General features: G+C 39.0%; 52 protein-coding genes (1 of these 52 running past the window's edge). 29 read left to right on the forward strand and 23 right to left on the reverse strand.

Translation table 11 applies throughout. From position 1 onward, the window contains the following. The 7 genes from AC1M89_RS09695 to pcaG form a co-directional block, all read left to right on the forward strand. A partial coding sequence (locus tag AC1M89_RS09695) for a CoA-transferase (RefSeq protein WP_481614150.1) occupies positions 1–533 on the forward strand: 533 nt, incomplete at its 5' end. Positions 534–611: 78 nt separating this feature from the next. After that, a complete protein-coding gene (gene pcaF, locus AC1M89_RS09700; RefSeq protein ID WP_481614151.1) occupies positions 612–1,817 on the forward strand; it encodes a 3-oxoadipyl-CoA thiolase in 1,206 nt (401 codons plus the stop codon). Between the two features lie 62 nt (positions 1,818–1,879). Beyond that, on the forward strand, positions 1,880–3,238 hold the full coding sequence (pcaB, locus tag AC1M89_RS09705) for a 3-carboxy-cis,cis-muconate cycloisomerase (protein ID WP_481592528.1): 1,359 nt from the start codon (positions 1,880–1,882) through the stop codon (positions 3,236–3,238). Further along, on the forward strand, positions 3,235–4,017 hold the full coding sequence (gene pcaD, locus AC1M89_RS09710; RefSeq protein ID WP_171076801.1) for a 3-oxoadipate enol-lactonase: 783 nt from the start codon (positions 3,235–3,237) through the stop codon (positions 4,015–4,017). The genes pcaB and pcaD overlap by 4 nt, the downstream gene beginning before the upstream one ends. Before the next feature lie 47 nt (positions 4,018–4,064). Beyond that, the gene (pcaC, locus tag AC1M89_RS09715) at positions 4,065–4,463 is read left to right on the forward strand and encodes a 4-carboxymuconolactone decarboxylase (protein WP_035269644.1); all 399 of its coding nucleotides are present in this window, start codon (positions 4,065–4,067) and stop codon (positions 4,461–4,463) included. 35 nt (positions 4,464–4,498) lie between these two features. After that, on the forward strand, positions 4,499–5,224 hold the full coding sequence (pcaH, locus tag AC1M89_RS09720) for a protocatechuate 3,4-dioxygenase subunit beta (protein WP_092766916.1): 726 nt from the start codon (positions 4,499–4,501) through the stop codon (positions 5,222–5,224). A 14-nt stretch (positions 5,225–5,238) separates the two neighbouring features. After that, positions 5,239–5,868, forward strand: a complete 630-nt coding sequence (gene pcaG / locus AC1M89_RS09725) for a protocatechuate 3,4-dioxygenase subunit alpha (protein ID WP_092766915.1) — start codon at positions 5,239–5,241, stop codon at positions 5,866–5,868. Between the two features lie 119 nt (positions 5,869–5,987). Here pcaG and AC1M89_RS09730 read toward each other — a convergent pair whose 3' ends face one another. The 8 genes from AC1M89_RS09730 to AC1M89_RS09765 form a co-directional block, all read right to left on the reverse strand. Further along, positions 5,988–7,337, reverse strand: a complete 1,350-nt coding sequence (locus AC1M89_RS09730) for an MFS transporter (RefSeq protein ID WP_481614152.1) — start codon at positions 7,335–7,337, stop codon at positions 5,988–5,990. Between the two features lie 14 nt (positions 7,338–7,351). Then, the gene (locus AC1M89_RS09735) at positions 7,352–7,738 is read right to left on the reverse strand and encodes a PaaI family thioesterase (protein ID WP_481614153.1); all 387 of its coding nucleotides are present in this window, start codon (positions 7,736–7,738) and stop codon (positions 7,352–7,354) included. 22 nt (positions 7,739–7,760) lie between these two features. Continuing rightward, complete coding sequence (locus AC1M89_RS09740; protein WP_481614154.1) at positions 7,761–8,294, reverse strand: DUF3237 domain-containing protein; 534 nt, start codon at positions 8,292–8,294, stop codon at positions 7,761–7,763. A gap of 52 nt (positions 8,295–8,346) precedes the next feature. Beyond that, positions 8,347–9,600: an OprD family outer membrane porin gene (locus AC1M89_RS09745; RefSeq protein WP_481614155.1), complete on the reverse strand. Its 1,254-nt coding sequence runs from the start codon at positions 9,598–9,600 to the stop codon at positions 8,347–8,349. Positions 9,601–9,648: 48 nt separating this feature from the next. Beyond that, positions 9,649–10,788: an acyl-CoA dehydrogenase family protein gene (locus tag AC1M89_RS09750; RefSeq protein ID WP_035270077.1), complete on the reverse strand. Its 1,140-nt coding sequence runs from the start codon at positions 10,786–10,788 to the stop codon at positions 9,649–9,651. Positions 10,789–10,860: 72 nt separating this feature from the next. Continuing rightward, a complete protein-coding gene (locus AC1M89_RS09755; protein ID WP_481614156.1) occupies positions 10,861–12,747 on the reverse strand; it encodes a feruloyl-CoA synthase in 1,887 nt (628 codons plus the stop codon). Between the two features lie 78 nt (positions 12,748–12,825). Next, complete coding sequence (locus AC1M89_RS09760) at positions 12,826–14,277, reverse strand: aldehyde dehydrogenase (protein WP_481614157.1); 1,452 nt, start codon at positions 14,275–14,277, stop codon at positions 12,826–12,828. Positions 14,278–14,326: 49 nt separating this feature from the next. Next, positions 14,327–15,160, reverse strand: a complete 834-nt coding sequence (locus AC1M89_RS09765) for a p-hydroxycinnamoyl CoA hydratase/lyase (protein WP_035270071.1) — start codon at positions 15,158–15,160, stop codon at positions 14,327–14,329. A gap of 271 nt (positions 15,161–15,431) precedes the next feature. Between AC1M89_RS09765 and mhpT the strand changes: the two genes are divergently transcribed. From mhpT to AC1M89_RS09780, 3 genes are all read left to right on the forward strand, one after another. Beyond that, entirely contained in the window at positions 15,432–16,664 is a 1,233-nt protein-coding gene (gene mhpT, locus AC1M89_RS09770; RefSeq protein WP_092766908.1) for a 3-(3-hydroxy-phenyl)propionate transporter MhpT, read from the forward strand. Between the two features lie 64 nt (positions 16,665–16,728). After that, positions 16,729–17,187 carry a MarR family winged helix-turn-helix transcriptional regulator gene (locus tag AC1M89_RS09775; protein WP_092766907.1) on the forward strand — a complete coding sequence of 153 codons (459 nt, stop codon included), beginning with the start codon at positions 16,729–16,731 and terminating at the stop codon, positions 17,185–17,187. A gap of 126 nt (positions 17,188–17,313) precedes the next feature. Further along, positions 17,314–18,003 carry a GntR family transcriptional regulator gene (locus AC1M89_RS09780; RefSeq protein WP_035269117.1) on the forward strand — a complete coding sequence of 230 codons (690 nt, stop codon included), beginning with the start codon at positions 17,314–17,316 and terminating at the stop codon, positions 18,001–18,003. A gap of 50 nt (positions 18,004–18,053) precedes the next feature. Here the strand turns inward: AC1M89_RS09780 and AC1M89_RS09785 are convergent, their stop codons facing one another. From AC1M89_RS09785 to AC1M89_RS09795, 3 genes are all read right to left on the reverse strand, one after another. After that, the gene (locus AC1M89_RS09785; RefSeq protein ID WP_481595800.1) at positions 18,054–18,995 is read right to left on the reverse strand and encodes a PDR/VanB family oxidoreductase; all 942 of its coding nucleotides are present in this window, start codon (positions 18,993–18,995) and stop codon (positions 18,054–18,056) included. A gap of 51 nt (positions 18,996–19,046) precedes the next feature. Next, positions 19,047–20,111 (reverse strand): aromatic ring-hydroxylating dioxygenase subunit alpha, encoded by a 1,065-nt coding sequence (locus AC1M89_RS09790; RefSeq protein ID WP_481614158.1) that lies wholly within the window; start codon positions 20,109–20,111, stop codon positions 19,047–19,049. Between the two features lie 267 nt (positions 20,112–20,378). Then, a complete protein-coding gene (locus AC1M89_RS09795; protein ID WP_481614159.1) occupies positions 20,379–20,579 on the reverse strand; it encodes an acyl-CoA thioesterase in 201 nt (66 codons plus the stop codon). 353 nt (positions 20,580–20,932) lie between these two features. On the opposite strand from AC1M89_RS09795, the gene AC1M89_RS09800 reads away from it, so the two are divergent. Further along, positions 20,933–21,382 carry a hypothetical protein gene (locus AC1M89_RS09800; protein WP_051586611.1) on the forward strand — a complete coding sequence of 150 codons (450 nt, stop codon included), beginning with the start codon at positions 20,933–20,935 and terminating at the stop codon, positions 21,380–21,382. 8 nt (positions 21,383–21,390) lie between these two features. Here the strand turns inward: AC1M89_RS09800 and AC1M89_RS09805 are convergent, their stop codons facing one another. Continuing rightward, a complete protein-coding gene (locus tag AC1M89_RS09805) occupies positions 21,391–22,290 on the reverse strand; it encodes an alpha/beta hydrolase family protein (RefSeq protein ID WP_481607520.1) in 900 nt (299 codons plus the stop codon). 22 nt (positions 22,291–22,312) lie between these two features. Continuing rightward, complete coding sequence (locus AC1M89_RS09810) at positions 22,313–23,104, reverse strand: crotonase/enoyl-CoA hydratase family protein (protein WP_481593925.1); 792 nt, start codon at positions 23,102–23,104, stop codon at positions 22,313–22,315. Between the two features lie 173 nt (positions 23,105–23,277). Between AC1M89_RS09810 and pnuC the strand changes: the two genes are divergently transcribed. The 8 genes from pnuC to AC1M89_RS09850 all read left to right on the forward strand — a co-directional run bounded on the left by pnuC (position 23,278) and on the right by AC1M89_RS09850 (position 30,696). Then, positions 23,278–23,841, forward strand: coding sequence for a nicotinamide riboside transporter PnuC (pnuC, locus tag AC1M89_RS09815; protein WP_481614160.1), 564 nt, complete (start codon positions 23,278–23,280; stop codon positions 23,839–23,841). A 119-nt stretch (positions 23,842–23,960) separates the two neighbouring features. Beyond that, positions 23,961–24,227, forward strand: a complete 267-nt coding sequence (locus tag AC1M89_RS09820; protein WP_481591919.1) for a hypothetical protein — start codon at positions 23,961–23,963, stop codon at positions 24,225–24,227. 366 nt (positions 24,228–24,593) lie between these two features. Beyond that, positions 24,594–25,727, forward strand: a complete 1,134-nt coding sequence (locus AC1M89_RS09825) for a GGDEF domain-containing protein (RefSeq protein ID WP_481586539.1) — start codon at positions 24,594–24,596, stop codon at positions 25,725–25,727. A 152-nt stretch (positions 25,728–25,879) separates the two neighbouring features. Further along, complete coding sequence (def, locus tag AC1M89_RS09830; protein WP_481614190.1) at positions 25,880–26,368, forward strand: peptide deformylase; 489 nt, start codon at positions 25,880–25,882, stop codon at positions 26,366–26,368. 56 nt (positions 26,369–26,424) lie between these two features. Further along, positions 26,425–27,585 carry a GGDEF domain-containing protein gene (locus AC1M89_RS09835; RefSeq protein ID WP_481614161.1) on the forward strand — a complete coding sequence of 387 codons (1,161 nt, stop codon included), beginning with the start codon at positions 26,425–26,427 and terminating at the stop codon, positions 27,583–27,585. A 224-nt stretch (positions 27,586–27,809) separates the two neighbouring features. Continuing rightward, positions 27,810–29,030: a GGDEF domain-containing protein gene (locus tag AC1M89_RS09840; RefSeq protein ID WP_481614162.1), complete on the forward strand. Its 1,221-nt coding sequence runs from the start codon at positions 27,810–27,812 to the stop codon at positions 29,028–29,030. A 41-nt stretch (positions 29,031–29,071) separates the two neighbouring features. Continuing rightward, positions 29,072–30,331 carry a glutaminase gene (locus tag AC1M89_RS09845; protein WP_481614163.1) on the forward strand — a complete coding sequence of 420 codons (1,260 nt, stop codon included), beginning with the start codon at positions 29,072–29,074 and terminating at the stop codon, positions 30,329–30,331. 71 nt (positions 30,332–30,402) lie between these two features. Further along, complete coding sequence (locus tag AC1M89_RS09850) at positions 30,403–30,696, forward strand: cold shock domain-containing protein (RefSeq protein WP_481586536.1); 294 nt, start codon at positions 30,403–30,405, stop codon at positions 30,694–30,696. A 72-nt stretch (positions 30,697–30,768) separates the two neighbouring features. Here AC1M89_RS09850 and dhaK read toward each other — a convergent pair whose 3' ends face one another. Beyond that, positions 30,769–32,499: a dihydroxyacetone kinase subunit DhaK gene (gene dhaK, locus AC1M89_RS09855; protein ID WP_481614164.1), complete on the reverse strand. Its 1,731-nt coding sequence runs from the start codon at positions 32,497–32,499 to the stop codon at positions 30,769–30,771. 320 nt (positions 32,500–32,819) lie between these two features. Between dhaK and AC1M89_RS09860 the strand changes: the two genes are divergently transcribed. Continuing rightward, entirely contained in the window at positions 32,820–33,194 is a 375-nt protein-coding gene (locus tag AC1M89_RS09860) for an endonuclease domain-containing protein (protein ID WP_481614165.1), read from the forward strand. 95 nt (positions 33,195–33,289) lie between these two features. Here AC1M89_RS09860 and AC1M89_RS09865 read toward each other — a convergent pair whose 3' ends face one another. Both AC1M89_RS09865 and metH read right to left on the reverse strand, forming a co-directional pair. After that, positions 33,290–34,594 carry a YopA family protein gene (locus AC1M89_RS09865; RefSeq protein WP_481614166.1) on the reverse strand — a complete coding sequence of 435 codons (1,305 nt, stop codon included), beginning with the start codon at positions 34,592–34,594 and terminating at the stop codon, positions 33,290–33,292. A gap of 276 nt (positions 34,595–34,870) precedes the next feature. Then, positions 34,871–38,557 carry a methionine synthase gene (gene metH / locus AC1M89_RS09870; protein WP_481614167.1) on the reverse strand — a complete coding sequence of 1,229 codons (3,687 nt, stop codon included), beginning with the start codon at positions 38,555–38,557 and terminating at the stop codon, positions 34,871–34,873. Between the two features lie 458 nt (positions 38,558–39,015). Here metH and AC1M89_RS09875 point away from each other — a divergent pair, with 458 nt between their 5' ends. Beyond that, the gene (locus AC1M89_RS09875; protein WP_180027990.1) at positions 39,016–40,638 is read left to right on the forward strand and encodes an inorganic phosphate transporter; all 1,623 of its coding nucleotides are present in this window, start codon (positions 39,016–39,018) and stop codon (positions 40,636–40,638) included. Positions 40,639–40,712: 74 nt separating this feature from the next. Here AC1M89_RS09875 and AC1M89_RS09880 read toward each other — a convergent pair whose 3' ends face one another. The 3 genes from AC1M89_RS09880 to AC1M89_RS09890 all read right to left on the reverse strand — a co-directional run bounded on the left by AC1M89_RS09880 (position 40,713) and on the right by AC1M89_RS09890 (position 44,141). Then, on the reverse strand, positions 40,713–42,254 hold the full coding sequence (locus AC1M89_RS09880; protein ID WP_481614168.1) for a hypothetical protein: 1,542 nt from the start codon (positions 42,252–42,254) through the stop codon (positions 40,713–40,715). Between the two features lie 159 nt (positions 42,255–42,413). Then, the gene (locus tag AC1M89_RS09885) at positions 42,414–43,367 is read right to left on the reverse strand and encodes an ABC transporter substrate-binding protein (RefSeq protein ID WP_481614169.1); all 954 of its coding nucleotides are present in this window, start codon (positions 43,365–43,367) and stop codon (positions 42,414–42,416) included. 156 nt (positions 43,368–43,523) lie between these two features. Then, entirely contained in the window at positions 43,524–44,141 is a 618-nt protein-coding gene (locus tag AC1M89_RS09890; RefSeq protein ID WP_035269610.1) for a rhomboid family intramembrane serine protease, read from the reverse strand. Between the two features lie 159 nt (positions 44,142–44,300). Here AC1M89_RS09890 and nfuA point away from each other — a divergent pair, with 159 nt between their 5' ends. The 3 genes from nfuA (at position 44,301) to AC1M89_RS09905 (ending at position 48,761) form a co-directional block, all read left to right on the forward strand. Further along, positions 44,301–44,939: a Fe-S biogenesis protein NfuA gene (gene nfuA / locus AC1M89_RS09895; RefSeq protein WP_035269609.1), complete on the forward strand. Its 639-nt coding sequence runs from the start codon at positions 44,301–44,303 to the stop codon at positions 44,937–44,939. Between the two features lie 221 nt (positions 44,940–45,160). After that, positions 45,161–47,419 carry a TonB-dependent receptor domain-containing protein gene (locus AC1M89_RS09900; protein WP_481614170.1) on the forward strand — a complete coding sequence of 753 codons (2,259 nt, stop codon included), beginning with the start codon at positions 45,161–45,163 and terminating at the stop codon, positions 47,417–47,419. A gap of 70 nt (positions 47,420–47,489) precedes the next feature. Beyond that, on the forward strand, positions 47,490–48,761 hold the full coding sequence (locus AC1M89_RS09905; RefSeq protein WP_481614171.1) for a class I SAM-dependent methyltransferase: 1,272 nt from the start codon (positions 47,490–47,492) through the stop codon (positions 48,759–48,761). Between the two features lie 28 nt (positions 48,762–48,789). On the opposite strand, the gene AC1M89_RS09910 is transcribed toward AC1M89_RS09905, so the two are convergent. After that, positions 48,790–49,791 (reverse strand): hypothetical protein, encoded by a 1,002-nt coding sequence (locus AC1M89_RS09910; protein ID WP_481614172.1) that lies wholly within the window; start codon positions 49,789–49,791, stop codon positions 48,790–48,792. 17 nt (positions 49,792–49,808) lie between these two features. Next, complete coding sequence (locus AC1M89_RS09915) at positions 49,809–50,819, reverse strand: alpha/beta fold hydrolase (RefSeq protein ID WP_481608766.1); 1,011 nt, start codon at positions 50,817–50,819, stop codon at positions 49,809–49,811. A 320-nt stretch (positions 50,820–51,139) separates the two neighbouring features. Here AC1M89_RS09915 and AC1M89_RS09920 point away from each other — a divergent pair, with 320 nt between their 5' ends. Beyond that, the gene (locus AC1M89_RS09920) at positions 51,140–51,754 is read left to right on the forward strand and encodes a carbonic anhydrase (protein WP_481597299.1); all 615 of its coding nucleotides are present in this window, start codon (positions 51,140–51,142) and stop codon (positions 51,752–51,754) included. 76 nt (positions 51,755–51,830) lie between these two features. On the opposite strand, the gene AC1M89_RS09925 is transcribed toward AC1M89_RS09920, so the two are convergent. Further along, entirely contained in the window at positions 51,831–52,475 is a 645-nt protein-coding gene (locus AC1M89_RS09925) for an arylesterase (RefSeq protein WP_481597298.1), read from the reverse strand. Between the two features lie 41 nt (positions 52,476–52,516). On the opposite strand from AC1M89_RS09925, the gene AC1M89_RS09930 reads away from it, so the two are divergent. Then, positions 52,517–53,230 (forward strand): ABC transporter ATP-binding protein, encoded by a 714-nt coding sequence (locus tag AC1M89_RS09930; RefSeq protein ID WP_481597329.1) that lies wholly within the window; start codon positions 52,517–52,519, stop codon positions 53,228–53,230. After that, positions 53,227–55,713 carry an ABC transporter permease gene (locus AC1M89_RS09935; RefSeq protein WP_481614173.1) on the forward strand — a complete coding sequence of 829 codons (2,487 nt, stop codon included), beginning with the start codon at positions 53,227–53,229 and terminating at the stop codon, positions 55,711–55,713. The genes AC1M89_RS09930 and AC1M89_RS09935 overlap by 4 nt, the downstream gene beginning before the upstream one ends. A gap of 31 nt (positions 55,714–55,744) precedes the next feature. Here the strand turns inward: AC1M89_RS09935 and AC1M89_RS09940 are convergent, their stop codons facing one another. Then, a complete protein-coding gene (locus AC1M89_RS09940; RefSeq protein ID WP_092766882.1) occupies positions 55,745–56,557 on the reverse strand; it encodes a rhomboid family intramembrane serine protease in 813 nt (270 codons plus the stop codon). Positions 56,558–56,633: 76 nt separating this feature from the next. Between AC1M89_RS09940 and mtgA the strand changes: the two genes are divergently transcribed. Together mtgA and ppk1 are read left to right on the forward strand one after the other, a co-directional pair. Further along, entirely contained in the window at positions 56,634–57,308 is a 675-nt protein-coding gene (mtgA, locus tag AC1M89_RS09945; RefSeq protein WP_035266660.1) for a monofunctional biosynthetic peptidoglycan transglycosylase, read from the forward strand. A 124-nt stretch (positions 57,309–57,432) separates the two neighbouring features. Next, a protein-coding gene (gene ppk1 / locus AC1M89_RS09950) for a polyphosphate kinase 1 (RefSeq protein WP_035266707.1) crosses the window boundary here: on the forward strand, positions 57,433–57,671 show its start. 1,840 nt of this gene lie beyond the right edge of the window; the window shows 239 of its 2,079 coding nt (coding positions 1–239); it begins with the start codon at positions 57,433–57,435; the stop codon falls past the right edge of the window.

Below are 57,671 nucleotides of genomic sequence, written 5' to 3' on the forward strand. Positions count from 1 at the left end.
CTGACAAAGATGTCTTTTTACATTCTGAAAATGGTTTATTGGCCTTTGGTCCACCCCCTGCGGAAGAAGACCGTGACCCTGAGTTAATTAACGCGGGTAAAGAGTTTGTAACCCTGCTAGAAGGCGGAGCTTTCTTCCATCATGGTGACTCATTTGCCATGATGCGTGGTGGTCACCTAGATATCGCTGTACTCGGTGCTTTCCAAGTCGCTGAAAATGGTGACCTTGCAAACTGGCATACCGGTGCACCTGATGCCATTCCTGCTGTGGGTGGTGCAATGGACTTAGCCGTGGGTGCGAAGAAAGTCTTCATCACCACCGATCATGTCACTAAAAAAGGCGAGCCTAAAATCGTTGCTGAGCTGACTTATCCTGCGACAGGCTTAAAGTGTGTAGATCGTATCTATACTGACCTTTGTGTGATTGATGTGACGGCAGATGGCATGAAAGTGATTGAGAAAGTTGAAGGCTTATCTTTTGAAGAACTTCAATCGATGACGAGTGCCAAACTCATTGATGCGACTCAAGGCTAATTTATCAATCCTCCCTAAATCCCTCCTTTATTAAAGGAGGGATTTAGGGAGGGATTCAAAGATTTAGGACATAAATAAATGAAAAACGCATACATCATTGATGCCATCCGTACGCCTTTTGGTCGTTATGCCGGTGGTTTGGCGCCTGTCCGTGCGGATGACTTAGGTGCAGTGCCATTAAAAGCGTTAATGGAACGTAACCCTTCTGTGAATTGGAATGTCGTCGATGACGTTTTATTTGGCTGTGCCAACCAAGCCGGTGAAGATAATCGTAACGTCGGTCGTATGTCGGCGCTTTTAGCAGGTATCCCTTATACAGTACCTGCAACCACAGTCAACCGTTTATGTGGTTCATCACTCGATACCGTAGCAATGGCCGCGCGTGCCATTAAAGCTGGTGAAGCTGACGTGATTGTGGCAGGTGGTGTTGAATCTATGTCACGTGCCCCATTTGTGATGGGTAAATCTGAGAGTGCATTTGGTCGTAGTCAAAAGATTGAAGACACCACCATGGGCTGGCGTTTTATCAACCCGAAGCTTAAAGAAATGTATGGTGTTGAAACCATGCCGCAAACGGCTGAAAACGTGGCTGAACAGTTCAATATTAGCCGTGCTGATCAAGACCAATTTGCTTTAACCAGCCAACAACGTACGGCTGCTGCACAAGCACGTGGTTTCTTTGATCAAGAAATCGTGCCTGTGACTATTCCACAGCGTAAAGGTGATGCGGTTGTGGTGGCAAAAGATGAACATCCTCGTGCATCAACCACTTTAGAAGCGTTAACCAAGTTAAAACCTGTTGTAAAAACAGACGGCACAGTAACCGCAGGTAATGCATCAGGCATTAACGATGGTGCTGCTGCGATTCTGATTGCGTCTGATGCAGCTGTAGAAAAATATGGTTTAAAACCACGGGCCAAAGTGATTGGTGCAACCACTGTGGGGGTTGAACCTCGCATTATGGGCTTTGGTCCGGCACCTGCGATTAAAAAGTTATTGGCTCAAACAGGTTTAACACTAGAGCAAATGGATGTGATTGAGCTGAACGAAGCGTTTGCAGCACAAGCATTGGCATGTACACGTGACCTAGGTTTAGCCGACGATGATGCGCGTGTAAACCCAAATGGCGGTGCAATTGCACTAGGTCATCCATTGGGTGCATCAGGTGCGCGTTTGGTGACGACTGCTCTCAACCAACTAGAAGCAACTGGTGGCAAATATGCATTGTGCTCTATGTGTATCGGTGTGGGTCAAGGCATCGCTTTAATTATTGAAAAAGTTTAACAGCAATTTTTGGACAGACGCTTTATGGTGAAACACATGATGAAGCGTAATAGGGATAAGTTATGAGTCAGTTATATGGAAGTTTGTTTTATCAGAATGATGTAAATATCATATTTAGTGATGAAGCACTCGTAAAATATATGTTGCGTGCAGAGGTTGCACTGGCTCAAGCTCAAGCTGAAGTTGGTGTTATTCCCTTAATTGCTGCTGAAACGATTCAACGTGTTGCAGCACAAGAAATTCATTCCATTATTAATTTTGATCATTTGGCACAGTCCAGTGGTCTCGCTGGCAATATTGCAATTCCATTCGTAAAGCAATTCACTGCTGCTGTGAAAAAAATCAATGAAGATGCTTCTCGTTATGTGCATTGGGGTGCGACCAGCCAAGATATCATTGATACGGCCTTTATGCTGCAAGCTCAAGATGCGTTACAGCTGATCGAAAAGCAACTTATCCAGGCTATTCAGGCAACTAAAAAACTGACGATTCAATACCGTGATCAGGTGATGATCGGACGTACATGGTTGCAACAAGGTTTACCGCTTACCTTTGGACATAAAACAGCACGGTGGCTCTCTAGTTTAGATCGAGATTTAAAGCGTGTTCAGCAGTTACAGCAACATGTCTTAACAGCGCAGTTAGGTGGTGCGGTAGGTACTTTAGCTTCATTAACTGAATATGGTTCGGCTGTAGTGAGTACCTACGCACAAAAACTTGGTTTAAATACACCCGTATGTACATGGCATGGGGAGCGAGATCGTGTAGCCGAAATTGCACATGTACTTGCAACGATTACAGGAAACTTGGGCAAGATGGCCCGTGACTGGTCACTCATGATGCAAACAGAAATTGCAGAAGTGTTTGAACCGAGTGGTGCTGGGCGTGGAGGGTCATCGACGATGCCTCATAAGCGTAATCCTGTTGCAGCTGCTTCAATTCTAGCCGCTGCAAATCGCGTCCCTGCATTAATGTCAAGTATCTACCAAAGCTTAGTACAAGAACATGAACGAAGTTTAGGTGCATGGCATGCTGAATGGCTAGCGTTACCAGAGTTATTTCAACTGACGGCGGGCAGTTTAAGTAGAGCAATCGATGTATTTACGGGATTAGAAGTAGATCCTGAAAATATGTTCAGAAATTTAGAGTGCACGCAAGGATTAATCATGGCTGAAGCACTGATGATGTCACTCGCACCTCAGATGGGTCGATTGAATGCACATCATCTTGTGGAAGCTGCTTGTAAGCAAGCAGTTGCCGAACAACGACACTTACTCGATGTTGTACAAAATAATCCAGAAATATTAGCTATTTTTGATCTAGATCAACTCCGTCAGATTTTTAATCCGCAACATTATCTAGGAAATACTCAAGCACAAATAGATGCGGTACTAGAGAGCGTTCAAGGAAGTACACCATAATGACATTAATCAATAATCGTAATGGTCAGCAGCTTGCGGTCTATCGTTTTGGTGACGATACAAAACCAAGCATCATTTTTTCAAACTCACTGGGCACTGATCATGGCATGTGGCAAGCCCAAATTGATTATTTTTCCAAAGATTATGATGTGATTTGCTACGACACACGTGGTCATGGAAGAAGTAGTGTCATTGAAAATACCACAATCATTGATTTAGCCAATGATGTCCTTGATGTACTCAATCATTTCTCTATAGAAAAAGCGCATTTTTGTGGTATCTCCATGGGGGGAGTTACTGGGATTCAATTAGGCATAATTGCACCAGAGCGTTTTAACTCTATTACCATTGCAAATTCAGCAGCAAAAATTGGAAATGCCGAGGCATGGTTGAGTCGTGCAGATGCGGTTGAACAAAATGGTTTGGCTGATATCGTCAGTACTACACATACGCGTTGGTTTAGTGAACAATTTGATTATTTACACGATGTGACAGCTCAAAAAACCATTCAGAGTTTGTCTGTCACTCAGCCTAAAGGCTATGCAGCCTCTTGTCGTGCCTTAGCTCAGACGGATTTACGCAATCAACTTGGAAAAATTATTGTGCCTTGTTTGGCATTATGTGGCGGCTTAGATCCTGTGACCACAGTGAATGATGGTGAGTTTTTAAAACAACATATACCTGACTGTCAACTTGCAGTCATAGATGCATCGCATTTATCCAATATTGAGCGACCAGTTGAATTTAACCAAGCATTGCTTGCTTTTATTCAGTCTTAAGCACATCTGAACATCAAATAATTTCAATTTTAAAGAGGAACAACCTCATGAATGATGAAGAACGTTATAAGCAGGGGCTAGAAGTCCGTACTGAAGTCTTGGGTGAAGCCCATGTCGGGCGTTCACTTGAAAATTTAAACGAATTTAATGCTGATTTTCAAAACTTTATTAGTCGTTTTGCATGGGGTGAGGTTTGGTCAAGACCAGGACTGCCAAGACACACACGTAGTTTGGTGACGATTGGAATCTTACTTGCATTGGGGCGTGAAGCAGAGCTCAGAATGCATATTCGTGCTTGTTTCAACAATGGCGTTACCAAAGATGATCTTAAAGAATTATTTTTGCATGCGTCTTTATATGCAGGTCTGCCTGCAGCCAATGCTGCAATGCATATGGCAGAAGAAGTATTTGCAGAGTTAGGCATTTCGCCTGAGAAAATTAAATAAACGGACGATATTTTAAATTGAATAAGGAGAGATTCATGTCTCAAATTCTGATGGGTGCTTATGCACAGCGAAATACAGATGATCATCCACCAGCATATGCACCGGGATATAAAACCAGTGTATTACGTTCCCCGAAAAATGCACTGATTTCGATTGCGCAAACATTAACCGAGGTTACTGCACCTCACTTTAGCGCAGACTTATTGGGTCCTAAAGACAATGATTTAATTTTAAATTATGCAAAAGATGGTTTACCTGTTGGTGAACGCGTCATTATTCATGGTTATTTACGTGATCAATTTGGTCGTCCTGTTAAAAATGCTTTGATTGAAGTATGGCAAGCGAATGCCTCAGGACGTTATCGCCATCCAAATGATCAGTATGTGGGAGCTATGGACCCTAACTTTGGTGGTTGCGGTCGAATGCTCACAGATGAAAATGGATTCTTCATTTTTAGAACGATAAAACCAGGACCTTATCCGTGGCGTAACCGTATCAATGAGTGGCGTCCAGCACATATCCATTTTTCTGTGATGGCAGATGGCTGGGCACAGCGTTTGATTTCCCAGTTTTATTTTGAAGGCGATACATTAATTGATAGCTGTCCAATTTTAAAAACTGTTCCTTCAGAACAACAGCGAAGAGCTTTAATTGCGCTCGAAGACAAGAGCAACTTTATTGAAGCAGATAGTCGTTGCTATCGTTTTGACATTACTTTACGTGGTCGTCGTGCGACATATTTTGAAAATGATTTGACTTGATAGGGAGCATCAGGATGAATGGCTGGAAATTTGAAGAATTACATGAAACACCATCTCAAACAGGTGGTCCATATGTCCATATTGGATTAATGCCTAATCAAGCTGGTATAGAAGTATTTGAGCATAGCTTCAATAATCAAATGGTGAAAGATGGCACTCAAGGTGAACGTATTCGCCTCGAAGGGCAAGTTTTTGACGGTTTGGGTTTACCACTTCGCGATGTACTCGTAGAAATTTGGCAAGCTGATGCCAATGGTGTTTATCCAAGTCAGCAGGATACGCAAGGGAAGCAGCCAGATCCAAACTTTTTAGGTTGGGGTAGAGCGGGTGCGGATTTTGACACTGGCTTTTGGAGCTTCGATACGATCAAACCAGGTGCTGTTCCTGGACGTAAGGGTTCACAGCAAGCACCACATATCGCGCTGGTTATTTTTGCGCGTGGTATCAATTTAGGTTTACATACTCGAGTTTACTTCGAGGATGAAGCTGAAGCGAATGCGAAAGACCCAATTTTGAATGGTATTGAGTGGGCGCCACGTCGTCAAACACTCATTGCTAAGCGTGAAGAGCGTGATGGTCAGATCGTTTATCGTTTCGATATTCGTATTCAAGGTGAAAATGAAACTGTATTCTTTGATATTTAAACTTTGAACAAGAAATTAAAAAGGTCAGTGATTTCACTGACCTTTTGTTGTTTCTATCAATAGATTTTGATGAAATAACTTATCTTAACAATACAAAGTTATATATTCGTGAGCATAAATTATTGAGGCTCTTTTTGTAAAACGACATATGGTGTATTTACTACGGATTTTTGTTTTAACTTATAGATGATGAAAATGGCAATAGCTGCTATAACAAATGCAAAACCAAAATTTCCGTACAATTCTAAAGGTGAGTTCCCTAGGTCTAAAAAGTATCCCGCAATGATTGGAGAGAAAATACCACCAAAACGACCAACACCAGTTGCAATCCCCACGCCTGTTGATCGTACATCTGCCTCATAGAGCTGTGTAGAAATGGCATAGATTCCAGCTAAACAGCCATTAATAAAAAATCCTAGCGTTGTGGCAACGATGATTAATATATTTAAATTATCTGTATTGTTCACAAACAATAAAATACATACGTACGTGAGGATTAAAAAGGCAATTTGATTGATGTATACGCTGACTTTAGAACTAAGAACACCAATGATAAAACTACCTAAAATACCACCCACGCTGATCATCATGGCAGTTTTAATAGATAATGAGTTATCTAGACCAGAACTATTGAGAATTTTAGGAGTCCAGCCCATCACGAAATAAAAACCAAAAAGAATAAAGAATATAGAAACCCATAATACAAGGGATTTAACTAAATACTTGTGGTTAAATATTTCTACGTAAGAAGACTTTTGATTTTCTTTGTATGCTTTAGGGAGTGCGAGAATTGGTTTTTTATGCATTTTAGAGAAAATTTGATTCAATTTTTCCAAAGCATGTTTTGGTTGTTTTATTAATAAATAATCGATCGATTCTGGTAAAAATTTCAATGAGCAAAGAAAAGCAAATGTAGTAACGAATCCACCAATTAGAAATACTTGTCTCCAACCGATACTTTCTAAGCTATATACAGCAAGTAGTGCTCCGCTAATTGCTCCAATCCCATAACCAGCAGATAATATACCAACACTAAAACTTTTATATTTAGTCGGAGAATATTCACTGGCCAAAATCATAGCACTGATTTGAACACCACCAATACCAACACCAGTGAAAAATCTGCACAGAACCAATTGCTTAAAATCGGTGGCAAATGCAGATGCAAACATGCTCAGACCACAGATTAATAGACAAAGGTTAATTAAATTACGTCTACCGATTTTATCTGCGAGAGGTGCAAGTAAAAATGAACAGACGGTCATACCAATTAAACCAGCACTAATTAAAGTTCCTATATTAGTACCAGTTAATGAAAACTCATTGGCAACTGAACTTGCCAAATAAGCCATTATCATGAAATCGAATCCGTCGATAATGTATAAAATAAAACAGAAAAAAACGACAAATTTTTGATATAAACTTATTTTGTCGTTGTCGACACAGTCCTTTAATTTTAAGATATCCATTCTTTTTTTAATCCTTATAGAACCATAAATGCAGCACTGGTTTTTGCCACTAGCTTTCCATGCTGCCAAGCTTCACTTTCAATGCTTAAAATTTTACGTCCTTCTTTAATGAACCACGCTTTTGCCAATACTTCACCAACTTCACATGGTCTCAGGAAATCAATTGTTAAATTAATTGTGGCAGCTGGTTTTTCTGTTTGATTTAAGGCAGCTAAAATTCCCATTGCATCGTCAAGCATGGCACAGATCATGCCTCCTTCAACACTTCCCCTAGGATTAGTAAAACTTTCAAGAGCAGTATATTGAACTGAAATTTCTCGCTTTTCCTTGTCCCAGTGAAGTTGATGACCACCCAATAAATGATGAATAGGGGGTAAATTAGATAAAACTTGTTCGTCCATTGAAAAGTACTCCTTTTAATATTTATTTCACTGAAAATGCATCATAGATCACGGCTTTTCCGAGACGCATTGCACTTCCAACTGCAATTGTCTGATTTAACCATGCATATTTTTCTGAGCTAGTTTCAAACTGCATGGTTAACTTGAAGTAATATTGAGTGGGATTAACATCTTCGCCACGACTTAATTGTTCTAGTACTTGTGGTGAAGCATGGCGATAACCTTTAGTTTGTAAATAAATCAGAGCACCATCATCAGTTTCTAATAAATAGCGCGTATCTATATATGCCAAACCTTTGCTATCGACCTTTTGCCAATCTGCACCATTGTTAAGAATACGCCCCTTCAAACTTGGTCCAGAAAAAGTTCCTCCAGTGATTGGGATAATGCGTCTTTGCCCTAAATCTGAAGTTTTACCTAGTTCCCAAACTTGGGCTGTGAGTTCAACATTGAATGTCGCAAGGGGTTCAAGTTTTATGGGTTGTGGTGAATATTGGGTATTTGCCAAACTTAATGCACTGGTGGTATAGACCAATAAGCCGATTAAATATTTCATACTTATTATCCTTAGAGAGGGTAGGGTTCCTCAGTAAAGAACCCTTTTGTTATTATTTAAATTTCCACGTGTAATCAATATTGATACGAGTTTCATTGGCTGGCTTAATATTGGCGGTAATTGGCATATCATTATCGTAGATCGCGTAACGCGCGCGTAAACCTAAATTTTTTAGTGGGCCATTTTGAAATATGTAAGCTAGATCAAAATCCAATTCATCTTCCGAAAAATCTGTACCACCCAACTGTGGTGCGTAAATATTGCTACCATGGGTATAGCGGGTCATAAAACGAAGACCTGGGATATAGTCTTTAAAATCGTATTCATAACGCAGGCTATAAACACGCTCTTTCGCATTCAAAAACTCACCAGTCCAAGTATCAATTGCTAGTCCAGTTTCTCCTCCAGTTAAGTACGGAAAAGCAGTATCTCCAAAGTGGTGAAATGTAGAAAAGATAAACTTATGGTTTTGGTGTTGAAGTTCTGAATGGCTATGAAGTAAATTATTGTCAACTAAACCCGCTTTAGCAGTCCCATCTTCATCGCTAATGTAGTAACGCAACTGTGTTGTAAAAGTGGATTGATTAGAGATTGGATATTTATAGGTTATGCCTAACAACGATTGGCGATATAAGTCGTTAACATCCATATGAAATGCAGTCAACCGCAATGGATTATGAGTCAAGTCATAATGTCCACCTAAGTAATACAAATAATCTGTTTCTTCAGAAATATAACGACCATTTACTCCAGAGATTTTTATAGCTTCATAATTTGTAGAATCACGTTGATTGACTTCATCAATATAGGATGCTTGGAGATCCAGACCTTGAATATCTTTAGATTGAACTGCAACACCTCGATACGTTTGAGGTAAAAGTCGTGCTGGAGAGCCGACTAAAACAGGAGTCATGGGTTGAAGAGTCCCTATACGTACCTCGGTTTCAGAAACTTTAGCTTTTAAAGTGACTCCAACTTCACCATATTGATCTGCAGGCTCATTGGTTTCCAAGGAACGAATTAAGTTTCCTGTACCTCCATATTTAGCATCAGCATCCAGTTTAAAACCTGCAGTCGCTAATAGATCTAAACCAAAACCAATCGTTCCATCGGTGAATCCAGATTGCGCTTTAAAGATAAATCCTTGTGTCCAGTCTCTTAATGCGGGGTATCTATTCTCAACTTTAAAGTCACGGTCAAAGTAGAAGTTACGTGCAGTTAATTCGACTTTACTTTGGTCGATAAAATTATTTGCAAATACTGGAGCGGTACATAATAGAAGTGGTGTGATCCATAATTTTTTCATCTTTATTTCATCCTGAAATAGTATTAATACATAGAGGTAATCTTTGTGTTATTTTCCTAAAAGTTCTCTTGCAACGATTTCTTTCATAATTTCATTGGTTCCCCCATAAATTTTTTGAACACGTGCATCGACATAAAATCGAGATATTGGATATTCCCGCATGTATCCATATCCCCCGAACAATTGCAGAAGTTGATCAATGACTTCACATTGGGTATCAGTGATGAAGCATTTCAATGCCGCAACTTCGCTTACATCTAATACTCCCTGTTGATAAAGCGACTTACATTTTTCGACAAAGGCTTCGGCTGCTAGAGTTTTAATTTTGGCTTGAGCGATTACAAAACGAGTATTTTGAAATTGTGCAATTGATTGTCCAAAAGCTTTACGTTCGAGGACATATTCTTGAGTAATTTCTAAAGCACCTTGCAAAGCGCCTAATGCCATGAGAGAAATACTCAAACGCTCACGTGGAAGTTCTTGCATGAGATAGCTAAAGCCTTGACCTTCCTGACCTAATAATTGGTCTTTAGGAACTCTGACTTGGTCAAAAAATAATTCGGCAGTGTCTTGAGATTGAAGTCCAATTTTTTTTAGACCACGACCTTTTTTTACTCCATCTAAATGAGCATCCACCAATAAAATCGAAATACCTTTAGCTCTTGCTTGAGGATCAGTTTTAGCAACTAAAACTATGAGATCTGCATGTTGACCATTCGATATAAACGTTTTTGAGCCATTTACCACATAATGATCGCCATCTAATAAGGCTTGAGTGCGGATGGCTTGTAGGTCTGAACCTGCATTGGCTTCAGTCATTGCAATAGCTGTAACAACTTCACCGGATACCATTTTAGGTAACCAATATTGTTTTTGATCTTCACTTCCAATATTCTGGATATAGGGTGAAACAAGTTCACTCTGACCACCGATTGCAACGGCTAACGCAGAGAAGCCCGCTCGAGCAGTTTCTTGAACGATCATTTGTGAATAATATATCGGTGCGCCGTAACCTCCATATTGTTCAGGCACATCGACGCATAAAAATCCATTTTGTCCAAGTTGATCCCAAACTTGTCGAGGCATGAGTCCTTGCTCTTCCCATGACTCATAATATGGGGCGACAAACTCTGCTAGGAAGCGTCGATAATTGTCCCGAAACAGCTCAAAATCACTATCTTTCTGCATAGCGTTATCCTAATTTTGAATGCAACTGTCTAAGCAGCGTTTGACTAAACGCTGCTGAATAAAAAAGTTGAGTTAATTTCTAAGGGTTGGAATGCGAATAATGAGTGGATTATTGATGTTTTTTTCGTATAACTCTTCCACCATTGCTATGCGACGTTTCAAGATACCACTTTGATTGAGATTGCCTTTATCAGTGGTTTCTCCTGCATCAAGAAGTGGAGGTTCAATCATGAGATAAAGCATCGAAACGGTATTTGAACTACCTGTCGCATCTTTGTTGAAATCAATTAAAAACTGCTTGAACCACTGTTGAACTTTAGGGTGTAGAAGCACCTCTTTAGCACCAACTAGACTTAAATCTAATCCTGCATACTCAGCACAATCTGCAATTTTGGGAAATATTAAAAATCCAATCGCACTTAAATTAGAACCAGTAATACAAACATCTTGAATAAATCGATTACCTGTAATGAGAACTTTATTGCGTAAAGTTCCAACATTGACAAAGGTACCTGTATTTAACTTAAAATCTTCAGCTATACGGCCATCATACATGAGTCCCTGACTCGGGTCGGATGGATCCACTAACTTCACAGCATCCCCGGTGCGATAAAAGCCTTCATCATCAAAGATGTCAGCTTGTTGTGCCATAGGTAGACGCCAGTAATGTTTCATGACATTTTTACCACGAACACAAAACTCAAGTTTGTCACCATAAGGAACTAATTTCACTTCACAACCTGGAGCTGGATATCCAATGAACCCAGCCATTACTTTGGGACCAGTTGTAAACACACATGATGGTGCAGTCTCAGTCATCCCCAAACCGCTCATGATACGAATACGTTCTCCACAGTGTGACTGCGCGATTTGGTCAAGTCTGTTCCAACCAGCTTCTGATAGTGCAGCACCAGCAAAAAACAAAATTTTAACTCGACTAAAAAATTTTTCACGTAACTCAGCATCTTGTTCAAGTGCTACGGTTATTTCTTCCCATCCTTTAGGAACGTTTAAATACACAGTAGGTGCAATTTCCTTAAGATTCCTGATGGTTTCTTGCATCTTTCCTGGAACTGGCTTGCCGTCATCAATATAAATTGTGCCGCCGTTATATAGTGCGATTCCTACATTATGACTGCCACCAAAAGTATGATGCCATGCTAACCAATCAACTAATACTGGGGGGGTCTCTTCAAACTCAGGGAAGGTCTGAAGCAGCATCTGTTGATTGGTACATAGCATTAGATGCGTTGTAGGTACCGCTTTCGGCATTTTAGTTGAGCCAGATGTAAATAGAAATTTCGCTATTTGATGTTCATCAATGGTCTCATAATGATCTTTAATATCACTAATTTCAGAGCAGAGGAGTGAAGAGAAAGCAAGGCAATTTTTCTCACCAAATTTTCCAGAATTCGTAACGATCACAATATCATCTGTATCACAGCAATGTTCAATCGCTTTAGCAAAAGCTTGACCATCATTAGCAAAAACCAAACCTGGTGTTAGAACATCAAACACATGTTTGAGCTTGCCAAAATCCTTAGAAATAAGTGAATAGGCAGGAGAAATTGCAGAGAATGGAATTCCTGCAAGCATTGCTCCCATTGACAAAGTAAGATGCTCTAGATCATTTCCAGATAGAATGACAATAGGACGTTCAGTTGAAAGATGTGAATATTGTTTCAAACTTTGTGCAATACGCCATGCTCGATCTAATGTTTCTGCGTATGTAAGCTTAATCCATTCATCATCATGACCACGTTTTGCTGCGAATACACGATCGGGATGTGTTTGAGCATATTGAATTAAACGGTCAGTAATTTTTTGTGGGTATGGTTTAAGTTGTTCTTTTGGGGAAATATACAAAGTGCTATTTTTAGATTGAAACTCAATCTCGTGACTGCCTAATTTAACAAATCGCTCAGGATATTTATGCGTATGAACCGTCATATTCGACATTGTTTTCACTCCATGTATTTTTAGCTATTCTTTTCCAACGAAAAGAGCTGACTTCATGTCAACTCTTTGAAATATTCGTTAAATAGGGTAGTGACGAGTTTTGGTTTGCATGGTGATCCAACGCAGCTCAGTGAACTCTGCAACTGAGACTTTACTCCCAAATCGTCCATAACCACTTTGTTTCACGCCACCAAAAGGCATTTGCGCTTCATCATGAACGGTTGCACCATTAATATGACAAATACCTGATTCGATACGTTTAGCAACATCTAGAGCTAGGGATAAATCTTGACTAAAAACTGCTGCAGATAATCCAAATTCTGAGTCATTTGCTAAATCGATTGCTTCATCAACAGTTTTAAAACGTTGAACGGTGCACACAGGACCAAAAGACTCTTCGGCATAAATCTGCATATCTTTTGTGACGTCAACTACGATAGTAGGTTGCATCATAGCACCATCAATGCTTAAACCTAGTGGTAAATATGCACCTTTTTCACGTGCATCTTCAATTAAAGTTTTGATTCTTGTTGCAGCTTTTAAACTTTCTAGAACGCCCAGGGGTTCTTGACTCTCAAGTGGATTTCCTGCTCTGATATTCTGAACTTTATTGATCAATTTTTCGATGAATTGGTCTGCAATTTTTTCATCCACAAGAACACGCTCTGTCGACATACAGATCTGTCCCTGATTGAAAAAAGCGCCGAAACTGATGGCATTAACGGCTTCGTCCAGGTCCGCTTGCTCCAATACAATGACCGGTGCTTTGCCACCAAGTTCCAGCAACACTGGTTTGAGGTATTTCGCTGCAGTTTGTGCAATTATTCGTCCTACATGCGTTGAACCTGTAAAATTAATTCTTTTAGTCAATGGATGACTGATTAAACGCTCTACAATCTGTGGAGCATCTTGCGGAGCATGAGTAATGACATTGACAACACCATCGCCAATACCTGCTTCATGAAGTACTTCCCCAATTAATCGATGTGTTGCAGGGCAAGCTTCAGATGCTTTAAGTACGACTGTATTCCCACAAGCCAGAGGCATCGCTAAGGCACGAGTGGCTAAGATAACAGGAGCATTCCACGGCGCCATACCAACGATGACACCACATGGAACGCGAACACCCATAGCGATATTGCCAGGAACATCTGATGGAATAATATTTCCATCAATTTGTGTAGTCATGGCTGCCGCTTCTCTCAGCATATTGGCAGCAAGATGGACATTAAAGCCATACCACGTCGCAGTTGAACCTATTTCATGTATTGCAGTTTGAATAAACTGTTCAGTTTTTTGATCCATCAAATCTGCAGCTTTAAGCAATTTTAAACGTCGGTCTGTTGGTGATAGAACAGACCAAGTTTTGAATGCTTCATGCGCTGACTCAATTGCACGATCAACATCGCTTAAAGTCGCTGCTGCACTCGTTGATGCGATTGAGCCATTAATTGGACTGATTCTTTGAAAAGTTTGTCCTGAACTTGCTGCAACAGATTGGCCGTGAATAAGTAACTGTACGTTTTGCATGGTGAATGTTTCCTTACATGTCCATCATGACGAAAAAAGTAGATTCTGCTTAAGCAGGACGTTTATAAGTTTGAAGACCTGGTTTGATTGTTTTGTCATCCAAGAATTGCTTCATACCTTGTGCACGACCACCTTCATCATCACGGTAGTTGCATTGATCCAGTTTGGCGTATAAGTAATCTTCGTTTTGCTCCCAAGTCAGCTCACGACAGCGCTTAAAACCATTCTTCGCTGTACGCAGTACAACTGGATTCTTTTCAAGCAAATTATTTGCCAATTCAGTTACTTCTGCACGTAATTGAGCAAGTGGAACACTCTTGTTCACTAAGCCCATATTTGCAGCTTCAACACCAGAGAAGGTTTTGCCTGTCATGATGTAGTACATAGAAGCACGATGACCGACTGTATCAGCCATAGCTTTGCTCACTAAGTTACCTGGAGGAATTCCCCAATTCACTTCAGACAAGCCAAATGTAGCTTCATCTGCTGCAATGGCTAGATCACATGCGACTAGTGGTGAGAATCCACCACCGAAGCACCAGCCGTTTACCATTGCAATCGTTGGTTTTGAATAAAAACGAAGTAAATGCCATTGCCAACGTGATGCATCACGACGAATTCGCTCTTGGAAAATTTCTGGCTGGCTGTCAACCTCACGGAAGTACTCTTTCAAGTCCATACCTGCTGTCCAAGAATCCCCAGCACCAGTGAGTACCAAAACACCTGCTTCTGGATCGAGTTCAAGCGTTTCAAGTACATCAATCATTTCTTTATTTAAGGTTGGACTCATCGCATTTTTCTTTTCTGGGCGATTTAAAGTGACCCAAGCAATGCCAGCTTCAACTTTTACATCTACAGTGGACCAGCGATTTTGATAAGACATGATAAGCTCCTTAGTGTTTGTTTTATGTCCTGTTGGAATTAAGATAATATCAGTTAAACTTACATACAAGTGTTTTTTTGAATTTTTTATAAAATTTTTATAATCTATTGATATTTAATAAAATAGTATTTTAAATGAATTTTATTTAAAAAAAAATATTGATTATTTTATAAGTTTAGGTGATATTTTTTGAGTTGCCTGGACGGAGGCAATACATAGGATGTGTATTTTTTTAAAAGTATTTTAAAAGCTCTAAAAGGGACAATAAAAAATGGAACAAAGTGTAAGTAGTAAGACTAAAGCTACGCTTACACTCGTACTGTGTTTCGCTATCGCTGTATTTGAAGGTTTCGATCTTCAATCAATGGGCGTAGCAGCACCACGGATGCGAGCAGAGTTTGGCTTAGATAATACTCAAATGGCATGGGCATTTAGCGCGGCAATCTTGGGTACTTTACCTGGTGCATTATTAGGAGGTCGTTTCGCTGATAAAATTGGGCGTAAGGCAGTTCTATTGACCAGTATTTTAATTTTTGGAGTGATGTCAGTTCTAACGGCATATGCTTCTGATTATACACTGCTTTTAATCATTCGTTTCTTAACTGGCTTAGGGATGGGTGGCGCTTTACCAATGATGATCACCATGGCATCTGAGGCAGTATCAGAGAAACATAAAGGCATTGCAGTCAGTATTATGTATAGCGGTATTCCATTTGGTGGAATGTTGACATCATTCGTGGCAATGGGTTTAGCTGGTGATGCGCAATGGAGACATATCTTCTACATTGGTGGCTTCGCTCCAATTCTTTTAATCCCTTTGCTAATGAAGTATTTGCCGGAGTCTAAAGACTATTTAACAGCGACGAAGAATAAAACTTCTACCCCATTCTTTGAAGTGTTGTTTGCAAAAGAACGGCGTTTTTCCACGATTCAAATTTGGATCAGTTTTTTCTTTACGTTAGTTGTTTTATATTTTTTACTCAACTGGTTGCCACTATTGATGGGTGCACAAGGTTTAGGAAAAACAGAAGCGAACTATGTTCAAATTGGTTACAACATCGGTGGTATCTTCGGGTCGATTCTCATGGGAACTTTACTTGATAAGATTCGCATGAGTACTGTAATTAAATTTATATATATTGGCATCTTGTTATCACTGTGCTGTCTTGCAATCTCTCCAACTGTTGCTTTACTTGTATTGTCTGCTGTGGGTTGTGGTCTATTTATTGTAGGTGGCCAATCAGCGCTCTATGGATTGGCAGCGATGTTCTATCCAACAGAAATGCGTGGCACGGGTGTAGGCGCTGCAGTCGCAGTAGGGCGTATAGGATCATTTGCAGGGCCCCTATTTGCTGGCATGCTACTGTCGTTAGGTTCTAGTTCAGCAATGGTCATTGGTGCAAGTATTCCCCTGATTTTATTTGCAGCTGTTGCGGCATTAATGCTTGTACGCAAGCCACGAGCAGAGCAGTCTGATGCTGTTCTAAATATAACTACACGTTAAACATATGTTAAAAGTATGATTACGACAGTAGTCATACTTTTGTTCATCTATTAAGGAATATAAAATGTCAGAAGTTAATCATTCGATTCCGACACTGAGCTATATAATTGCAAGGGTTGATCGTATTGTGAGTAAACTGTTAACTGAACGTTTAAAAGACTTAGATATCACCTTATCTCAGTTTACAGCATTGTCAGTTATCGCTGCGAAAGGCAATCTATCTAATGCAAAACTTGCAGAACGTTCATTTATTAAACCGCAATCTACCAATAAAATTCTACAAGATTTACAAAACCAGGATTGGATCAGTAGAGCTTCAGATCCCTCACATGGACGAAGAATTTTAATTAATGTAACGCCTAAAGGATTTGAAAAACTCGAACAATGTCGAAACATTGTTAATGAGATAGAACAAAAAATGTTAGATGGGGTAGATATCCATTTAGCTTATTTAATTCGAAACAATCTAGAGTTAATGGCAACCAATCTTCAAAAAATAAATATTGATGATACGAACTCATAATCACCTCAGTTATCAAAAATAGAATAGTGAATTTCCGGCCTAAAAGAGTCCTTTAAGTCAACAGAGATTGATATTCCAAATCTGACTCGTTAGGATCAATCATGATCAAAAAAATTGAGTAGTTATATGTCTTCAGGGCAGCAAGTGTTAATTGAACTTCGAAAAATGATTATTTCTGGGGAGATTGCAGGAGGTTCTCGTTTGGCTGAAATTCCGACTGCTGAAATGCTAGGTGTATCGCGTCAACCTATTCGAATGGCTTTTCGGCTTTTAGAGCAAGAAGGCTTACTCGTTAAAAATCCAACTCGAGGCTATACTGTTCGAGAAATTTCATCCAAATTAGTTCATGATGCGTTGCATGTACGTGGCGTTTTAGAAGGTCTTGCTGCAAAAACGCTTGCTGAAAAAGGCATGACGTTAGATCAACATCAAACACTTTTGAATTGTATTACGCAAATTGATTCCATATTCAATAAACCAGAATTAACAAGCGATGATTTAGAAACCTACCATCATTACAACACTATTTTTCACAATACTATTATTCAAGGCTCGGATAATGTCGCAATTGTGCAAGCACTCAGTAAAAACAATCAGTTACCTATGGCATCTGCACAAGCACTGACTTATGATAAAAATAATGCGCTGTCTGAAATTCGTCGTTTGCAATATGCGCATATCCAACACTGCTCAATATTCAATGCATTAAAGCAACAAGACTCAGCACGCGCTGAAAGTTTAATGCGTGAGCATAGTCATGTGGTTACTTTAGGGGAGACTATGCGTTCAATATTTCATACAGATGGGTCTATATAAAAAACCCTTCAATTAATGAAGGGCTACACTTGAAAATCTATCGATCCAAATTAAACATCAATGATAATTCGTTGAGATTTGGCTCTTGAGCAACAAGGTGTGAATTGATCATTTGCAGCTTGTTCCTCTTCAGTTAAATACATATCTCTGTGATCAATTTCACCTTCAACTACATCTACTAAGCAAGTGCCACAAATACCTTGTTCACAAGATAAAGGGATACAGATTCCAGCATGTTCTAAAGCTTGTGCTGCAGATTGATCAGCTGCGACATGAATACGTTGCCCTGTTTTTAAAATCTCAATTTCAAAACTGCCATCTTGACTGGTATCAATAGCTTGTGCGCTGAAATGCTCTTTATGTACTTGATGACTAGGCCAAGAGAGCGTATCTGCGGTATGGATCACATAGTTCATAAAACCATCTGGGCCACATACATAAATATGATGATCGATATGAGGAGAGGCAAAGACTGTATTCAAAAGAATATGTGTTTCAGGTTCATCATCAATATGGATGTGGACGGAATCTCCTAGAGCCTCTAAATCTTGTTGGAATGCAATAGAAGCTCTCGTTTTCACAAAATACAGTAATTGGAAGGGCTGATTATTGCGTTTAAGCTCTTTAGCCATTGCTAAGATAGGAGTGATACCGATTCCACCTGCACACAAATATGCATATTCTGTCTCAGGAACCAAGGCAAACAAATTTCGTGGTTCACTAATCTTGAGCTGCTGACCCTCACGAAGTTGTTCATGAATAAATTTAGAACCACCACGTGATAAAGGATCATTCAGGACACCAATGACGTAACGGTGCTGCTCTGAACTACAATTTGCCAAAGAATACTGTCTAATTAATTGATTACCTAAGTGCACATCAATATGTGCACCGGCTTGAAAAGCTGGTAATAATTCACCATGGGTGTTTACCAGTTCGAAAGATAAAATGTGTTCATTATGACGATAAATCTTCTGAATAGTCACATCCATGTGAGTATCGCTCCTTGGTAAAATGAAAAACTGATAAAATGTGGGTTTACTTTAAATAACATTCAAAGTTGTAATTTTCTGCTCATCATTCGTTTGCTCTAAGCTGATCAAGCGGTCAATTACTTTTCGAGATTGAACACCGCCTGCATCAATATTCAGCATTAGCAATTTACGATCAGGATGTCTCAATAAATTCTGTTGCTGTTGTTCAAGCATATCTAAATCTTCCGAGAAAATTTTGCCCTGTCCCTCACGAATTTGGTTAGTTAATTCGATGTTGTCGGGTTGGAAGTGTCGAGCCATTCCCCAGAAATACCAGTGAGACGTTTCCGTTTCGGGGGTAATAAAATCCACAACGATTGAAGACACTTTTTTATTTTCCGGTGCGTTGTAACCACCATGGCCTGCGTGGGCAACACCAACTTCAATATGAACATTGCTAGGTGCATGAAAGTGACAAATTTGCCAACGGTCTACTAGGACATCTGCAGCGAGATTATTACCTTTTAGAGCCATTTGCCAAAATGGAGGTGCATAAATGTTTTCCATATGACGTTCAGTCACAACGTGGTCACCATCAACACGAGTGGTTGGTGCAGCTTCATCGATTTCTTTTTGACCAATGCTGTTTGCATGAACATATGTTTCATGGGTGAGATCCATTAAGTTATCAATCATCAAGCGGTAATCACAGTTGATGTGGAATAGTCCACCACCATAGGCCCATTCTGGATTTTCAGCCCACTCTAAAGTTGGGAGTTGATCTTCACTTGCAAGCGATTGGTCTCCTGGCCATACCCAAATAAAGCCAAATTTTTCAATTGCGCGATAGCTTTTATTGCAAGGAAAGCCACGTACACGTTGCCCAGGCATTGAAACCGTTTTGCCGTCACATCCCATCACTAACCCATGATAACCACAGACCAGTTGACCATCTTCAACAAAGCCTAATGACAAAGGTGCACCGCGATGTGGGCAAAAATCTTCAACGGCATGTATTTGGTTTTCTTTTCCACGATAAAAAACCATTTTTTCACCGCAAATTTGTCTTCCTAGAGGCTTATCTTGTACTTCTTCAGGTCGTGCCGCCACATACCAAGCATTTTTTACAAACATGAGTTGATCTCCTTATCAATTGGATCCAATAATTCTATTTTATAGATAAAAAGTCAATAATAATCTTTAAAAATAAATATTTTGGATCCATTTTTGAGAGGGCATTTAAATAATAATTATTTTTGAGCAAAAATGATGGCAAATCACCATCCAAGAATATGGCGAAATCCATTCATTGTCAGAGAGGGGACGAGGGTTAATTCATTAAACAAAAAATACTTAAACTTGATGGATTATTGGGATTTTATTTTTAGCTTCATTAGAAAATTAAAATTGACCTAATTTTTTCATTTGACGACGACGTCTCGTGAGCCCCAAGATTTCTTGGCGATCTTGAATTTCTTGAGCAGGATAAGGAAGCGTCTGTTGCAATGCTTCGAGTTGAAGATGACTGTTTTCAATGAGGAAGCAATCATGCTCAACTGGCCATGCACTGGTAATGGGTTTGCGTTTACGGGAATAGTTCATGGTTAAATTATAAAATTTGAGAAAAGAATAGTGTAGATGCGTATCAAGTTAAACGACAAAAAATGTCGTAATGATTTAGAACACTAAGATTTTAAACCCTATTTTAATGAGAATCTTTCAACGTACTTTTAAGTCATATTAATTGAATAAAATTACCTAGATTTACACGGTTTACATAACATGTGGATTTTGAAATGAGTTGTTACGTTTCGTGCCATCCCTCTACTGGTTTTTAAGTTAATATTTTAAAAGTTAAAACTTAATAACACCAAGAAAATTAACAATAAAAATAAAGAAATAATCATTTCTGTAATGAACGATTCAATGAATAATCATCGGAATGAGTAAAAAATATGATGCTAATCGTGGTGTGTTTTGCTTTGGTCAGTTGCTATGCCGTATGGCGACTATTATTACAACCTAAATTGATTATGGGGAATACGCAGAGGCACTTTGATTTAACAAAACTCCTCAAGCCTACTGATCTCAGCCAGCCGGCGCGCTTGGTGTATGATACGGATTCTGTCGAAGATATTCGTATGTTTGATGAGGTTGCTAAATTACTGTTTGAGAAACGTGTAAATCATCGTGATATCAAGTTTGCTCAGCAAATTCAATATGAGTTTTTGAACAAGATGCCATCACGAACTTTATGTCAGATCAATCAATTTGATTTAGGTGAGTGGTCGATTTTATGGGAATATCGCAATCAATCTCTTGAATACTATGTGAGTCAATATGGCATCATGTATCGACATACTGACGCACAAGGGGTAGAGCATCAATCTGACTTCATTCAGTAATTTAGAATTTAATCATTAACTAAATTGAGATAATTTTGGAGCATGTCATCCCAAATTTTCTCTGCGCCTTTTTTGAAATATCCCATGTGTCCAATTGCAGGCATTTGATACTGTTTGGCTGTGATATCAATGTAGCGCATATCAGCAGAACGATAATGTTGCATAAAGGCTTGCCTCGAATTTGGGAGAGCCCAATCATCATCTAATGCTGAAACAGCATAAATTTTGGTTTTAACACTTGCATATTGTGCTTTTAAATCTTGTTGCTCGGGGTCAGCGAAAAAATATAACGGATTTTTGCACCAACGACGCCACTGTTGATATACCCCTAAAGGCAGATCAGAGCCCATATTGAATTTACTCCAAGGTAAATAACCTGTGACTGCGACAATGGGTGGAAACACAATACTCCACATCACGGATACTTTGAATCTTTCTTTGAACGGCATATATCCTGCCCAACCTGCACCTGTACCGTAGCAACACATGGCACTGACTTGATGATGATTAGGGGTAAGTCCCAAGGCTTGACCACCATAAGAGTGCGCAGTCACAAATAAGGGGAAAGTATCGCTAGAAAAGTATTCAATGGCACCAGCGAGATCAAGTTTCCCCCAATCCAAATAACTCATTTTAAAACCTTTGAGTTGTGCTGGAGATGATGCCCCCACACCACGATAATCAAAGGTTAGCACTTCAAAACCACGTTCTGCAGCATACTCTGCAAATCTGCGATAAAAAGGTTGGGGAACCGCTGTCGCTGAAGCCACAATAATACGTGCAACAGTCTTCACACCAGATGATAGGTAGCGAGTGCCAGTGAGCATATAGTTATCTAAGGCAGGAAACTGAACTTGAGTTTTATTGATGCTTCTTGGCATCTGGTTCACATTTGGAATGGCTTGCATGTCTATATTTCCCGATATTGAACTATTGACCCTTAAAGCGAGGTTGACGTTTTTCGCTCATTGCTCGCATACCTTCGACTGCATCTTCAGATTGTATTAGTGGAAGAAGATGAGTCTTTAACTGATTAAAAGCGTACTGCTCATCATGTGAAATCGCTTCGTGAGCAGCCGTCAAGGTGGCTTGAACAGCGAGTGGAGCAGCTGAAGCGATGGATTCGGCAAGTTCAATGGCACGGTCAAGCGGATCTTGTTCTGTTACTTCAGTAATCAAATGAAGTCGAAATGCAGTTGCAGCATCAAAAAAATCCCCCGTCAATAAGTAGCGCATTGCATTAGACCAACCTGCAGTTTTAACGAAGCGTGAAGTTGCTCCGCCAAAGGGGAGGATGCCACGTTGCACTTCAAGTTGAGTAAATTGGGTATTTTGATGGGCAATACAGATATCGGCATTCAACATCAGTTCGATTCCAGCAGTAAAACAATACCCCTTCACAGCGACAACGACTGGTTTTTTTCGTTTACGACCAGTCGTGCCCCATGGGTTAATCAAGTTCATATCTTCCGAAAATATACCATCTGACATACGCGGCTGAAGCTCAACCAGATCTAATCCTGCCGTAAAGTGCTCTCCATGTGCATAAATCACAGCACAGCGTAAATCAGACTGGTCTTCATAGGTGGTAAGTGCTTGTGAAAGTTCATCAATCATATGACTGTCGAATGCATTGCGCTTCGCAGCACGGTTTAAACCAATCAACATCAGATGATTGCGAATTTCAATGGTTATTCTGGTCGTTTGAGTTGTATTCATCATTATTATTTTCCATTGAGGATATTCTATTTTTAGAGGAGTTTAATGGTTAGGTCAAAACTGTGCAGTTCAAATTGAACAGCGCTAAGTCGTGTTCGTTAAGAATCATGTATGGTGCCATTCAATATGCGTTAGGATAGGCGTATCAAATAAACCACGATCATTTTACGTAGTGTATGAGCCTATTAGAAATTATTTCAGTATTGATTAGTGTATTGGGTGTAACCCTCACTATTCGCCGTAATATTTGGTGTTGGCCTGTGAATCTCGTGGCTTATGGCTTATATGCAAAGTTATTTTATGATTATCAACTCTATGGTGAAACGATATTGCAATGCGTGTTTATCGGTTTAGGTGTGTATGGGTGGTGGATATGGAAAGCTCAGTTTAAACAACAAGAGCAACTTGCCATCAATCGTATTCAAGGGTTGAGAATTATCAAACATGTGTTTTTTACAATGTTGGCAGGATTTATTTTTGGTTTAGGTCTGGATTATTTTACGGATGCTTCCATTCCTTATTTAGATGCTCAATTGGCAAGTTTAAGTCTGCTCATTACATATTGGACGTCAAAACGATATTTGGAAATTTGGCCTGCTTGGATCGCGGTGGATATCATCTATGTCATGATGTTTATGTATAAAGATCTATATTTGACGGCTGGGCTTTATACCGCATTTACTGTTTTAGCATTCTTAGGTTATCTTCAGTGGAAGAAAAAATATCAACTTCAACAGTAAACCGTCTACTCAATCTAAAGCATTTGCATCCATGGACATTGATTTGAATGATTCGATCTGCAAAATAAAGAAGATCGACGTAACAATAAAATTGAATTTAACCAGTAGACTTTAAATGTATGATTATCCACTTTTGGGAAGCTCGATTTCTGCAATTTGTAAAATCATTACAACAGCATCCTCACCGTTATCTTAATTTTGAATCCGTTGCCGATTTTTATCAAAGTCAGTGGTTAAAAACGCTTCCTCCTCATACTGAATATTTTTGTACTGGATTAGACGATGGTGCAGAGCAGTTTGATATTTTGATTCAATATTTGCATCATCGAGTCAGTATTCACATTGCACAAGAAATTAAAGTTATTTATCGAGAACTCGATCTCTAAGAGTTCTAAGAGTTAGGAGTGTGCTTAGCAATTTTTAGCTGAGTCAAATTAAAATGCTTGAGCGTATCCTTAGCTGGATTTAAGCAAAAAAAGCTTTAAAAAAAAATAGAATAAATGGTAAAAAAACCTTGATAAATCCTAATCTTAAGGTTAGATTGTGATAATAAGTGCAATTATAATAAAAAATATGTGATTTTATTCACTATATTTTGTAGGGGTGAAATAGATTTAATGATTACAGAGTTAAATGAAAATATAGTTTATTTTGATGAGCTGTTTCAATTGAGTTAGTTCATTATGTTAAGACTATTCAATCGAATTTTTCGCCCCTATACACTTCATTCATTTATGAATCAAAGTGTGTTGATGAATTGGAGTAACTTAAATAAATGTATTCTGGTCATGGTATTGGGCGGGCTTGCACATATCACCTGGATTACATGGTATTTATTTTCATTTCATCATCCTGCATTACATCATTGGCTCAATCCTGATTATTATTATTTTCACCTATCACGGATGTTGCTGTGCTGTGTATTACAGTTTTTGCTGATCATTCCTTGTGTCATATGGCGTCATAAAGAATGGGTGAGACAATATTTACCTTACTTTATTATTTTGGTATTTTCCGTAAGCTTTATTTATGGTGGCTATTCGGTTGGTATCAGTAGTCCTGCTACCGTTGCGGGATTTATCAGTATTTTAACAGTTGGTCTGGTTTTATTTGAACGCAAGATTGTATATCTGCTTTTTTTACCAGTCACTGTATATATGCTCATTGCAATTGTCAGTAGTGCATTGGGTTACATGACCTACGCACCGGTCTTTAGTGATCAGCTCAATTATTCAGTCATGGTATTTAATGAATTCTGGGTTTATTCACAACTTTATTTTTACGTGCCTATTTTTTTTGCGACTTTTGTATTGTTTGAGATTTTGTTGACGCAATGGAGAAATCGAGAAAAACAAATTAATTTAATGAGTCAAATGGACCCGCTTACGGGGATTTATAACCGTCGAAAAATAGGTTTAGAACTCAATGAAATTCAATTACAAGAACGAAAATTTGCTCTCATTCTGTTAGATCTTGATCATTTTAAGAGTATTAATGATAACTATGGTCATGATATCGGAGACAACGTCTTAAAGCGTGTTGCCAATGTACTACGTCAAAATATACGTGATACAGATATTGTCGGGCGATTTGGTGGTGAAGAGTTTGTGATGCTGTTGCAGAATAAAAACCTCAGAGCTGCGATGGAGGTCGCAGAGCGGTGTCGCAAAGAAATTGAAAATGAGCTCTTTTATATCGATGAACGTACGACGATCAGAGTGACAGCAAGCTTTGGTATAGCCATTTCTGAATTTAATTTAAATAAAGAAGCGGTGATTCGTCATGCAGATCAAGCATTATATCTGGCAAAAAAACGTGGTCGTAATCAGGTTAGACACTACTACGAACTTCAGGATGCTGATGTCATACAAAAAAGTGAAACTTGAGCCGTAAAATTATCAGGTCACAAATTCGTCATTTAAATCAGTTTTACTTCATCTTGAAATGCTTTAAGATTGGTTGACTATTAATCAAATATTTGATTTAAAAATTTAAAAAATTATGAAGATCAAATTCTTATCATAATTGAGATGAACGTATTATGACGATACTACCCGTTGCTCAAAAAGGTGAAGTGATCCTTGAATTGGTTGCATCGCCGGTAAGTGAACTTGAGTTTAGTAGTAGCTGGTTAACGCATCTGGTTGAAGCAATGAATTTTACGATGCAACAGCGCAATGGTGTCGATATTGCTGCGCCACAAGTTTATGTCTCTAAAAGGATTATTATCGTCGCTTCAAAACCCAATATACGGTATCCCGATGCGCCTGAGATGGAGCCTATTTACATGATTAATCCAGAAATATTGGAGCGTTCTGATCATGTTGTTTTAGGAGAAGAGGGATGTTTAAGTGTAGAGAATCGACGTGCGGAAGTAGCTCGAGCTTCATCAATCCGTGTCCGTTATCGTAATATGCAAGGACAGGAAATTACTGAGACTTTTTCAGGATTCCCTGCACGAATTATTCAACACGAAATTGACCATCTTGATGGGATCTTGTTTGTAGAGCGAGTTCACGCTGCTTAAAAAGACAATATAAAAGATAAAAGGACAGAATGAAGTTAATCAGGAAGATTCAACATATGATTAAGCGATTGTATCGTATGGCCAATACGTACATCCTTGATCCTCAAAATATGCTGATCAATTGGAGTGATTTTAAAAAGGGACGGCTTATCCTCTTTTTTGGAATTCTAAGCCAACTTGAGGTCGCTCGCTGGTTAATTGTGGCTTTTTATACCCCTGAAAAAGCACAGTGGTTAAATCCTGACTATTTTGAATTACGTGTTACCCAATTGTTGGTGACCTCCGTGATTTATCTTGTCCTGTTTTGGAGTTGTTTCAAGTTTCAGCATATCGCTAAGTTTCAAACCTTCATTGCTTACTTTGCCCCTAGTTTCTTTGGAATGACCATGATTTATTCAGGGTATTCGATTGGAATTTATAGTCCTGCAACAATGGCAGGGTTCATTAGTATTGTATTGGTCGGGTTGGTATTTTATAGCCGTAAAATTATTTATGGGATTGCAATTCCAATTACGATATACACGTTATTAACGTGTTACTTGACGCATATCGATCGAATTCGTTATGCACCTATGTTTAGTGATGAGTTGAATAAAAGTATCGTTTACCAAAATGATTTTTGGGTCATGAGCATGGTACAGCTCTACGTGCCCATTTTACTTATGAGTGTTTTATTCTTTGAGATTTTACTCACCCAATGGCGCAGTCGTGAAAAACAATTCGAAACCAGCAGTAAATTTGATGCACTAACGAACGTTTATAACCGTCGTCAAATCAATGAAGTGTTATCACATTTTCAGCAGGATCGTGCTGATTATGCTGTGATCTTATTGGATTTGGATCATTTTAAACAAATTAATGATCAATATGGTCATGCAGCAGGAGATGAAGTCCTGAAACAGGTGGCGACGCGTTTGGAATATCATGTTCGTATTGGTGATACGGTTGGACGTTATGGCGGTGAAGAATTTATATTAATTCTGGACAATCTCAGTCGTGATCAAGCGGTTGATATCGCAGAACGTTGCCGTAACGCGATTGCACATCAGCCAATTGTGCTGGATGATGGAACCTCGTTAAATGTGACGGCAAGCTTTGGTATTGCACTATCCCATGAGTTATCTGATCAAGATGTCATTACGCATTGTGCAGATCACGCTTTATATATTGCCAAAGAAAGCGGACGAAATCAGGTACAGTTATATCAGTCAGCTTAATTCAATGATTAAATTTCGGTTTTGGTACTACTAACTATAGAGAAACATACGTTTAGGTTTTTTTATAGCAATGCTTTTGTTTTGGTCAGTGATCATCAAATTCATACCATAAATTGATCTGAACGATAAAGCAGTCTTTTTAATGCTTAAAGCGCATTGACATGATCGCTGAATACATCCAAATTTTAATAAAAATAAATATGAATATTCGATAATACAATTAGATGATGACTCGAGAGAATGAAGTACAACAACAGCGCAGTTTATTGCAAGCTATCAAATATGTCTTGTTAGAATCTGATCGTTCTATTATTAACTGGTCCAACTTTAATAAAGGGATTCTGTTACTTATATTTGGGCTGTTGATGCTCATCGGTCATTGGTTGTGGTACTACCTAACTTTCCATTCAGAATATCAAATTTGGTTAGATCCAGAATATTATCCTCATCGGACTTTGACCACATGTTTACAAGTGATTTTGACCACGTGTTTTCTGACGATCGCTTTAGTGCTTCGAAAAAATGCTACTGCTCGCCAAATCTTGGGCTATTTAATCCCCTTATTTTATGGATTGATTGTCATTTTTTCAGGATACACGGTTGGGATTTATAGTCCTGCGGTGATGGCGGGAACGGTCAATATTGTATTAATTGGTTTTGTGTTATATGAACAGCGCATCATCTATAGCGTCTCTTTTATTATTGCTTGTATTATCGTGTGGTTGGCAGTACTGACGGCCAATGGTCAACTGACTTATGCACCATTATTTAGTGATGCACTGAATCAATCTAATTTGTATGCCAATCCTTTTTGGCTGAAAAGTATGGCGGTACTATATTTACCCATACTGTTGTGCTCAGCAGTTTTTTTTGAGTTGATCTTGTCGCAGTGGAGACGACGTGAGCGTAAGATTGAAATACTAAGTCAGAAAGATGCGTTAACCAACCTCTATAACCGTCGTTACATCAATCAGTTTACTAGTAAGTTAATTCAACAAAATCGCAGCTTTGCTTTCATCATCTTAGATCTCGATTTCTTCAAGCAGATTAATGACAATTATGGTCATGATGTTGGTGATCTTGTACTTAAACGTATTGCTCTCGTTTTAAAACAGCAAACACGAGAAGAGGATATAGTAGGACGGCTCGGTGGTGAAGAGTTTGTTCTAGTACTGACAGATGGTGATATCGACGAAGCATTAAACATCGCAGAACGTTGCCGTCGAACGATCGAAAGTGAAAAAATTGAGATTAGCCCAGCGACTTTTATTCAAATAACGGCAAGCTTTGGCGTGGCGATGTCACAAAATTTACCACATCTATACACAGACGAAGTAAAGCAAAGGATTTATAGTGCAGCGGATAAAGCACTATATCTTGCAAAGCAGAATGGTCGTAATCAAGTCAGATGTGACACGATATCGACAGCTGAATTTAACATTTGAGATCTTATTTTGGGTCTCCATTGATCACCAAGAGAATAAAAATGAAGACACCTGTACCTGATTATCTTGCCCATGTATTGGACCAATGTCATGCGAATACCGAAGGAGCATTGGCTGACTATATTCCAGAACTGGCAGCTGCCAATCCAAATCGTATCGCTTTAGCACTTTCAACCATTGATGGTACGATTTATTCTTCAGGGGATGATGAAGTTGAGTTCACAATTCAATCAATGTCTAAACCATTTGCTTATGCGTTAGCGATTCAAGAACATGGTTTGGCTCAGGTATTAGAAAAAGTTGGTGTTGAACCTTCGGGGGAAGCATTTAATCAAATCTCATTAGAAAAAGAACGATCGATTCCCAAGAACCCAATGATTAACTCGGGTGCGATTACGACACATTCTTTATTACCTCATAAAAAGACTGTTTCTCGTGCAGAACATTTACGACGTTTCTTGAGTGAACTGTGTGGGCGTGAATTAACCTTTGATGAGCAAGTCTATCAATCTGAACTCAAAACAGCATTTCGTAATCTTTCGATTGGATATATGTTGCGTACCGTCGGCGTGCTAGAAGAAGACCCAGAGCATATTGTTCATGGTTATATTCTACAGTGTGCGATTAAAGTCACCGTGAAAGATTTAGCGCGAATGGGCAGTGTATTAGCGAATGGTGGAAAAGATCCTGTTACGGGGAAATGTATTTTAGATCGTCAGGTATGTCGTCAGGTACTTAGCGTCATGATGACGTGTGGTATGTACGATGCAGCTGGGGATTGGTTGACCACCGTTGGTATTCCTGCCAAAAGTGGTGTGGCAGGGGGGATCATTGGTGTCTTACCAGGTCAGGTTGGAATTGCGGTTTTTTCGCCTAAATTAGACAGCCATGGCAACAGTGTTCGAGGTGTGGAAATCTTTGAACGTCTATCAAGTGATATGGGATTACATTTAATGGAGGGAACCCCTTCAGCACAAACCATTATCCAAAGTCGCCGTGAGTATGATGATGGCATGGTGGTGTATGAGCTACGTGGTGTCTTGCAATTTACAGAGACTGAAATGTTCTTGCGTGAGTTACAGAATGAGCCTGTAGGTAAAAATAAAGTAGTGCTTGATCTTACACATCTGACCTTAATCCATGATGTCGGTGCTCGAATGTTATTTGAAGGTGTGAAACGTCTACAGGATGATGGTCACAGAGTAGTGGTCTTAGATGCGGAATCATTGTTATCGGAACAACAAAGTAAAGGACACAAACGCGTCATTGTCCAACAGCACTTGCATGATTATTTAAAGTGATCAGCAAAGATGATGCACTTTAAGATGCGTGTATAATATTGAAAATTGTATACCGTTTTTTTGGGAATGTTATGAAGTCTGAAGTCCAGCAAGGCAAAATTAAAATTTATCATGCCGATAAAGGTTTTGGTTTTATTGGTGGTGCAGGTGAGGATATTTTTTTCCACATTTCTGACTTTCCTGCAGATGAAGGTGAGCCAAAACGCAATGACCGAGTCAAATTTCAGGTTGTTGAAAATCAAGGTAAATTAAAAGCAGTCAAAATTCAACGTGTAGCTGACCAGTCAGCGAAAGCGAAGAAGTCTCGTGTGGCATCACATAATCAGGCGATTACCAGCGCATTATTATCAAGTTTTAAAAAATAAAAAGCAAAAAAAGCCCTGAATCATCAGGGCTTTTTTGTAGAACAGATCAATCATTCATGTCATGTTTAGATGTTATTTTAGATGATCGGCAATATCGGTAAAAATCACACCTAAACCATATGCACCTGCATCAGGATAGCCTAAGCTACGATCCCCGACAGTACCTGCACGACCCATACGTGCAACAATCTCTTTGGTTGATTCTGCGCCTTGAACAGCAGCTTGAGCACCTAAGATAAAGTTTTCCTTAAAGCTTTTGTCGGTGTTGTTTGACCATGAATCTGCGCATGGCACTAAAGCATCGATCAACGTTTTATCACCGACAACAGCGCCACGTCCAAATGAACGTTCGCCTGTGGTTTGAATACCTTTTACTGCGGCTTGCAGCATATCGGCAAAATCCACCACGCTTAACGTGGTTTTACCTTGAATGGCTTTACTTGCGGCACGGAATGCAGAACCCCAGATGGGACCCGAAGCACCGCCACAATGTTCCATAATGATCATGGAGCTATTGAGCAAGAATTCATCCATCTGCTGTGCTTGGATCAAGCTTTGCCATTCTTTCTTGAGTTGTTTAAAGCCTTTAGCCACACTCATGCCGAAGTCGCCGTCACCTGCGTGCGCGTCTAACTCACAAAATGGCACTTCATTTTTAATAATACAGGCAGCCATGACATCGACCACATAGCGCATGTTTTCAATGGTAAATTGCTCATTTTGAATTTCAGCATGTTCTGCTGCAGTTTCAACTTGGCTGTTGCCTTGATGTTGGGTAGCCGTATCTTTTATCGCAAACTCAATGGCTAAAGCAGGTGAACCATCAAGTTTAAAGGCAGGGGTGTTGGCTTCAGCATCTAAGTATGTTTTGAGTTCATCATCCAATTCAAGTAATGAAATGGATGCACCATTCATGTCGATACTGGTCATGTAGTTGCCGACAAAAGTACGGTAAATTTTGATGCCCTTATGTGCAAGGTGTTCACATACATCATGATTAAACAGATACAGTTCTTGCATTGGGGTAGAACCAAAGCCATTGATCAATACTGCAACTTCTTTCATGTCTGGACGATCTAAAAACAGGTCATCGACCATACGTTGTGCCAGTTCTTTTGCTGGCAAGATTTTTTTACGACGGATGCCTGGTTCACCATGAATACCGACGCCGTATTCCATTTCATCATCGGCAAGGGTAAAAGTTGGTGTACCTTTGGCGGGAACAGTACATGAGCTATAGGCAAAACCTAAACTGATGACATTGGCTGCGGCTTTCTGTGCCACCGCTTTAACTTCACTCAGCTCTAAGCCTTTTGATGCGGCAGCCCCTGCAATTTTATGGACAAAGACTGTGCCTGCGACACCACGACGACCGACTGTATATAAACTATCTTTAACCGCTATATCATCTGCAACTTTCACAAAGTCGACTTTGATGCCATCTTCCATGGCTAAAGCTGCACCATTCTGGAAATTCATCATATCGCCAGAATAGTTTTTGATGATCATTAGCACGCCTTTATCAGTTGCGACGTGTTGCAGTGCTTTATAGACCTGAATTTGTGAAGGTGATGCAAAGACATCGCCACATACGGCTGCGTCTAACATGCCTTGACCGACAAAGCCTGCATGTGCAGGTTCGTGGCCGCTACCACCACCACTGATCAGGGCAACATTGTTGTGTTTTTCTTTTCTTGAAATGATTTTGTGTGATTCAGTGAATGCAAGTTCTGGGTGTGCCAAGACAAAGCCTTTGCACATGTCGACAACCAAGTTTTCAGGGTGGTTGATGAGTTTTTTCATGGAAATATCAAACTTTTGGTAATTTCATTAATAAGTATTAATTATTCACTAAACTTGAAATATTTGCTGATCTAAAAATGTTAAAACGGATGATTTGGGGTTGGGTGGTTAGAAAAGGGACGGTTTTTGATGTATATTTTGATGAAAAGAATCCCCCTAAATCCCCCTTTTTTGCGCTTCTACATAAAGCAGTGCTTAAGTCTCGCTCAGGGGGACTTTCCGCGAATTTGATTGCGGTTTTAGATGCGTGAAATTTCCCTCTTTTCCCTTGCGCCATATATGGCTCAGGGCTAGGGGAGATTTTAAAAAAGAGAATAAAAATGAAGCCCTACAATAAAAATTTAAAACAAGCCTCGCGTGATTTACGCAATAACATGACTGATGCTGAAAAGCTGTTATGGTTACGGCTTCGCAATAAGCAAATTTTAGGTTTGCAGTTTTATCGCCAAAAGCCAATCTTAAATTACATCGTAGATTTTTACTGTCCAGCTGCCAATTTGGTGATTGAGTGTGATGGTAGTCAGCACTTTACGGTTGTAGGTTTAGAAGCAGATCAGATTCGGGATGATGCTTTGGCTCAGTTGGGGTTAAAAGTTTTAAGATTTGATAATGAGCAGGTCATGGGGCGGATTAATGAGGTAGTGGAAACAATTTATCAATTTATTCAGCAGGAATCCCCCTCTTGCGAAACGTAGTTTCTCACCTTTTTCAAAGGGGGACTTCACACGAATTTGATTGTGGTTGTGGATTCGTGTCGTTTCTCTCTTTTTTAAAGGGAGGTTAGGAGGGATTAATTTATTTGAGTCCAAGGTACGGGTTCAAGTTGTCCGTACATAGTCACAGTTTCTCGATTAGAGTATTCACCATCATAGTTACATATTGCTAATATAGACAATTCTAAAAGCCGTAAAGATATTTTCCATGAATCAAGTGCAACATCATAAAAATTTCCTTTAGCGCTATGTTCTGGATGTATAAAACTATTTCTTATATCTGTAATGGCATGGGCTAGGTCAGCCCATTTAGTATGATTGCCCACTTTATGCATTAACTTTTTATGAGATTCTTCTATATCGATAGCAATATTTAAACTTCTTAAGAAAAGTCTAAGTTTGTCAGAGGTTGTTAGTTTTTTAAAACTTTCTTTTACTAATAACTTCTTATGTTGAACAATGTAAGTGAATGCAAGTAATTCTAAAGCAGATTGCGCAAGAATTACGCCACTTTCTTTTCCATGATCTAAGTCATTCGAGGAGATAAACCAAAAAATGACTTCATGTAGCGCTTTTTTCCAGTGTTGCTCAGTATAGTATTTTCTTAAGAATAGAGGTGCTAGAGTACAGAGTAATGAATCTTTATATGATAATGACCAATTATAGTGAGGGGATTTTTTTGAATTCCTAGAATAAGCATAAGGTTTCCAAATTGCTTTTCCATTGTGATCAAACCCAATTGGTAGCACAATTGATCTCCAGTCACCTATATAAAATGAGAAAAATAAATTTAGCCCGGTTATTAATTCTTTTACTTCTTCAATTGAAAACTTTTTCAAAGAGACATTAGAAATTTTTATAGTATGGGTATTAATTTGGGTTTCTTCATTTTTACAGTCTTTTAAATCATTTTCAGATAATTCAGGTGATTGATTGATCTCAATTTTCCAATCATCATAAATAAAACTAATTGTGTTTTTAAAAAAGTACTTAAAATTAAATAAGTGACCAATGACGTAACTTATCTTCTTGTCATTTGACAAAATTGTAGTATGAATATCAAAATTACTTTGTCTTGGACTAAGTACTAACTTGTTTTTTTCTCCACCTGACTGGATACAAAAAGCAGGTATATCGACTTCTTTAATACGAACTTTATTAATCCCTGAACTATGTGCTAGTAAAAATAAACTAAAGAATGGGTCATCTTCAGAATTGTGGATTGAAATATTAAATTTAAAAGAAAATTTTCGTTTATGGTTAAAAATAATTTTAACTTTGCTTTCATTAATTTTGTCATTATCTGGGAGTTGTGCATTTAATGATCTATTAAGAATTAAAGGTTCTTTTTTAAAGTTATAGTATGGTACAAAGTTAGACATATCTATTCATTGATCAATATCTTTATATTCAGATAGTATAAATTTTATTTCTATGAATCAAATGATTATCAAAAAAAATCCATCCTAACCTCCCTTTAAAAAAGAGAGGAGCTGTCACGTAATCAATTTGATACACGAAATTCCCCTCTTTGAAAAAGAGGGGTAAGGGGAGATTAAAAACAAAAATCCCCTCACTCGAGGGGATTTTTTATATTCGATACGAATGAATTCTTCCCCCTTTGAAAAAGGGGGATTTAAAAAGATTCAGATAATCAATTAAGCAATCGAATCATCCAAATTCGGCGCTAACCAACGTTTTGCTTCATCCAACGTCCAACCTTTACGCTTCGCATAATCTTCTAGCTGATCGCCAGAGATCTTACCCACGTTAAAGTATTCAGTTTCAGGGTTTGCATAGTAGAAACCGCTCACTGATGAAGGTGGCCACATCGCAAAGCTACTGGTTAAGTAAGTTCCGATCTTGTCAGTGGTGCCTAACCAATCAAACAGTGGTGCTTTTTCAGAGTGTTCAGGACAAGCAGGGTAGCCCGGTGCAGGACGAATACCCACATACTTCTCTTTAATCAATTCTTCATTAGAAAGCTGTTCATCAGCTTGGTAGCCCCAAAACTCTTTACGAATACGTTGGTGCAAGTGTTCTGCAAATGCTTCTGCAAAACGGTCACCCAAGGCTTGAACCATAATCGCGTTATAGTCATCACCTTTGGCTTTGTATTCTTGCGAAAGCTCTTCTGCTCCAAAGATCGATACAGTGAAACCACCCAAATAATCTTGCGCCACGTCTTTCGGCGCAACAAAGTCAGCCAGTGAGAAATTTGCTTTACCTGTGACTTTGTCAGACTGCTGACGAATATGCTCAAAGGTATGCGTCACATTGCCATTTTCATCAGTTACCGCAACAGTGTCTGCTGCAACACGGTTGGCAGGGTAAAGACTGAAAGTAGCGCGCGCATCGAAACGTTTATTTTCGATGATGTCTTTGAGCATCGCTTGTGCTTGTTCAAACAAATCACGTGCAGCTTCACCCACAACTTCATCTTCAAGGATTTTCGGGTATTTACCCGCCAAACTCCAAGAAATAAAGAATGGTGTCCAGTCGAAGTATTCCACCAAAGTTTCTAAAGGATAGTTGGTGAATGTTTCAGAACCAATGAAGTTTGGTTTTACAGGTGCATGCTTGTCAAAGTCAATTTTGAAACCATTTTCAACGGATTCAGCATAAGACAGTTTTGCAGCTTTCGGTTGCTTATTCGCTAGACGTGTACGGATTTTTTCATAATCCGCTGCATAATCCGCTGCCAATTGCGGCTTCATATCAGCAGATAAAAGCTGTGTTGCAACACCCACCGCACGTGAAGCATCAGCCGTGTAGTACACACCATCATTGTGATATTGCGGCGCAATTTTCACGGCAGTATGCGCTTTCGATGTTGTTGCACCACCAATCATCAATGGAATGTTAAAACCTTTACGTTGCATTTCTTTGGCAACAAAGACCATTTCATCCAATGACGGTGTGATCAAACCTGATAAACCGATGATGTCAACTTTTTCATCAATCGCAGTTTGTAAGATTTTCTCACAAGGTACCATCACGCCAAGGTCAACGATGTCATAACCGTTACAGCCCAGTACCACGCCGACAATGTTTTTACCAATGTCATGTACGTCGCCTTTTACTGTTGCAAGCAAGATTTTACCTTTGGCTTCGCCTTGGGTTTTTTCTGCTTCAATGAACGGGTTCAACCAAGCCACAGCTTGTTTCATAACACGTGCAGATTTCACCACCTGAGGTAGGAACATTTTGCCGGCACCGAACAAGTCGCCAACCACGTTCATCCCTGCCATGAGTGGACCTTCGATCACATCAAGTGGACGAGCTGATTTTAAACGTGCTTCTTCGGTATCTTCATCAATATAAGTCGTAATACCTTTTACAAGCGCGTATTCAAGACGTTTTTCAACAGGTTCATTGCGCCATTCAAGGTTTTCTTCGGCTTTTTGCGCACCCGCTTGACCACGATATTTTTCCGCAACAGCGAGTAATTTTTCAGTCGCTTCTTGACCGCTTGCGCCTTGGTTACGGTTCAGCACCACATCTTCAACAGCTTCTTTTAGCTCAGCATCGATATCATCATAAATCGCAAGCTGACCTGCGTTGACGATACCCATGGTTAAGCCTTGTTGAATGCCGTGATATAAGAACACCGCATGAATCGCTTCACGAACAGGCTCATTCCCACGGAATGAGAACGATACGTTTGAGATCCCGCCTGACACCATGGCATTTGGCAGGTTTTGCTTAATCCAACCTGTTGCTTCAATGAAGTCCACGCCATAGTTGTTGTGTTCTTCAATACCTGTTGCGACCGCAAACACGTTTGGGTCAAAGATAATATCTTCAGAAGGGAAGCCCACTTCATTCACAAGCACATCATAAGAACGTTTACAGATTTCTTTTTTACGTTCAGCAGTATCCGCCTGACCATTTTCATCAAACGCCATGACAATGACTGCCGCACCGTACTGACGGCAGAGGCGAGCACGTTCTACAAACTCGTCATAACCTTCTTTTAAGGAAATCGAGTTAACAACTGCTTTACCTTGGACGCATTTCAAACCTGCTTCAATGATCTCCCATTTAGAAGAGTCAAGCATGATTGGCACACGTGAAATATCAGGCTCAGACGCGATCAGATTCAGGAAATGCACCATCGCTTCTTGCGAATCCAGCATCCCTTCATCCATGTTGATGTCGATGATTTGCGCACCGGCTTCAACTTGTTGACGTGCCACATCTAAAGCTTCGGTGAAGTTACCTTCTTTAATTAAACGAAGGAATTTTTTAGAACCTGTCACGTTGGTACGTTCACCGACGTTGACGAATAATGAATCTTTAGTGATGTTAAATGGCTCTAAACCACTTAAACGACATGCAGGTTCAATTTCAGGGATTTGACGCGGCGCAATACCTTCAACTGCTTGCGCAATCGCACGAATATGATCAGGCGTCGTACCACAACAACCACCGGTGATGTTGATCAAACCACTTTCAGCGAATTCTTTAATAAATGCTGCAGTTTCTTCAGGGGTTTCATCATAACCACCGAAGGCATTTGGTAAGCCTGCGTTTGGATGCGCTGAAACAAAAGTATCCGCAACGTCAGACACGGTTTTGACGTGTGGACGCATCGCATCTGCACCCAGTGCACAGTTAAAGCCAATCGATAAAGGCTCTGCATGGCGCATTGAGTTCCAGAATGCTTCTGCGGTTTGACCTGTGAGTGTACGGCCAGATGCATCGGTAATGGTGCCCGAAATCATAATTGGCAGTTCGTAACCAATTTCTTTAAACACTTCTTTCACTGCAAAGATCGCAGCTTTGGCATTTAGGGTATCGAAGACCGTTTCAATCAAGATGATGTCTGCACCACCTTCAATCAATGCCTTAGTCGCTTCAATGTAGTTAACTTTTAACTCATCAAAGGTGATGTTACGGAATGCCGGATCATTTACATTTGGTGAAATTGAAGTGGTACGTGACGTTGGTCCTAATACGCCCGCGACAAAACGTGGCTTTTCAGGTGTTGAGTATTTTTTACATGCTTCTTTGGCAATTCGAGCTGCTTCACGGTTAATCTCAGGAACCAAATCTTCCATATGGTAGTCAGACATTGAAACACGCGTTCCATTGAACGAGTTGGTTTCAATAATATCTGCACCAGCTTCAAGATAAGCTTCATGAATGCCTTGAATAATCTGTGGCTGAGTTAGAACCAATAAGTCGTTATTACCCTTAAGGTCGTAGGCCCAATCCTCAAAACGTTCACCACGGTAATCAGCTTCTTCCAATTTGTGGCGTTGGATCATGGTACCCATTGCACCATCAATAATCAGGATACGTTTGGCAAGAAGCGCTTTTAAGGTGGCGAGGGTAGACATCAAATGACTCTCACAAAAATCTGCACAAATAATGGTGCAATATTTTAGCAGAGTTACGTCCACTTTTCTGATAAATAAAAATTTATGAACCTATTCCCAAAAAATTAAGGATGAATTTCATCCATCGACTACGATGACCAACCTATCAAAACTGAAACTGTCTATATTTCATCATGTTGTCATAATCTAATGTAATAATAATTGCCGTTGTAACAAATGTGACAGTGATGTCATCTTTATTTCATCTATTTAATTACCGATTGAAATAAAGATTAAAGACGAGGTTTTTGTATTAACTATATGATTATTATTGTTAAATTTTGAATATCATTAGTTTTTAAAGTTTAATTTTCTTAAATAAGTGTCATTTGGATGACTTATATGACAGCTCTTTGTCATATAATTGTAATAATTAAATTGAACAATAGAGGGGATATTTATCCTCTTTCTCTGCTTGCATGAATTCTAATCAAACTCCAGTTTCAGATTCAGCACAATCGTCAACGCCTATGCAGTCGACGAATGTTCACGTGCCAACGCCGAAATTCTTTATGCCAGTGTTCCTTACACTGATTGTTTCAACCTTGATTTACATTGGTTTTCAGTTGGCTGCTGATTTATCTCATGTGCCTGCTTTAAATCTTTATGCTGTGATCATGTTGGCCACGGCATTGTTTATCGCATTGGGTTTCGAGTTCGTTAACGGTTTCCATGACACGGCCAATGCTGTGGCAACGGTCATTTATACCAACGCTTTATCTGCACCTGTCGCTGTAATGTGGGCAGGCTTCTGTAACTTCCTTGGCGTAATGGTCGCAAGTGGTGCAGTTGCCTACGGTATTATCGCGCTATTGCCTGTTGAATTGATTATGAACGTCGGTTCAGGTGCCGGTTTTGCCATGGTCTTTGCCATGTTGATTGCCGCAATCGTATGGAACTTAGGAACTTGGTTCCTCGGTATCCCTGCTTCTAGCTCTCATACACTGATCGGTTCAATTTTAGGTGTGGGCATCATGAACTACATCTTAAACGCAGGTAATGGTGCGTCAGGTGTAGACATGGAACAGGTGATGAAAGTGGGTAAAGCACTTTTATTCTCACCATTAATCGGTTTTGCATTTGCGGCTGTATTGTTCTTATTGGTTAAAAAAATCTTTAAGAAACAAGTGGAATTATTCCAACCACCAGAAGGGAATAAACCGCCGCCGCCACTTATTCGTGCCATTTTGATTTTCACGTGTACCGGTGTAAGTTTTGCACACGGCTCAAATGATGGTCAAAAAGGTATGGGTCTGATTATGTTGATTCTGATCGGGATCGTGCCATTGGCTTACTCTTTAAACAAGAGTCTAGATCAACAACATATCCAAACGTTTGGTCAGTTATCTGCTCAAACTGCTGATTTGATTTATCCAAATCACCAAGATATTCCAGATGAAAAAGCACGTCAAATTATCACGTCATATATCCAAACCAAAGAAATCACACCTGAAGTTGTGCCAGCTTTGGCAAGCTTGACGGATCATTTAGGTGAAAAAGTAGGAAGCTACACATCCATTAAAGATGTTCCTGAAGATCAAGTGGCTGAATTCCGTAATGATATGTACCTCAGCACGACTGCATTCAAGCGTTTAGATAAAGCAGAAGCTTTACCTGCCATGACTGAAGCGCAAGAAAAAACAGTGGACAACTACCGTGATAACTTAGATTCATTCCTGCAATACATTCCAACATGGGTGAAAGTTGCGACTGCATTGGCATTAGGTCTAGGGACGATGGTAGGCTGGAAACGTATTGTTGTTACCGTTGGTGAGCGTATTGGTAAACAACACATGACTTATGGTCAGGGGATGTCTGCAGAGTTAGTTGCAATGTCAACGATTGCTGCTGCTGATGGCTTTGGTATGCCAGTGTCAACAACACACGTTTTAAACTCTGCTGTAGCAGGTACGATGGTTGCGAATAAGTCGGGCTTAAACTTCCAAATGGTTCGCACAATCTTATCAGCGTGGATTTTCACACTGCCAGCAACAATCTGTTTATCAGGTGGTTTATTCTGGTTGTTCCTTCAGTTCACCTGATTGAATTCAATACTTAAAGACTAAAAAAGCGCTGAACAATCAGCGCTTTTTTTATGATCAATTGTTTATGACGCTTATTTTTGGAATTTAGACCAAAGTTTTTTCAAGGGGAGTTTTTCCTCAGCAAAACCATATAATGCGGCAAATGGTAGGGCGGTGCGTGCGAGATATGCTACACGCCATAATCCACCATGATTAGCACCATGCATGATTAAGTCTAATGGATGATTGAGGGCGATGTCAGGATTGGCAACCGACTGTGGGTTTCTCAAATCATGAATCCACAACGCAGCCATAATCGCATTGGTCGTCGCGGGTTCAAATGCTTCAACATCAAACAAATTGGCACCATTGAAAGCAGCTTTTAATAATGGGTTTTTGGTTACCGAATGTGTAGTGGTCGATGGAGCAATATTAATGCTGACACGTTGACCTTGTGACCGTGCTAACGTAGCGCGCCATTGTTGAATCCTTTTCGCCAACGCATAATTTGGACCTTGTTCAACCACAAGACAGTCGCAGATCCCATACTGTTTATCATGACATTGGAATAAGCGTTCTTCATTTTGTTTGAAAAAATAATCACGAGAGACAGTCGAAATACTCTTGGACAGAATATTTTCAAGTTTAGAGCGTGATTTAAACTTATCTAATCCACCTTGAATAACTTCCTGTGGTACAGCGTAGACGTCAGTGGGCGTACACATATACATTAAACTGGTATTGGATTTTTGTTGGCTGACATGTTGCATAATGGCGTCCATCGCCATAGAAACACGAACATGCTTTTCGCCATCTAAATACGCAATCGCGGCAAGATCTAAGTCTTGATCAAACTGGGTGAGCCAATGTGCAATCTCAGGGGTATCTGTTAATAAGTTAACGCCTAAACACTCTGCAGCTTCACGTATAGATGCAGATGAATCTATTAATTCGACACTTGGAGCGTATAAGGTCGCATTGCCTTGCAGAACAGTATTCAAAATCTTTGTCCATACTCGCTCATGATTTAAATCAAGCGCCACGATATTGGCTTTCCATTTCGCCAGCCAAGGTAAAGGTCCTGCTTCAGAAGCTGCACCAAACAGCACCATTGTTCGATCCGAAAGGTCAAACCACTCTGGATGCTGCACACACGCTTGTAGTGCCTGAGCATGTGATGCTTCTATAATACCTCGGTCTAACCAGAGTTGAATTTGGTCGAGTAGGGCTTGACCTTCTAAATTTTTACCCTGATAAGGTACAAACCATTGCGGCTCAGCAGTAGAGTTTCCTTGAAGTGTGTAGGTATTTAAATCTTTTGATTTAAGATTCATCACTTCATTCAATGCGTGTGTATGTTGATCACGTTGAAAACTAAATTCTTCATAAGCTTGTTGAAGTCCATCTTGAGCTATGCGCAGCGCAGCTTCAGGTGATGAGAGCCCACATTCTACCAACCGTTTAAAATGAATCGGATAGGATTTGCGCCAATTCTTTTCATTGATAACTGCATCAGCGTATTCTGGCTGAATTTGTTGTAATGCCGCACTGACGATGCGTTGGCCTGATTTTGAACTGCTGGGTTTAGAGGACGTGTTAGAGGAAAATTGTAAACCATCAGGTTGATTAGACATGCAAAAAATCTCAAAAAAAAATGAATAAATTCGCGGATGCCTACATTATCCTGACAAAATTAATGATCTAGGTGGCATTAATTACCAGATATTGATTGAATTATTACGAGATATTTCTAAAAAAAGGAAGCCGAAGACTTCCTTTATAAACAAAATCAATTATTTAGTATTTTTTATACCATTGATCAATTCTTCTAACATAAATGCAGTGTTATCTAAGCCAGCGCCCGTTAAATACCAGGCATCGGCATCAACAAAGATGACACGATTCTCTTTGACTGCTTGACTATTCTTGAGTAATGGATGTGATTGAATATGTTGTTTCGCAGCATAGTTTTGCGTGTTTACAGCACCACGGTCTAACACAATGATGAAATCAGGATTTTGTTTTATTGCTTGTACTAGACGCTCTAAATTGCGTTGCGCGGCAGCAAGAGCTTCTGGTGAGTTTGGAGCAGGTCGAGCACTTGAGGCTTGAGGTGCTGCAGGCGGCACCACTGACTTTAAGCCAGAAATATTATAGGTAAATCCAAATCTTTCATTCTTTGCATGCGGTATAAAATTATCACCCATGGCAAAAAGCATCAGGCCGGATTTGCCTTTAGTGAGTTGTTTAAGTTGTGCTTGAAGGGCATAGACATGATCTAATTTAGATTGTGCGAGTTGTTCCTTATTAAACATTTTTGCTAAAAAAAGTGTGCGATTTTTCAGGTCTTGATTGAAGTTTTGAGTATCAGGCCAGAGGTTGATTGCAGGTGCAATTTTTTTGACCTCATTTAATTTTGCAGCAGAACGCCCGCCGACAATGATGAGATCTGGCTTTTGTTCTTTTAATAAGGTTTGGTTGGGTTCAAATAAAGATCCAGCTTTTACATATTGTTTGTCATTAAATTTTTTCAAAGCACCAACAAAAGTAGTTTCAGGTACGATTGATGCTTGAATACCTAAAGCATTCAGTGTATCCAACGCGGATAGTTCGTAAACAGCCAGCTTCTGTGGCGTATTTTGAAGTTGAATAGTTTGATCTTGATAAGTGAATTGAACAGGTTGAGCATATGAAACAAAGGCGCTGAATGAAAGAATGAGTGCCAATGGAAGTTTAATGTAAGACATATCAATACCTCGAGGTTTGATAAAAGCTTAACATGAATATATAAATGATAATCATTATCATTGTTGAATTTGTGTTTTTGATTTATTTACCAGCATCAACTTTGAATTTAAGGGTATTTGTGCGGAGTGTTTTAAGCCCCCGCAATGATCAAAGAATTAGAGCGGTAGTTGAAGCAACTTGCTGAAGAAATGTGGAATAATTTGAGGTTCAATCAATATCGTAACCACGACACCGTAGGCTGCACCCCATAAATGTGCACTGTGGTTGATGTTACTGTTTCCACGTTTACCTGACCAAATACTATAAGCAACATAAAGCACGGCAAAAATAATGGCTGGAACTGGAATAAAGAAGACAAATATCAGTTTCCATGGTTGAAATAAAATATAAGCAAACAAGACTGCTGATACTGCTCCAGAGGCACCTAGACTTGCCCAGCGGTGATCATTTTTATGTTTTAAATAGCTTGGAATAATTGCCGCGATTAAACCGCCTAAATAGAACAGAACAAATCCGAGTTCATATAAGTATTGTCGATAAAAACTCTCAATTACACTTCCAAAGAAAAAGAGTGTGATCATATTGAACAGTAGATGTGTTCCATCTGCATGTATAAAACCATGCGTGATAAATCGATCGTATTGACCTTTCTGCATGGCTGGAGGCCAAAAAATCAAACGATTCATAATATTTTGATTGGAAAATGCAACCAGTGAAATGGCAACCGTAATTAAAACGATGGTGACAGTATGATTAAAAGGTAAATCAAGCATATGGATAAGATTGAATAAATTGCTTTAATTCTATTCATCATGCCATTTTTTTAAATTTAATTGTTATTAATATAATAATTCTGACAAATTTAGTTGAATTTTAAATATTATCCCCGATCTTCAGTTAAAATAGAGTCTTCAGCTTGAGGAAAAATTGTTATGTCGACTGAGAACACCAGCACTGCAGTTGCTGAAGAAATTCCAAATTTATTAATTACACCAACTGCGCAAGAGTATTTGTTTGAACTTTTAGAGAAGCAAAATACTCCTGGTATCGCGGTACGTGTTTTCGTAGAACATCCGGGTACACCACGTGCTGAATGCTGCATGGCGTATAGTGCACCAGATGAAGTCGTTCCAACCGACTATAAACAAGAATATCCAAAATTTGCTGCATATATTGATACACCATCAATCCCATACTTATTGGATGCAGTGATTGATTACAACAAAGATCGCTTTGGTGGTCAGTTGACTTTCCGTGCACCTAACTCGAAAGTGCCACGTGTAGGTCCAGATGCATCGATTGAAGAACGTATAACCTATGTATTACAGTCAGAAATTAACCCTGGTTTAGCAGGGCATGGTGGAAACTGTGCATTGGTTGAAGTGGTTGAAGATGCTGAGCATGGTTTAACAGCGGTCTTGAAATTTGGTGGTGGCTGTCAAGGGTGTTCAGCAATTGATGTGACACTTAAACAAGGTGTTGAAGTTACGCTAAAACAGCATATCCCAGAGTTACAACGTGTTGTGGACCAGACAGACCACAGCCAATCAGAAGGCGCTTATATGAAATAAGTTGCCTTTAAATTTACAAAAGTTGATTTGAAAAGCTCCCATTAAAAGGGGGCTTTTTTTATGAAAACTGAACAAAATGAGTAATATCAATAAAATTGAAATGTAAAAACAAAACTATAAATGAGAATAGTTATCATAATCTATTGCAAAGTGATTATCATTTGTTACAATGCGACACAATTCGAACAAGATCTCTCCACACATTCTTTGGTAATTACACAATGCAAAAGACATTTTTAAAATCTAAGTTAGCGTTTGCTGTCTTAACCACTATGTCGGTTTCAAGTTTTGCACAAGAGCAAATTGGTCAAGATACTAATGCAAAACAAGATACAACTAAGTTAAAAACAATTGTCGTAACTTCAGCGAGTGGTTATGAGCAAAATATAGCGGATGCTGCTGCTACGATTTCAGTGATTACTGCCGAAGAATTAGAAAAAAAATCTTATAGTGATGTAACTGATGCATTGAAAAATGTTCCAGGTGTATTTGTACAAGGCGGTGGAACGAACCAGACGATCTCCATTCGGGGTATGGGATCAGCTTATACCCTATTTTTAGTAGATGGACGTCCAATGAATGATGGTAGTCTTTTAACAACAAATGGGGGGGTTCAAGGAGCATCAGTAAACTTCTTACCGCCAATAGAATCGATTGAACGTATTGAAGTGATTCGAGGCCCGTCATCCTCTCTATATGGTTCTGATGCAATGGGTGGTGTAATTAACATCATTACTAAAAAGCATCAAGATCGTTTGACTGCAAGTATTCGAACAGAATATATCAAAGCTGGTAAATCGAATGACGTTAACAACGACGCAACCAATACCAGCTTGTATGTAAATGCACCATTAATTGATAAGCTTCTTTCGGTCCAAGTTACAGCTGGTCTTCAAACGATTGAAGAAAGTTCATTACAAAAAAATACAGCCGAAACAGGTGAGAGTGAACCAGATTTTCAAAAAACAAATCTAGGTACAAAGTTTGTTTTTACACCAGATGAAAAAAACACACTCACTGCTGAATATGTAAGAACTCAACAAGAGCGTACACACAACCCAGGTAAAAGTTATACCCAGTATGTTTCAGTAACGGGTCCTAAAGTTGATATTGATGGTAAAGATTTCGTTCTATCTAATGGAAATTATTATCCAGCATATAATACGAATAATCGTAATGATGATGGTGAGCTAATCTATCGTTCAGATGTCGTACCGAATACAGGGACTTACTCCGAATTAGAAAAAAATAATTTTAGCCTTACTCATGATGGTGAGTACGACAATCTAAAACTCACTTCTTACTTGCAATATGATAAAGATAAAAATAATGCAATTACAGGGCGTACTGTGGGTAAAGTTCAAAATCCAGGGGGGATTTTATTTGAGACTATCACAGCCAATACACAAGGAACGTACTTTTTCGAAGATCATAGTCTGACCATTGGCGGGCGATATTTAAAAGAAAATCTTGAAGATGGTACAAGTAACCAAAATGCAGCGATGGCTGGTAAAGTCACTAAAATGGATCGATATCAATGGTCTATTTTTGCAGAAGATACTTGGAATGTCAGTGATAAGTTAGCACTAACCTTAAGTGGTCGTTTCGATGAAAATGAGTTTTTTGGTGATAATTTCAGTCCAAAGGTATATGCAGTTTATAAAGCTACAGACAACGTGACTTTAAAAGGAGGTGTAATTTCAGGCTATAAAGCGCCGAGCTTACGTAATTCTTCTCCAGATTACATGCTGAACTCAATGGGCGGGGCAATTATGCCAAACCCAAATTTAAAGCCAGAAACCAGTTTAACGTATGAAACAGGTTTTGCATTCACTCATCCTGAATTGGGTTTATCTGCAAGTCTTATGGTCTATCAAACTGACTTTAACGATAAAATTACTCGATCTGGTCGTTTAGATGGTAGTCGACTTCCCCCAAAAAATGACGGTGAGCCGCCTTACACTCAATCTGAAATTAATGATTTCGTTGATAGCAGTGCTTTCTATCAGTCCAACCCTAATCTGCCATATAACGCAAATGGTTATACACTCAACTATAACATTGATAAGGCCGAAATTAGAGGGCTTGAACTGACCACAGATTACAACATCACAGATTACTTAAAATATAGACACTCTTATACATTCACAGATAGTGAGCAAAAATCTGGACAGTATGAGGGTAAACCATTGAATAATTTGCCTAAACATATGTTTAATGCAGGCTTAGATTGGGACTTTAATGATCAATTGTATTTATGGACTCAATTGAATTATCGTGGCAAAACAGTGGGTGATACCGATGGAGATAAAACACCAGCTTATACATTTGTAGATGTTGGAGCTGTGTATAAGTATAGTGACCAATTCCAGCTATCTACTGGTGTATATAATGTTGCAAACAAAAATGTACTGAAAGATGGAAATGATTGGGTGCTTGATGGTCGACGTTACAGCTTTGCCTTGAATTATAAGTTTTAATGTCTTGTGCTTGGAGTGAGAGCGAGAATCTCACTCCAAGCTTTGAATAGTCGAGTTTAGAAGGAAAATAATGAAGCGCGTCGATGGCTATGTGGTTGACACCATCTATCCTATGTTTTTTTATCCAGAGATGCAGCCAATTTGGCTGAGTACAATCAGCCAATTTCAAGGTTATATAGCGCCAGATATATCTCAAAATTTTCGATATTTAGAGTTAGGTTGTGGTTGTGGTCTTAACTTGATTGTGGCAGCAATTGCAAATCCGCACGCTGAGTTTGTCGGAGTGGATTTTAATGACAAACACATACAACGAGCTACAGAGCTTGCTCAATCCTTACAGTTAAGCAATATAAGATTCTTAAATATAGACTTTGAAAAATTTAACAAAAATAATAATGAAGTGTTTGATTTCATTGTCTGTCATGGAGTGTATTCTTGGGTTTCTGAACACAATCAATATTTTATTAGGCAGATTCTAGATAAATCTTTAAAGGACCAAGGGCTATTCTATTTACACTATATGTGCTTTCCTGGATCCGCTACTTTACAGCCTATTCAAAAAATCTTTAACTTGGTTGATAAAAATACGTCTCAGCAATCTGCTCAAAGTATTGAATTGTCTACAGCACTAGTGAGTGAATTAAATCGGAGAGGCGCTTTTATTGGATATGACAAAATACAAGGAATTGTGAATACATTAAAAAATGATACCAATTATCTCGCTCACGAACTTTTAACTGATTATTGGCAACCCCTTTATAGTGTAGATGTACATGAGATTTTAAAGATCGAAGCTGATCTATCATATATTGGGAGTGCAGTTCCAACTGAAAACTTAGATTCGCTTAGCATTCCAATCGACTTGCAACAGTTGATATCAGATGTGAATATTTCGAATACAAAAGAGTATCTAAAAGATATTGCTCGGGATTCAAAGCAGCGTATGGATTTGTTTCAAAAAAAATTAGTGAATTACCGTTTTGAAGACCATTTAGGAATTTTACATAAGATTAGATTAGATCTTATTCTTAACAATCAGCGATTGGATAATATTAATTTAAAAACATCAATTGGCCCAATTCAAGCTCCGAAGGAGGTGATCAGTGCCATTATTGAAAGTTTAAGAACAGGTTCTAAAACTTTTCAACAGTTACATCACCTTCCTTGTTTTCAGCAAAATTTAAAACTACTTGTTGAGAGTATATTTTTATTGATGAATTGCCATTATATCTATCCTATAAGCGAGCATAGAGAATCAAAGGACCTACGTAAAATAGAACGTCTCAATTCATGGCTGAGTGAGCATCAAATTGAGATTCAAATACCGACGACATATTTCTAATAAACCGCTCTAAGGAGCGGTTTTCTAATTAAGATGTGAGAATACTTAGTGCTGGTTCAGAATAGTAGAATTTTTCAAGATATACACGTGCACGTTGTTTAAGGTGTTCACTAGAAATCATATGCTTAATTACGGGGCAGAGCAGAGCACTTAATTCATTTTGAACAAGGCTTTCGTTGATATTGATATCTTGCAAGATCAGATCGAAAGAGCGGTCTTGATTATGACAATACCACGTGTAAATACCATCGTGTACTTGTTGCTTTAGATATTCAGTTTGACGGAGGTGATCCCAAATATCATGTCCCATTGCCACAGTATTTGGTAGATCATTGATCTCAACATAGTTTTTAACAGCAGAGAGTGGGACTTGCTTTATTTTGTGCCAAAGATTGGCTTGGAAATGATATAGCTTATTGTCATCAAAGTGTTGGTTAATGACTTGTTCGCTAATTTGACTGATCTTGATAATATTTTTTTGAAGATAATGTTTGACCGTATCATCAAGATTGGAATCGGTGACACTTTCAAGAACTGATTTCCCCATTTTCATAAAGCGGCCGACACCGGGTACTTTTTTATTCATCACTGAATTATCAATATAATCCTGAATAGAATGATGGATTAACTCGGTGAGCATACTCGAAAATGCGGGATTGTTCACGATACGTTTAATCAGGGCTTGGCGGTGAGCACTTTTAGATGAAATATAAAGTGCAATTCGATCAATGGTGTGAACCGAGATAATATCTTCGATTTGAGTCGTTTCATTAAGCGGATGAACCAACGCAAATCGAATATGCTCCGCAATCTGTTGAACGAGAGAATCAGTTGTAGGTGTATTTAGAATTTGTTTTTGAAGCAGTGCACTAATCGCCTCGAAAGACCAAATTTGCTTTAAAGGTTGTTTTCGAAACCATTGATAAAAATATAAAAATTCATTTTCAATGGTGTCATCTTGAGAAAATTCATGATCAAGAAATGCCAAATGTGCCTCAATCAACTGTTCGATTTTAGGATTTTTTTCCATGAAAATTCTCAATATCCTTAATTTGACGATGACGTTTTAACGGTATTCATCTTATTTAAAAAACTTAAGTAATGTTGCACAACAAGATCAGGTGTTTCTACGATAGGTGTATGACCAATTTGATCTAATAGAATAGGGGGATGTGCTTTTTTTAAGGCGGTCCCTAATTCATGTGCAACTTCAACATTTACTATCTGATCTTGTTTTCCCCACAAAATCAATGTTTCAACCTCAATATTTTTTAACAATTGAGCAAATGATTCAACGGTGTACTGTTGATTGAGTTTAACAAGCTGATGAATCAACTCAGATGTATCCGCCGCGCGTTGAATAAGTGCTTGCTCTTGTTGTTTCTTGATTAAACTGGGTACGAAGGGAGCTTTATGCATAACTCTCCTAGAAACATAATTCAAGTCTCCAGGTTGTGAGATTAAAAGCTGCTTTAAATAAATTGGGTTATTGAGGAAGAATGTTTTGTTACTTCTGAATAATCCACCGGCACTGATCAGAAATAAACTTTTCATTTCTTGAGGATATTTAGCAGCATACATCAGTCCGATTGATCCACCGACAGAGTGACCCGCTAGATTAAGCTGGTTTTCAATGCGTAATGCTTCTGCAAAACGACGTAACTGTTCAGTCAGATGAGGAAGTGATAAGTCAAATCCCTTCGGTGTTAGCGTTTGTCCACTTCCAGGCAAGTCAACGATAATGACGCGATATTGCTGTGTGAGATTCCGAGCGACATGATTCCAACTGTCTCGATTCATGCCTATACCATGAATGAGCAATAAGGCAGGTCGATCAGCAGGACCACCTTCGCTATAAGACCACACAACATCTCCGACGCGAATCGTTTTATTGGATAGTCCTGCCCAAGCACGTTCTTCATTTAAAACTTTTTGATAGTCGATAAATTCAACAGTATCTGCTCGGGTAGATGAGATACCGAGGCTGAGCATTAACGCGAGTAAAATGGAAAATAAATGTTGATGCTTTAATATGGGTAAAGGAAGATGAACAAACATGCAGGTGAAATCCCTTAAAACAGGGCGACATTATAATCAAGTGACTTTTATAAAGTAGTAGTTAAAAGTAAAAAAATAAATCCTATTTTTGTGATAATTGGTTCTCGATTTAAATAAGTTTTACTTCATAAACATAAATTTAAGCGCTGAATCAGCTGCTAAAGTGTTTAGTAAGGAATGATCATAATCATCAGATTTGAAGAAATTGAAGATATTTTTAGCAATTAACAAAAATTGTAACAGAGTTTAAATTTTGTCAGTGACAATCAAAAAGCACAGTATTAAAATTACCTCAAACCTTGATAAACCATGGATACAAGATGCTAACTGCACAAGAAGCTTTAGAACGTTTAAAAATTGGTAATCAACGTTTTGTTGAAGGTCAAACCAAGCATCAGCGATTATTGACGCATCAAGAGCGTGCTCAGATGGCTGAAACTCAAGAGCCATTTGCGATTGTATTAGGATGTTCTGATTCACGTGTTCCAGCTGAAATGGTTTTTGATCAGGGCTTAGGTGATTTATTTGTTATTCGTGTAGCAGGCAATATCGTAGCTCCATCTCAAGTTGGAAGTGTGGAGTTTGCAGCCGAAAGTTTTAATTGTCCTTTAGTGATTGTATTAGGTCATACACATTGCGGCGCAATCGACTCAACGATTGAAGCATTACGTAATCCTCAACAACCGCCATCTGTTAATTTGATGTCTATTGTCAATCGCGTACGTCCATCAGTCGAAATTTTAATGCAAACTGAGTTAAAAGATGATTTGAAAAAGCTTTCAGTACACGCGGTTCGCTCAAATGTTTTTGCTTCAGTTAACCAGTTGCGCCATGGTTCTGCGGTGTTGGAAAACTTGATTGCACAAGGTAAATTAAAAGTTGTAGGTGCAGAATACTCACTTGAAACAGGTGAAGTTACATTCTTTGACTTCTAATATCAGCATTTTAAAAAAGCCAGCTTAAGCTGGCTTTTTTATTGATTGGGATTTATGGATCTATATGTCTATAACTTTATAGAGCGCCTTTAATATAAGAATATGCATTATTTAAGAGTTTAGGTTGAGCTTGTTCATTAGGATGAATCAGATCTTTTTGCATGAGTTTATTATTTCCAGCAACACCTTCTAGAAAAAAAGGGAGCAACTTCACATTAAATTGCTGGCTCACAACTTTATAATTATTTTCAAAGGCTTTGCTATACGCTGAGCCATAGTTTGGAGGAATCTTCATGCCAAATATGAGTACTTTGGCATTAGATTTTTGGCTCAATTGAACTAATCGAGTTAGGTTTTGTTGAATCATTTTTGGAGGTTGACCTCGTAAACCGTCATTACCTCCCAATTCAATTACGACAATATCTGGTTTGTGTGTTTGTAGCAATTTGGGCAAACGTGCTAATGCACCACTGCTTGTTTCACCACTGACACTTGCATTGACCACTCGATGTTGTTTCGGATACTGTTGATCAAGTCGTTTTTGCAAAAGATTGACCCAACCTTTCTCGGTGGGTACGCCGTAACCAGCACTTAAACTATCACCAAGAATAAGGATAGTTTTTGCAAAGCTATTGATCGGTAAAAGAAACAGACAACTGCAGATAAATAAAAAGGCAGTTTTTCTCAACGTAACAATATTTAAACTTTGACTGATTTGCATAAAGGCTTTCTATGGTTCGTAATGACTCAACTTCTTCAATCATGCCACAAGCGTTAATTTCTGCACAGCAATTGACACAAACGATACAGATCCAACAAAAAAAGTTGACGATTTTTGAGAAACTAAATCTACAAATTTATCCTGGCGAGCAAGTCGCAATCACAGGCAGATCGGGTTCTGGAAAATCTACACTCTTGGGAATTCTGGCGACATTAGATCAGCCAAGTTCAGGAACATTGTCGATTAATGGTATAGCAGTTGAGCAATTAAGCGAAGAGCAACGCGCTCAAATTAGACTTGAAAATATTGGTTTTGTATTTCAATCCTTTCAGCTTTTACCTTCTTTATCTGCGCTTGAAAATGTCATGTTACCGCTGAGAATTCAAAAGAATTTTGATTATGCCAAAGCAGAACAACAAGCCCTTTATTGGTTGAACAAAGTGGGTTTAGATCGTCAAAGTACTCAAACACCTAAAGTACTGTCTGGGGGAGAACAACAACGCGTAGCAATTGCACGCGCTTTAATTGCTGAGCCCAAAATTGTATTTGCGGATGAACCAACGGGAAATTTAGATGGGACGACAGCCCAGGAGATTGAACAGCTTTTATTTGATTTGAATCGGGAGCTGGGCACTACATTGGTTTTAGTCACCCATGATCAAAAGCTAGCACAAAAATGTGAGACGCATTATGAATTGATCGATGGTCAATTAGAAAAAGTGCAAGGCGCTTCAGCTTCTGGAGCGCGTGTATGAGTGCGCTATTCAAACCTTTGTTGAAGCAAAGTTTTGCTAGCACAGGGATTTATTTGCTCATTTTTGCATTGAGTCTCGCGATTAGTGCGACAACCGCTTTAAAGTTCAGTAATGATCAGATTCAACAAGCTGTTTCATTGCAGGCTGCTAAGCTTCAAGCTGCTGATCTAGTGTTGAGTGATCAATATCCGCTCAATGAAAAATTTAAACAGAAGGCGAACCAACTCAATCTACAACAGTCCCAAGTGACGGTTTTTGGTTCAATGGCACATACTGATGAACAATTTGTCATGGTGAATGTCAAAGCGATTGAGTCCAATTTTCCGCTACGTGGTGAACTCATTATTCAACCTGATCAGACTGCTATTCGGTCAGAAGAGGTATGGCTGAGTCAACGTGCTTTAGATTTATTAAATGTCAAAATAGGGGAGAGGGTTCAAATCGCAGATGCGAGTTTTACAGTCACAGGAGTCATTGAAAAGGATTCTAACCAAGAACTCGGATTTTCAGCCTTTTCACCTACAGTGATCATTTCACAATCTGATGTTGCGGCAACCAATGCGATTCAGCCTGGAAGTCGTATCGAATATCGTCTGCTTATGTCTGGTGAGCCGAATAGACTTAATGAGTTTACGGCTTATTTTGATCAGCTCCATCCTAAAAAAATGATTGAACCAAATGCAGATGATCAGCAAGCAATGGAAACCCCAAGCTCAATTCGCTTGAGAACTGCGGATGAGGCGAATACCCGCCTGATGCGTCCAATTGAAAATCTAGATACTTTTTTACAGCTTGCAAACATTCTTACAATTTTACTGTGCGGTATTGCAATTGCGTTGACCAGTCAACGGTACGTTCAACAAAATCAAGATCATGTTGCTTTAATGAGATGTATGGGGACTGCAAAGTTCCAAATTCTTAAGAACTATATTGCATTACTTATGATTGCCGTCGCAATTGCGATGTTCATCGGTACTGGATTAGGGATTGGTCTAGGCTATATTTTATTGCAGTTTATGTTACAACTAATTCCGCATTTAGACATCCAATTTAGCTTGTTTGATTTGGTTTTGGGTCCTTTGCCGATTGCAATATTCACCAGTGTCATTGTGATGTTTGGATTTATTGTCCCAAGTTTGATGCAGCTCTTAAATACGCCTCCAATTCGTGTTATCCGTGAGGATGTTAAATCTACGCGTTCTCTCTTAACCTTATTGGGAGCGGGAGCTGTAAGTCTTATTTTATTTTGTATTTTGCTCACTCAAAATATACAGCTCTCATTGCTCGTTATCGGTACGATCCTCGCATTGTGTGCAAGTATGTTCAGCATAGTTTGGTTGCTATTAAAGATGATCAAATCTTTGAAAAATAGATGGTCAGCCTATGTACGTGTACCTAATCAAACAGCATTTCAAATTACTGCACTTGCATTAGGTCTGAGCCTGATTACAGTTCTTGTAGTATTAAGGACGGATCTATTAGATCGTTGGCAGCAACAGTTACCTGAAGGTACGCCAAATCAATTTATTTATGGTCTTCCTCCATTTGAAGTTGAGCAATTTAAAGCTCAGATCGAAAAAGAAGGTTGGCCAAGTACACCCTTGTATCCGAATATCCGCGGACGCCTAATTAAACATAATGGTCAGCCATTTTCGGAATCATTAAGAGCGCAAAATAACTCACTCAGACGAGAGTTGAATTTGACTCAAGCTCAAGGCTATCCAGAAGATAATGTCATTGTCAGTGGGCAGCCACAATTGCAGCAGGTGGGAGATGTTTCTGTTGAAGCAAATCTTGCTGAAGAGTTAGGGATAAAAGTGGGTGATCAACTCAGCTTTAGCTTGCCAGAAGGTGAACTTCAAGCCAAAGTTGTAAATTTAAGAACAGTCGAGTGGGAAAGCTTCAGTCCAAATTTTTTCTTCATTTTTGCACCGAATACGATGGATGAAAATGCTGGAAGTTATTTAGGAAGTTTTTTTGTACCTCAAGATGAAAAATCCAAGTTGGTCAATCTGATTCAGCAGTTCTCAAATACTGTATTTATCGATGTTTCCTTAATTTTAGAGGAAATTAAAAACTTAGTATCTGTTCTGGTTCAGATTATTACCATTCTTGCGCTTCTCGTCAGTGTTTCAGGTTTTTTGGTGTTGATTGCTTGCATTAATTTATTGATGGATGAGCGAAAGCGAGAAGTCGCGATTTTAAGATCATTTGGCAGCTCAAAATCCAATTTGAAAAATATGCTGAGTTTAGAAATTGGATTTATCGGCTTTATGGCTGGCTTAGTATCGTGTTTTTTTGCTGAGGTCATCAGTGCGATCGCCAGTTATAAAATGGATCTCGCAATACAACCGCATTGGGAAATCTGGGTGATTCTACCTATGAGCATGACGATCTTATGTGCGCTGATTGGTCGTTATCGTTTAAGCTACTTAACTGAGATTCCTCCATTAAAAAGCTTGCGCGAACTCAATCAATCATAAAATTTATGAGGTCTAAAAAATGCAATTGAAATTAATACGCCAATTGCATTTTCATTTGCTGCAACATTTCAGCCCAAATGGGTTGTATTCCGCTCACTAAGCCTAAGTTATATTGATACATGAACCAACATAAGAAGATGCCTAGAGGAAGTACCACGATGGTAGTGGTGAAGCCTAGTCTAAATCGTTGACCGATGTACCAACATAAAGCCATGACTGCACCCATCAACATTCCACCAATATGCGCTGCATTATTTATTCCAGGGATCATGAATCCCATACCAATATTTAATGCCAAGATGATCAGCAGCGATTTACGATCAAAGAGAAATTGTTGTTGTGGTAAAGGGGGAAAAAGAGATAAGAGCGTTAAAGCACCACCTAAACCCATAACGGCACCTGATGCACCTGCGGATACACGTGGAAATAAATCATGGTTGACATGCTCCAATAACTCGTAACTATTCCGAATATCAATCAGTCCACTGATCAAGCTTCCCATAATGCCTGCTAATAGATACAAGCCTAAAAAATAAACGTGTCCAAGTGTTTTCTCAGCGACATTGCCAAAGATATACAATGCCCACATATTGAGCATTAAATGAATAAGACCAAAATGAAAAAATGTACTGCTGAAGATTCGGAGGGGTTCCTCTAAATAAGTCAGCGGTGCATAATCAGCACCCCAGCGCAAAGCATCTATTGTTGCTGGGTTTGATATATCCACCCCGCTAAAGATTTGCCAGATAAAAAGTCCAACATTCAGTGTAATGATTAAAAACGTAATCTGACTTAAGGGTAGACGTGATTGGCTTTGAAATTGGGGTGGTTGCATTTCAGTCATGTCATTGTATTCTGTGATAATGATATGGATTAAGGTCAAGCATGTACTACGCTAACAAAAGGAGCAACACACTGACATGAAAGCATTTATTGTTCGAACTTTATTGGTCATTGTCAGTATCATCCTTGTAATTCAACTATGGATTTTTTCAAGTCTTGCATGGTGGAGAACCAATGCTGTTGATACAACGATGCTCATGCGTTGGACATATTGGACCGACAGTTCGAAGCCTATTCAGCATCAATGGCGTGATTATGAGAATATCAGTGATCATCTGAAACGTGCGATTATTGCAGCTGAAGATGCTAAATTTATGCAACATCATGGCTTTGATTTTGACGGCATAAAACATGCTTTGGAAAGAAATAAAGAAAAAGAACAAGTGGTTGCGGGTGGATCTACCATTTCCCAACAATTATCCAAAAATCTATTTTTATTTAATAAGCGTTCTTTTTTACGTAAAGGACAAGAGGCGGTCGCTACTGTCATGATGGAGCGTATGTGGTCAAAACAACGCATTCTTGAGGTATACATGAACTCCATTGAATTTGGAGATCATATTTTTGGTGTGGAAGCTGCAGCACGTCATTATTTTGGAAAATCGGCAAGCAGTCTAACACGTGAGCAAGCCGCATTTTTGGCAGCGATCTTGCCGAATCCGCGTTATTATCAACACCACCGTCAAGATCGTAAACTCAAAAATAAACAGCGAATTATTTTGCGTTACATGAATGCTTCAAGAATTCCGTGAAATGTAATTGTCTAAAAAACTTTCGTGAGATCAAAAATGCACAGTGATCATGTGCATTTTTTATGAAATTGTCATAAATTTGAAGCATACTTAAGACAGATCTTTAGCATGCAGGTTTTGTGGTATGAATACCGCGATGACAAATACTCCAACTGAATATACTTATAATGAACGATATATCAATCGTGAACTTTCAATTTTAGATTTTCATCTTCGTGTTTTAGAACAAGCGGTTGATCCATTGCATCCATTGCTTGAGCGAATGAATTTCTTATTGATTTTTTCAAGAAATATGGACGAATTCTTTGAAATTCGTGTTGCGGGTGTTATGGAGCAATTGGAGCTCGGTAATGAAAGCCGTAG

This window comes from Acinetobacter sp. ANC_7635 (genome assembly GCF_056779945.1).

Excerpts from the sequence above, each read along its gene's own strand:
- AC1M89_RS09890 (WP_035269610.1), bottom strand. The coding sequence starts at position 44,141 with ATGCTTGATTTACCTTTTAATCATACTGTCACCATCGTTTTAATTACG.
- pcaF (WP_481614151.1), top strand. The coding sequence starts at position 612 with ATGAAAAACGCATACATCATTGATGCCATCCGTACGCCTTTTGGTCGT.
- AC1M89_RS09745 (WP_481614155.1), bottom strand. The coding sequence starts at position 9,600 with ATGAAAAAATTATGGATCACACCACTTCTATTATGTACCGCTCCAGTA.
- AC1M89_RS09925 (WP_481597298.1), bottom strand. The coding sequence starts at position 52,475 with ATGCAAATCAGTCAAAGTTTAAATATTGTTACGTTGAGAAAAACTGCC.
- AC1M89_RS09765 (WP_035270071.1), bottom strand. The coding sequence starts at position 15,160 with ATGTCTTATCAAAATCGCTGGTCCACTGTAGATGTAAAAGTTGAAGCT.
- AC1M89_RS09750 (WP_035270077.1), bottom strand. The coding sequence starts at position 10,788 with ATGCAGAAAGATAGTGATTTTGAGCTGTTTCGGGACAATTATCGACGC.
- AC1M89_RS09780 (WP_035269117.1), top strand. The coding sequence starts at position 17,314 with ATGTCTTCAGGGCAGCAAGTGTTAATTGAACTTCGAAAAATGATTATT.
- AC1M89_RS09795 (WP_481614159.1), bottom strand. The coding sequence starts at position 20,579 with ATGAACTATTCCCGTAAACGCAAACCCATTACCAGTGCATGGCCAGTT.
- nfuA (WP_035269609.1), top strand. The coding sequence starts at position 44,301 with ATGTCGACTGAGAACACCAGCACTGCAGTTGCTGAAGAAATTCCAAAT.
- AC1M89_RS09850 (WP_481586536.1), top strand. The coding sequence starts at position 30,403 with ATGAAGTCTGAAGTCCAGCAAGGCAAAATTAAAATTTATCATGCCGAT.
- AC1M89_RS09845 (WP_481614163.1), top strand. The coding sequence starts at position 29,072 with ATGAAGACACCTGTACCTGATTATCTTGCCCATGTATTGGACCAATGT.
- AC1M89_RS09880 (WP_481614168.1), bottom strand. The coding sequence starts at position 42,254 with ATGTCTAATCAACCTGATGGTTTACAATTTTCCTCTAACACGTCCTCT.
- AC1M89_RS09840 (WP_481614162.1), top strand. The coding sequence starts at position 27,810 with ATGATGACTCGAGAGAATGAAGTACAACAACAGCGCAGTTTATTGCAA.
- AC1M89_RS09820 (WP_481591919.1), top strand. The coding sequence starts at position 23,961 with ATGATTATCCACTTTTGGGAAGCTCGATTTCTGCAATTTGTAAAATCA.
- AC1M89_RS09865 (WP_481614166.1), bottom strand. The coding sequence starts at position 34,594 with ATGTCTAACTTTGTACCATACTATAACTTTAAAAAAGAACCTTTAATT.
- AC1M89_RS09755 (WP_481614156.1), bottom strand. The coding sequence starts at position 12,747 with ATGTCGAATATGACGGTTCATACGCATAAATATCCTGAGCGATTTGTT.
- pcaB (WP_481592528.1), top strand. The coding sequence starts at position 1,880 with ATGAGTCAGTTATATGGAAGTTTGTTTTATCAGAATGATGTAAATATC.
- AC1M89_RS09760 (WP_481614157.1), bottom strand. The coding sequence starts at position 14,277 with ATGCAAAACGTACAGTTACTTATTCACGGCCAATCTGTTGCAGCAAGT.
- pcaH (WP_092766916.1), top strand. The coding sequence starts at position 4,499 with ATGTCTCAAATTCTGATGGGTGCTTATGCACAGCGAAATACAGATGAT.
- AC1M89_RS09735 (WP_481614153.1), bottom strand. The coding sequence starts at position 7,738 with ATGGACGAACAAGTTTTATCTAATTTACCCCCTATTCATCATTTATTG.
- dhaK (WP_481614164.1), bottom strand. The coding sequence starts at position 32,499 with ATGAAAAAACTCATCAACCACCCTGAAAACTTGGTTGTCGACATGTGC.
- metH (WP_481614167.1), bottom strand. The coding sequence starts at position 38,557 with ATGTCTACCCTCGCCACCTTAAAAGCGCTTCTTGCCAAACGTATCCTG.
- AC1M89_RS09835 (WP_481614161.1), top strand. The coding sequence starts at position 26,425 with ATGATTAAGCGATTGTATCGTATGGCCAATACGTACATCCTTGATCCT.
- AC1M89_RS09785 (WP_481595800.1), bottom strand. The coding sequence starts at position 18,995 with ATGGATGTGACTATTCAGAAGATTTATCGTCATAATGAACACATTTTA.
- AC1M89_RS09910 (WP_481614172.1), bottom strand. The coding sequence starts at position 49,791 with ATGGAAAAAAATCCTAAAATCGAACAGTTGATTGAGGCACATTTGGCA.
- pnuC (WP_481614160.1), top strand. The coding sequence starts at position 23,278 with ATGAGCCTATTAGAAATTATTTCAGTATTGATTAGTGTATTGGGTGTA.
- AC1M89_RS09805 (WP_481607520.1), bottom strand. The coding sequence starts at position 22,290 with ATGCAAGCCATTCCAAATGTGAACCAGATGCCAAGAAGCATCAATAAA.
- AC1M89_RS09940 (WP_092766882.1), bottom strand. The coding sequence starts at position 56,557 with ATGACTGAAATGCAACCACCCCAATTTCAAAGCCAATCACGTCTACCC.
- AC1M89_RS09885 (WP_481614169.1), bottom strand. The coding sequence starts at position 43,367 with ATGTCTTACATTAAACTTCCATTGGCACTCATTCTTTCATTCAGCGCC.
- AC1M89_RS09900 (WP_481614170.1), top strand. The coding sequence starts at position 45,161 with ATGCAAAAGACATTTTTAAAATCTAAGTTAGCGTTTGCTGTCTTAACC.
- AC1M89_RS09810 (WP_481593925.1), bottom strand. The coding sequence starts at position 23,104 with ATGATGAATACAACTCAAACGACCAGAATAACCATTGAAATTCGCAAT.
- AC1M89_RS09740 (WP_481614154.1), bottom strand. The coding sequence starts at position 8,294 with ATGAAATATTTAATCGGCTTATTGGTCTATACCACCAGTGCATTAAGT.
- AC1M89_RS09860 (WP_481614165.1), top strand. The coding sequence starts at position 32,820 with ATGAAGCCCTACAATAAAAATTTAAAACAAGCCTCGCGTGATTTACGC.
- mhpT (WP_092766908.1), top strand. The coding sequence starts at position 15,432 with ATGGAACAAAGTGTAAGTAGTAAGACTAAAGCTACGCTTACACTCGTA.
- AC1M89_RS09930 (WP_481597329.1), top strand. The coding sequence starts at position 52,517 with ATGCCACAAGCGTTAATTTCTGCACAGCAATTGACACAAACGATACAG.
- AC1M89_RS09800 (WP_051586611.1), top strand. The coding sequence starts at position 20,933 with ATGATGCTAATCGTGGTGTGTTTTGCTTTGGTCAGTTGCTATGCCGTA.
- AC1M89_RS09790 (WP_481614158.1), bottom strand. The coding sequence starts at position 20,111 with ATGTTTGTAAAAAATGCTTGGTATGTGGCGGCACGACCTGAAGAAGTA.
- AC1M89_RS09775 (WP_092766907.1), top strand. The coding sequence starts at position 16,729 with ATGTCAGAAGTTAATCATTCGATTCCGACACTGAGCTATATAATTGCA.
- AC1M89_RS09935 (WP_481614173.1), top strand. The coding sequence starts at position 53,227 with ATGAGTGCGCTATTCAAACCTTTGTTGAAGCAAAGTTTTGCTAGCACA.
- AC1M89_RS09920 (WP_481597299.1), top strand. The coding sequence starts at position 51,140 with ATGCTAACTGCACAAGAAGCTTTAGAACGTTTAAAAATTGGTAATCAA.
- AC1M89_RS09825 (WP_481586539.1), top strand. The coding sequence starts at position 24,594 with ATGAATTGGAGTAACTTAAATAAATGTATTCTGGTCATGGTATTGGGC.
- pcaC (WP_035269644.1), top strand. The coding sequence starts at position 4,065 with ATGAATGATGAAGAACGTTATAAGCAGGGGCTAGAAGTCCGTACTGAA.
- AC1M89_RS09875 (WP_180027990.1), top strand. The coding sequence starts at position 39,016 with ATGAATTCTAATCAAACTCCAGTTTCAGATTCAGCACAATCGTCAACG.
- AC1M89_RS09905 (WP_481614171.1), top strand. The coding sequence starts at position 47,490 with ATGAAGCGCGTCGATGGCTATGTGGTTGACACCATCTATCCTATGTTT.
- pcaG (WP_092766915.1), top strand. The coding sequence starts at position 5,239 with ATGAATGGCTGGAAATTTGAAGAATTACATGAAACACCATCTCAAACA.
- AC1M89_RS09730 (WP_481614152.1), bottom strand. The coding sequence starts at position 7,337 with ATGGATATCTTAAAATTAAAGGACTGTGTCGACAACGACAAAATAAGT.
- mtgA (WP_035266660.1), top strand. The coding sequence starts at position 56,634 with ATGAAAGCATTTATTGTTCGAACTTTATTGGTCATTGTCAGTATCATC.
- AC1M89_RS09915 (WP_481608766.1), bottom strand. The coding sequence starts at position 50,819 with ATGTTTGTTCATCTTCCTTTACCCATATTAAAGCATCAACATTTATTT.